This is a genomic window from Pseudomonas sp. WS 5059 (assembly GCF_012985525.1).
Lineage (GTDB): Bacteria > Pseudomonadota > Gammaproteobacteria > Pseudomonadales > Pseudomonadaceae > Aquipseudomonas.
Map to the genome: position 1 here is coordinate 1 of NZ_JAAQWO010000013.1, position 43831 is coordinate 43831.

40 protein-coding genes and 3 pseudogenes are annotated in these 43831 nt (G+C 61.1%); 30 read left to right on the forward strand and 13 right to left on the reverse strand.

Translation table 11 applies throughout. From position 1 onward, the window contains the following. From HBO12_RS27405 to HBO12_RS27415, 3 genes and pseudogenes are all read right to left on the reverse strand, one after another. Nucleotides 1–709, reverse strand: a pseudogene (locus HBO12_RS27405) (IS4-like element ISPa1635 family transposase); the annotation flags it as partial. Between the two features lie 299 nt (nucleotides 710–1008). Further along, the gene (gene ccmI, locus HBO12_RS27410) at nucleotides 1009–2220 is read right to left on the reverse strand and encodes a c-type cytochrome biogenesis protein CcmI (protein ID WP_012080656.1); all 1212 of its coding nucleotides are present in this window, start codon (nucleotides 2218–2220) and stop codon (nucleotides 1009–1011) included. Then, nucleotides 2213–2494: pseudogene (locus HBO12_RS27415) on the reverse strand (cytochrome c-type biogenesis protein); the annotation flags it as partial. The gene ccmI and the pseudogene HBO12_RS27415, both read right to left, overlap by 8 nt. A gap of 113 nt (nucleotides 2495–2607) precedes the next feature. Here HBO12_RS27415 and istA point away from each other — a divergent pair. Together istA and istB are read left to right on the forward strand one after the other, a co-directional pair. Continuing rightward, complete coding sequence (gene istA, locus HBO12_RS27420; protein WP_169990550.1) at nucleotides 2608–4107, forward strand: IS21-like element ISPst3 family transposase; 1500 nt, start codon at nucleotides 2608–2610, stop codon at nucleotides 4105–4107. Further along, on the forward strand, nucleotides 4100–4903 hold the full coding sequence (gene istB, locus HBO12_RS27425) for an IS21-like element ISPst3 family helper ATPase IstB (protein WP_010454871.1): 804 nt from the start codon (nucleotides 4100–4102) through the stop codon (nucleotides 4901–4903). The genes istA and istB overlap by 8 nt, the downstream gene beginning before the upstream one ends. Nucleotides 4904–5098: 195 nt before the next feature. Here the strand turns inward: istB and HBO12_RS27430 are convergent, their stop codons facing one another. Continuing rightward, nucleotides 5099–6637, reverse strand: coding sequence for an IS3 family transposase (locus HBO12_RS27430; protein ID WP_008071379.1), 1539 nt, complete (start codon nucleotides 6635–6637; stop codon nucleotides 5099–5101). A gap of 395 nt (nucleotides 6638–7032) precedes the next feature. Here HBO12_RS27430 and msrB point away from each other — a divergent pair, with 395 nt between their 5' ends. From msrB to HBO12_RS27450, 4 genes are all read left to right on the forward strand, one after another. Continuing rightward, the gene (gene msrB / locus HBO12_RS27435) at nucleotides 7033–7476 is read left to right on the forward strand and encodes a peptide-methionine (R)-S-oxide reductase MsrB (RefSeq protein ID WP_003464965.1); all 444 of its coding nucleotides are present in this window, start codon (nucleotides 7033–7035) and stop codon (nucleotides 7474–7476) included. Nucleotide 7477: 1 nt separating this feature from the next. Beyond that, nucleotides 7478–8017 (forward strand): peptide-methionine (S)-S-oxide reductase MsrA, encoded by a 540-nt coding sequence (msrA, locus tag HBO12_RS27440; RefSeq protein WP_003464967.1) that lies wholly within the window; start codon nucleotides 7478–7480, stop codon nucleotides 8015–8017. A gap of 140 nt (nucleotides 8018–8157) precedes the next feature. Then, nucleotides 8158–8862: a glutathione S-transferase N-terminal domain-containing protein gene (locus tag HBO12_RS27445; RefSeq protein WP_003464969.1), complete on the forward strand. Its 705-nt coding sequence runs from the start codon at nucleotides 8158–8160 to the stop codon at nucleotides 8860–8862. Next, nucleotides 8859–9827 (forward strand): magnesium and cobalt transport protein CorA, encoded by a 969-nt coding sequence (locus HBO12_RS27450; RefSeq protein ID WP_003464971.1) that lies wholly within the window; start codon nucleotides 8859–8861, stop codon nucleotides 9825–9827. Before HBO12_RS27445 ends, HBO12_RS27450 begins: the two co-directional genes overlap by 4 nt. Nucleotides 9828–10031: 204 nt before the next feature. Here HBO12_RS27450 and HBO12_RS27455 read toward each other — a convergent pair whose 3' ends face one another. After that, nucleotides 10032–10199, reverse strand: a complete 168-nt coding sequence (locus tag HBO12_RS27455) for a hypothetical protein (protein ID WP_016487060.1) — start codon at nucleotides 10197–10199, stop codon at nucleotides 10032–10034. 75 nt (nucleotides 10200–10274) lie between these two features. Here HBO12_RS27455 and HBO12_RS27460 point away from each other — a divergent pair, with 75 nt between their 5' ends. Continuing rightward, nucleotides 10275–11186 carry a zinc-binding alcohol dehydrogenase family protein gene (locus HBO12_RS27460; protein WP_016487059.1) on the forward strand — a complete coding sequence of 304 codons (912 nt, stop codon included), beginning with the start codon at nucleotides 10275–10277 and terminating at the stop codon, nucleotides 11184–11186. A gap of 6 nt (nucleotides 11187–11192) precedes the next feature. Here the strand turns inward: HBO12_RS27460 and HBO12_RS27465 are convergent, their stop codons facing one another. Then, the gene (locus HBO12_RS27465) at nucleotides 11193–14159 is read right to left on the reverse strand and encodes a Tn3-like element ISPa38 family transposase (RefSeq protein WP_016487058.1); all 2967 of its coding nucleotides are present in this window, start codon (nucleotides 14157–14159) and stop codon (nucleotides 11193–11195) included. 182 nt (nucleotides 14160–14341) lie between these two features. Between HBO12_RS27465 and HBO12_RS27470 the strand changes: the two genes are divergently transcribed. From HBO12_RS27470 to HBO12_RS27505, 8 genes are all read left to right on the forward strand, one after another. Further along, nucleotides 14342–14608 (forward strand): nucleotidyltransferase family protein, encoded by a 267-nt coding sequence (locus HBO12_RS27470; protein ID WP_016487057.1) that lies wholly within the window; start codon nucleotides 14342–14344, stop codon nucleotides 14606–14608. Beyond that, nucleotides 14605–14982 carry a HepT-like ribonuclease domain-containing protein gene (locus tag HBO12_RS27475; RefSeq protein ID WP_262377094.1) on the forward strand — a complete coding sequence of 126 codons (378 nt, stop codon included), beginning with the start codon at nucleotides 14605–14607 and terminating at the stop codon, nucleotides 14980–14982. The genes HBO12_RS27470 and HBO12_RS27475 overlap by 4 nt, the downstream gene beginning before the upstream one ends. Nucleotides 14983–15118: 136 nt before the next feature. Further along, the gene (locus tag HBO12_RS27480; RefSeq protein ID WP_151122437.1) at nucleotides 15119–15679 is read left to right on the forward strand and encodes a chlorite dismutase family protein; all 561 of its coding nucleotides are present in this window, start codon (nucleotides 15119–15121) and stop codon (nucleotides 15677–15679) included. Nucleotides 15680–15975: 296 nt separating this feature from the next. Then, on the forward strand, nucleotides 15976–16332 hold the full coding sequence (locus tag HBO12_RS27485; protein WP_003465043.1) for a cupin domain-containing protein: 357 nt from the start codon (nucleotides 15976–15978) through the stop codon (nucleotides 16330–16332). Nucleotides 16333–16586: 254 nt separating this feature from the next. Next, nucleotides 16587–16913 carry a hypothetical protein gene (locus HBO12_RS27490; RefSeq protein ID WP_003100858.1) on the forward strand — a complete coding sequence of 109 codons (327 nt, stop codon included), beginning with the start codon at nucleotides 16587–16589 and terminating at the stop codon, nucleotides 16911–16913. After that, complete coding sequence (locus HBO12_RS27495) at nucleotides 16910–17410, forward strand: hypothetical protein (RefSeq protein ID WP_003100856.1); 501 nt, start codon at nucleotides 16910–16912, stop codon at nucleotides 17408–17410. Before HBO12_RS27490 ends, HBO12_RS27495 begins: the two co-directional genes overlap by 4 nt. Beyond that, on the forward strand, nucleotides 17407–17778 hold the full coding sequence (locus HBO12_RS27500) for a hypothetical protein (protein WP_003100853.1): 372 nt from the start codon (nucleotides 17407–17409) through the stop codon (nucleotides 17776–17778). Before HBO12_RS27495 ends, HBO12_RS27500 begins: the two co-directional genes overlap by 4 nt. Then, the gene (locus tag HBO12_RS27505) at nucleotides 17772–18329 is read left to right on the forward strand and encodes a recombinase family protein (protein WP_004118524.1); all 558 of its coding nucleotides are present in this window, start codon (nucleotides 17772–17774) and stop codon (nucleotides 18327–18329) included. The genes HBO12_RS27500 and HBO12_RS27505 overlap by 7 nt, the downstream gene beginning before the upstream one ends. A gap of 32 nt (nucleotides 18330–18361) precedes the next feature. Here the strand turns inward: HBO12_RS27505 and HBO12_RS27510 are convergent. The 3 genes and pseudogenes from HBO12_RS27510 to ydiJ form a co-directional block, all read right to left on the reverse strand. Then, nucleotides 18362–18649: pseudogene (locus tag HBO12_RS27510) on the reverse strand (heparan-alpha-glucosaminide N-acetyltransferase domain-containing protein); the annotation flags it as partial. Nucleotides 18650–18839: 190 nt separating this feature from the next. Then, a complete protein-coding gene (locus HBO12_RS27515; RefSeq protein ID WP_169990549.1) occupies nucleotides 18840–19751 on the reverse strand; it encodes a hypothetical protein in 912 nt (303 codons plus the stop codon). Nucleotides 19752–19981: 230 nt separating this feature from the next. Continuing rightward, a complete protein-coding gene (gene ydiJ / locus HBO12_RS27520) occupies nucleotides 19982–23005 on the reverse strand; it encodes a D-2-hydroxyglutarate dehydrogenase YdiJ (protein ID WP_169990548.1) in 3024 nt (1007 codons plus the stop codon). Nucleotides 23006–23150: 145 nt separating this feature from the next. Here ydiJ and HBO12_RS27525 point away from each other — a divergent pair, with 145 nt between their 5' ends. Next, nucleotides 23151–24035 carry a LysR substrate-binding domain-containing protein gene (locus HBO12_RS27525; protein WP_169990547.1) on the forward strand — a complete coding sequence of 295 codons (885 nt, stop codon included), beginning with the start codon at nucleotides 23151–23153 and terminating at the stop codon, nucleotides 24033–24035. A gap of 33 nt (nucleotides 24036–24068) precedes the next feature. On the opposite strand, the gene HBO12_RS27530 is transcribed toward HBO12_RS27525, so the two are convergent. Further along, nucleotides 24069–26291, reverse strand: coding sequence for a TonB-dependent receptor (locus HBO12_RS27530; RefSeq protein WP_169990546.1), 2223 nt, complete (start codon nucleotides 26289–26291; stop codon nucleotides 24069–24071). 221 nt (nucleotides 26292–26512) lie between these two features. Between HBO12_RS27530 and HBO12_RS27535 the strand changes: the two genes are divergently transcribed. The 7 genes from HBO12_RS27535 (at nucleotide 26513) to HBO12_RS27565 (ending at nucleotide 34760) form a co-directional block, all read left to right on the forward strand. Further along, nucleotides 26513–27727, forward strand: coding sequence for an MFS transporter (locus tag HBO12_RS27535; protein ID WP_069900677.1), 1215 nt, complete (start codon nucleotides 26513–26515; stop codon nucleotides 27725–27727). Nucleotides 27728–27799: 72 nt separating this feature from the next. Continuing rightward, complete coding sequence (locus tag HBO12_RS27540) at nucleotides 27800–28315, forward strand: sigma-70 family RNA polymerase sigma factor (RefSeq protein WP_069900678.1); 516 nt, start codon at nucleotides 27800–27802, stop codon at nucleotides 28313–28315. Continuing rightward, on the forward strand, nucleotides 28316–29293 hold the full coding sequence (locus HBO12_RS27545) for a FecR domain-containing protein (RefSeq protein ID WP_016487055.1): 978 nt from the start codon (nucleotides 28316–28318) through the stop codon (nucleotides 29291–29293). Between the two features lie 97 nt (nucleotides 29294–29390). Then, nucleotides 29391–31766 carry a TonB-dependent receptor gene (locus HBO12_RS27550; protein WP_170043801.1) on the forward strand — a complete coding sequence of 792 codons (2376 nt, stop codon included), beginning with the start codon at nucleotides 29391–29393 and terminating at the stop codon, nucleotides 31764–31766. 20 nt (nucleotides 31767–31786) lie between these two features. After that, nucleotides 31787–32956 (forward strand): ABC transporter substrate-binding protein, encoded by a 1170-nt coding sequence (locus HBO12_RS27555; RefSeq protein ID WP_016487053.1) that lies wholly within the window; start codon nucleotides 31787–31789, stop codon nucleotides 32954–32956. Further along, a complete protein-coding gene (locus tag HBO12_RS27560; RefSeq protein ID WP_016487052.1) occupies nucleotides 32953–34011 on the forward strand; it encodes a FecCD family ABC transporter permease in 1059 nt (352 codons plus the stop codon). The genes HBO12_RS27555 and HBO12_RS27560 overlap by 4 nt, the downstream gene beginning before the upstream one ends. Then, the gene (locus tag HBO12_RS27565; protein ID WP_016487051.1) at nucleotides 34005–34760 is read left to right on the forward strand and encodes an ABC transporter ATP-binding protein; all 756 of its coding nucleotides are present in this window, start codon (nucleotides 34005–34007) and stop codon (nucleotides 34758–34760) included. The genes HBO12_RS27560 and HBO12_RS27565 overlap by 7 nt, the downstream gene beginning before the upstream one ends. A 4-nt stretch (nucleotides 34761–34764) precedes the next feature. On the opposite strand, the gene HBO12_RS27570 is transcribed toward HBO12_RS27565, so the two are convergent. Genes HBO12_RS27570 through HBO12_RS27580 form a run of 3 tightly spaced genes read right to left on the reverse strand, consistent with a single transcriptional unit; the run spans nucleotide 34765 to nucleotide 38236 of the window. Further along, a complete protein-coding gene (locus HBO12_RS27570) occupies nucleotides 34765–36087 on the reverse strand; it encodes an aspartate aminotransferase family protein (RefSeq protein WP_016487050.1) in 1323 nt (440 codons plus the stop codon). Next, a complete protein-coding gene (locus HBO12_RS27575) occupies nucleotides 36084–37151 on the reverse strand; it encodes a phosphotransferase (protein WP_016487049.1) in 1068 nt (355 codons plus the stop codon). Before HBO12_RS27575 ends, HBO12_RS27570 begins: the two co-directional genes overlap by 4 nt. Nucleotides 37152–37204: 53 nt before the next feature. Continuing rightward, nucleotides 37205–38236, reverse strand: coding sequence for an ABC transporter substrate-binding protein (locus HBO12_RS27580; protein ID WP_016487048.1), 1032 nt, complete (start codon nucleotides 38234–38236; stop codon nucleotides 37205–37207). Nucleotides 38237–38464: 228 nt separating this feature from the next. Here HBO12_RS27580 and HBO12_RS27585 point away from each other — a divergent pair, with 228 nt between their 5' ends. The 7 genes from HBO12_RS27585 (at nucleotide 38465) to HBO12_RS27615 (ending at nucleotide 43470) form a co-directional block, all read left to right on the forward strand. After that, complete coding sequence (locus HBO12_RS27585) at nucleotides 38465–39199, forward strand: SDR family NAD(P)-dependent oxidoreductase (protein ID WP_016487047.1); 735 nt, start codon at nucleotides 38465–38467, stop codon at nucleotides 39197–39199. Between the two features lie 69 nt (nucleotides 39200–39268). After that, complete coding sequence (locus tag HBO12_RS27590; protein ID WP_016487046.1) at nucleotides 39269–39946, forward strand: GntR family transcriptional regulator; 678 nt, start codon at nucleotides 39269–39271, stop codon at nucleotides 39944–39946. Nucleotides 39947–40027: 81 nt separating this feature from the next. After that, nucleotides 40028–40618: a TetR/AcrR family transcriptional regulator gene (locus HBO12_RS27595; RefSeq protein WP_003465041.1), complete on the forward strand. Its 591-nt coding sequence runs from the start codon at nucleotides 40028–40030 to the stop codon at nucleotides 40616–40618. Nucleotides 40619–40708: 90 nt separating this feature from the next. Further along, the gene (locus tag HBO12_RS27600; RefSeq protein WP_003465039.1) at nucleotides 40709–41410 is read left to right on the forward strand and encodes a cysteine hydrolase family protein; all 702 of its coding nucleotides are present in this window, start codon (nucleotides 40709–40711) and stop codon (nucleotides 41408–41410) included. Nucleotides 41411–41464: 54 nt separating this feature from the next. Then, nucleotides 41465–41689, forward strand: a complete 225-nt coding sequence (locus HBO12_RS27605) for a DUF2798 domain-containing protein (RefSeq protein WP_003465037.1) — start codon at nucleotides 41465–41467, stop codon at nucleotides 41687–41689. Between the two features lie 280 nt (nucleotides 41690–41969). Next, a complete protein-coding gene (locus HBO12_RS27610) occupies nucleotides 41970–43022 on the forward strand; it encodes an ABC transporter substrate-binding protein (RefSeq protein ID WP_003465034.1) in 1053 nt (350 codons plus the stop codon). 325 nt (nucleotides 43023–43347) lie between these two features. After that, complete coding sequence (locus HBO12_RS27615; RefSeq protein ID WP_016487045.1) at nucleotides 43348–43470, forward strand: hypothetical protein; 123 nt, start codon at nucleotides 43348–43350, stop codon at nucleotides 43468–43470. Nucleotides 43471–43831: the final 361 nt, after the last annotated feature.

Here is a 43831-nt window from a genome sequence, read left to right on the forward strand (position 1 = left end):
GGTTGGCCACGAAAAGCTGTGTGTCTTCAACTTGGCCAGAGTGTAGAAACGCTTTGACCTGGGCGTTATAGCCACAGGGCAGGCGCATCAGAAAGTGCCGCTGTTGCTGCGCGAACAGCGCGAATAACCAGTGCCCAGGGTAACCACGGTCAAACAGCGTCAGGCTGTCAGCCGGCAGGTGCTCAAGGTGCAGATGGGCACAGTCGCGCTCGCCGACGGTCAGGGGCACGATCAGGCTATGCAAGGTTTGACCGTCAGCGACTTCGTAGAGTGTGGACAAGCGAGCCATGGGAAAGCCAGAGTGACTGCCAAAGAAGGTCGCCATGGTCGACTCCAGGGGTAAATGCACGGTCGAGCCATCCACCGCGAGCACCCTCAGCCCACGCCACTTCTGACGCAGCCCGAAGCAGTCAATTTGTTGCTGCAGGAGGCGATTGAGACTTTCAAATACCTCGGGGTTGAGCTTTTTGCGCGCTTTGCAGAAGGCCTGCGCAGTGACCATTTGCGTCTCAGTCGACGCCTGATTGAGTACGCGATAGAACTGATCGAGTTCGGTTTGCAGGGCCGTGCGCGGCTGATTGAGCAGGAACAGGACGAGGTTCTTGAAGGTGAGCTGGCGTCGGCGGGTAAAGTCTTGAGGATTCTGGCGGTGGGCGGCGATGAAGGCGGGACAATCGAGCGGGCTGGTTATTTTTTGTACAATTTTCAAGCCAGGGTTTGGCTGGCGGTGTCAAGCGATGCGGTATAGGTAGTCAAAAGGGCTTCTCCCATGCACTGATTTGAGCGCTAATTATATGATATTTATGGATAATTTCCAAAGTTGATGACATTGGTAGCGAACATGCCGGCGTAAATCAGCCAACGGATAAAGTGATCACTGAGCAGCTCAGCCTCCCTTTCCAGTTCGGCTGTTAAAAAAACAACACCGTTGTTTGAAAGCACCAGCAAATCAAGTGCTCACTCTTCTATTTTACAGTACCTGGCAACAGCACTTTGCGGTGCAGTCGATCAGATATCCGGAAGGTTGATCGTAAGCTTCAGCCTAGCGCTCTTCGAATTTAATGTCGTCGAGCTTCGGCCCAACCATTCCCCCGACCTACTCTTCCCTCCCCTAGAGACCCTAGCAGTCACTTGAATCGCGGCTGTCTGCGATAAGGTGTTGCTGGTAACTATTGCATCAGCGCCTGAAAACTCCACCTCGGCCGGCAGACTTGAGACCTTAAGTCGTATGGTAGCGAGAGGTACCTTGGAGCCCGATAGCGTCTGTACGAAAACGAACACACTGTCATCCAAAGCGACCTTTTCGAAAATTTCCGGGGAAATGTCCACCCGTACCTTGAGCGGTGTTGGTGGCAAGCCAGCAACATGGTTAATCGTCAAATTGTTGTTTTTTTCATCCGCTGAAAGACCGTTTCTTGCCTTTCCAATGGCCTGTACTAAAGCAGCGTGTGACGGATGGTCGGAACCCATCTCTGCTAATGCGTGATGCCAATATTTTAAAGCATCTTGGTAACGATGCTCTTCAAACGCAGCCAGACCTATGAGACTCAAGCTCTGGAGCTCACCCGGATTTCCATTTAAAGCTTCATCTGTCAGCGCCTTGATTGGCGGAGACCACATTTTGTTGTTAGAGAAATACAATGCTTTAGCCCACTCGCCTAATAACTCCGGTCGGCGACCGGCCAGTGACACCGTTCGTTCGAACATTCTAGCGGCATCGTCGGGCCTCCCTTGAGCCATGTAGTTTTGGGCCAGGTTATAAGCGTTCTCAGCTGACTCCGGTTGGGCGTTAACCGCGCGTTCCAGACGGTCGTTCATTTGCGCGAGTGAACCGGGAGGCTGGGCGAACTCACGAACCAGCTCGACTTTGTCGCTGGCGCCAAAATGCAGGTACAGCGCGAGCCCCAGCGCCGGTATCAAGAAAGCCACGAATACTGGTAGCGGCTTGCCTGTAGTCGAAAAACGTTCGAGGCCAGCTCCTTCGGTGTCCGCCAGCAATTCGCGGTCCGCCTCAGAGCGGGCACTGTTTTTTTGCGCAGGAGACATCACTCCGTCCCCTTGCTGAAGCTGTAGCTCCGCCAGGCGTTCCTGATACAGCGCCACGTAAAAAGCGGTGCGATCTTCTTCGCTTTGGGCACGACGTACAAACAACACAGGGATTAGCACGAAACTGAGGGCAACCAGCAACAGCAGGCCGACCCATAGCCAGAAATCAATCATTAGATTCTTTACCCAATAGGAGGAGGAGCCGTTGACGCTCTTGGTCAGAAAACACCTCAACATCATCGCCATGCCGACCACGATGACGTGCAACGATCAAGTAAATCACCCACACACCGCCCAACAACAAACCGCCAGGCCCAAACCAGAGCAACCAGGTGTGGCTGTTCAGCTCAGGTTTGTAGCGCACGAATTCGCCATAGCGATCGACCATGAAGTCGATGATCTGCTGATTACTCTGACCTTCATCGAGCATGCGAAAGATCTCTTTTTGTTGCCGCTGACCGAAAACTGACCCAGTAGAGGCTGTTCTGCCGACTGAAAACTGACCCAGGTGTTCAACTGCTTCTGCTCAATTTTTGAGCAGGAGAACACAGGGTGATCAGTATGGAAATGATGGGCAAAATTCGCCGGATGTATTTCCGCGACAAGCTGTCGCTGCATGAGATAGCCAAGCGCACCGGGTTGGCGCGCAACACGATTCGCAAGTGGGTCAGATCACCTGAGGCCAAGCCGCCGGTCTACCAACGCCGCGCGATCTTCAACAAACTCAGCCCTTTTCACGCCACGCTGGAGCAGGCGCTAAAAGCCGATTCGCTGCGGCCCAAGCAACAGCGGCGCAGTGCCAAGGCGCTGTTGGCGCAAATCAAAGCCGAAGGTTATGACGGTGGCTACAGCCAGCTCACCGCGTTTATCCGTGCCTGGCGAGGGGGACAGGGCAAGGCGTCGCAGGCCTTTGTGCCGCTGACCTTTGCTCTTGGCGAGGCGTTTCAGTTTGACTGGAGCGAGGAAGGCTTGCTGGTCGGCGGCATTTACCGGCGTATGCAGGTGGCACATCTGAAGCTGTGTGCCAGCCGTGCGTTCTGGCTTGTGGCGTATCCGAGCCAGGGCCATGAGATGTTATTTGACGCCCATACACGCTCGTTCGGCTCCTTGGGCGGCGTGCCGCGCCGGGGCATCTACGACAACATGAAGACCGCCGTCGACAAGGTCAATAAGGGCAAAGGCCGGGCGGTGAATGCGCGCTTTGCGGTGATGTGCGCGCATTACCTGTTCGATCCGGACTTCTGCAACGTCGCCGCTGGTTGGGAAAAGGGCATCGTTGAAAAGAACGTGCAAGACAGCCGCAGGCGTATCTGGCTAGACGCCCAGGACTGCCAGTTTCACTCCTTCGAGGAACTCAATGCCTGGCTGGGCCAGCGCTGCCGCGCGCTTTGGAACGAGCTGACGCACCCTCAATACAGCGGGCTGAGTGTGGCCGAAGTGCTGGAGTTGGAGCGCGCTGAACTGATGCCTGTGCCAGCGCCATTCGACGGTTACGTCGAGCGGCCTGCGCGGGTCTCCAGCACCTGCCTGGTCAGCGTCGGGCGCAACCGCTACTCGGTGCCGTGTGAGTATGCGGGTAAGTGGGTCAGCAGCCGTTTGTATCCGACGCGAATCGAGGTGGTGGCTGACGACGCGCTGATCGCCAGCCATGTCCGCTTGCTGGATCGCGACCAGGTCAGCTATGACTGGCAGCACTACCTCCCGCTGATCGAACGCAAGCCCGGTGCGCTGCGCAACGGCGCGCCCTTTGCTGATCTGCCGGCGCCGCTGCGTCAGCTTAAGCACGGTCTGGGGCGTCATGCCGGCGGTGACCGGATCATGGCGCAAGTTCTGGCTGCCGTACCGGTCGCCGGGCTCGATGCGGTGCTGGTGGCTGTTGAGCTGGTACTGGAAAGCGGCAGCCTGAGCGCCGAACACATCCTCAATGTCGTGGCGCGCCTGGCCGCGACCGAACCACCACCCAGCGTCGAAACCCACTTGTCGCTCAAGGAAGCCCCCGTCGCTAACACGGCGCGCTACGACCGCCTGCGTGGCCAGACCGAGGAGATCGGTCATGCGTGATTTGATGGCGGAACTCAAGGAGCTGCGCCTGCACGGCATGGCCACGGCCTGGGCGGAGTTGACTGCGCAGGGTGAGTCGAACACAGCCTCGTCCAAGTGGCTGCTCGAACACCTGCTGGAACAAGAGCACACAGATCGCGCCATGCGCTCGGTGAGCCACCAGATGAACATGGCCAAGCTGCCGATGCACCGCGACCTGGCCGGCTTCGACTTCAGCGCCTCCAGCGCAGACGCTCGTTTGATCAGCGAACTGGCCAGTCTGGCCTTTACCGACACCGCGCAGAACGTGGTGCTGATCGGTGGGCCTGGCACCGGTAAAACCCACCTGGCCACTGCGCTGGCCGTGTCCGGCATCACCCGGCACGGCAAGCGCGTGCGCTTCTACTCCACGGTCGATCTGGTCAATCTGCTGGAGCGCGAAAAGCACGACGGCAAAGCCGGGCGGATCGCCCAAGCTCTGCTGCGCATGGATCTGGTCATCCTCGACGAACTGGGTTATCTGCCCTTCAGCCAGGCCGGCGGTGCGTTGCTGTTTCACCTGCTATCCAAGCTGTACGAACACACCAGCGTGGTGATCACCACCAACCTGAGCTTCGCCGAATGGTCGAGCGTGTTCGGCGACGCCAAGATGACCACCGCCCTGCTGGATCGGCTGACCCACCACTGCCACATCGTCGAAACCGGTAACGAGTCCTATCGCCTGCAACACAGTAGCTTGGCGGCCCAGGCCAAGATCAAATCACGGGAGCGAAAGCGTAAGGGCGGCCAGGAACCGGAGGACGATGAGCCGTTCTGATTTCATGGCGACGACGGCCTGCTACATGGCTGCGTGTGGCAGGTCTTAAACAACTGAACTGGGCTAGCGAAGGAGTGGGGGCAACAGCAGCTGCGCTGGTAGACTTATCCACAGTTGCTGGTAACAAAATCAGCAATCCGCCCTGGGTCAAATTTCAATCGGCAGGGTGGGGATGCGGACAAAAACTTGGACTGGTTATGCCGCGAAGCCCAGGCTTTCACGATACTCAATGGGACTGAGCGCGCCGAGGGAAATCTTGATTCGTTTTTCGTTGTACCAGCGAATGTATGAATCCAAGGCCTGAATGAACTGCTCGATGCTCGTTGACTGCCAGTTGCGAGGATAGAACAGCTCCGTTTTCAGTCGGCCGAAGAAACCTTCACAAGCCGCGTTGTCAGGTGAGCAGCCTTTGCGCGACATCGAACGAATCAGCTTCGCATCAGCGATGCGCGATAGCCAGCCGGGCCAGCGGTAGTGAGCGCCACGATCGGAGTGAACAACAGGCCGTTTATCGTTGCTGGCCACCGTTTCGACAGCGGCATCCAGCATCGTGTTCACAAGCTCGGCGTCGGGACGCGTGCCGATCGACCAACTGATTACCTTCCCATCGAAGCAGTCGATCATGGGGGACAGGTACACCTTGCCGGCTGGGATCTGGAACTCCGAGATGTCGGTCAGCCATTTCTCATTCGGAGCTAGGGCCGTGAAGTCGCGGTTGAGGAGGTTTTCCGGCGCCGGACTGATCTCCCCGAGGTAGGAACCGTATCGACGCCGTTTCGGCTTGGCGACGACTAGGCACTCCTGCTTCATCAAGCGCTGCACCACCTTCTCTGAAAGGCGCACACGCTGCCTGCTCAACGAAGCTCGCATCCGACGGTAGCCATAGCAACGATGATTGCGCTCGAATATGTCCGCCATGGCACGACGCGCTTCGGTGTACTTTTCCGCGACCTGCATTCGGGCTCGATGATAGAAATAGGAGCTTCGGGCCAAGCCCAACGCGTCAAGCAGCTCTAGCAAGGAGTACCTCTGCCTTAGGGCATCAGCCAGCAATGTCTTCTCCCGATTGGTCAGGACTTGCCGGTTGATGCCCGTCTCTTTTTTTATGAGTTCATTCGCCCTCATCAACAGGTCATGTTCAAGCTGCAAACGGCGAACATCGAGCTGGAGAGATTCGAGTTGCCGCTGCAACTCCTCTCGTTCCGGTGACGATGAGGGTTCAAGCCGACACTTCATGGATGGGGATACCTCTGGGCCGAGTAGCTGGTTTTTCCAGTTGTACAAGGTCGGCCTGCACACGCCCAGCTTTTGAGCCAGGGCTTTCGCACTTTCTTTTCGCGTGCACAGCGCGATGACCGCTGCCTGCTTCACCGCTGGCGGCCGGGCTAACCCGTCTGAACGACCGACAATACGCGTATGCAACTCGGGGTGCATTTCGTAAATCCAGGCACGCAACGAATCCCGCGCGGGGTAGCCCAACGCCTTGATGGTAGCGGCGATGTTGCGACCGTATTCGAGATAGTGCCCGACAGCCTTTTCCCTTTGGGCCAGTGAGTACTTCGACTTCGAGTTCTCGTAGCCACGCGGCAGGTCGAGGCATCGCTCATACTCTGCGTGCCAGCTCTTCAAAGAGTTCTTCGTCGGGTAGCCCAACTGACGAATAGTTGCCCCGGTTCGCTTGCCCAGTTTGATGTAGAGCTTGACCGCTCGGATACGGTCTTCGTATGAGTACATGAACTACCTCCAGGTAGTCCAAGATTTCCGCCGCATCCCCGGTGGGTCAATTTTCCATCAGCGCCAACACACTAAGCAACCATCAGAAAATTTTGACTGTACGCCAAAAAATTCGCATCTACCAGCATCTAAACAGGCGTTGTTGATTATCATAAAACACTGACACTGTATTATATAATCGTGCTTTTGTGTTATTTTTTTAATATTTACTGATTACGTACTTGCTTAACCACTCAGTTGCGCTAGAATTAATAGACGCGAAATTTAAATCTCTAATTTTCCAACACTTAGTAAAACCTCGTTTGCCATCCCACTACCATTGTAGGAGCAAATCAGGAGACATAAAAAATTAGCGGTAGCGTGCCTGGCCCTCTAGATAAGTATTGGAGACTGTAATGAAGTTTGAAAAGTCACAGACAGCAATCGACCACCTGACTCCCGAGCAACACCGAATTACCCAGGAGGCGGGCACCGAAAGGCCCTTCACGGGCGAGTACAACGACAACAAGGAGCCTGGCATCTACGTCGACATAGTGTCGGGAGAGCCACTGTTCGCTTCGACGGACAAGTTCGATTCGGGTACTGGCTGGCCCAGCTTCACCAAGCCGATCGTTTCGGCAAACGTGAACGAGGTGCGGGACAGCGCACACGGCATGGTCCGGACGGAGGTCAGGTCAGTACACGCAGACAGTCATCTCGGCCATGTGTTCCCCGATGGTCCTTCCGACCGCGGCGGTCTGCGGTACTGCATCAACTCAGCGTCCCTTCGCTTCATCCCGCGCGACGAGATGGAGTCCGAGGGATACGGTGAATATCTCGATCAAGTAGAGGAGGCTTAACATGCATCAGCGCGCTGTTCTCGCAGGAGGATGTTTCTGGGGCATGCAGGATCTGATCCGCAAGCGGCCCGGCATCATCTCGACCCGTGTGGGTTACACGGGCGGCGATATTCCGAACGCCACGTATCGTAATCACGGCACGCATGCCGAGGGGATCGAGATTGTCTTCGACCCGACAGTGACGAGCTACCGGAACATCCTGGAATTCTTCTTCCAGATCCACGATCCGACGACGCTGAACCGCCAGGGCAATGATCGTGGGCTCTCCTACCGGTCGGGCATCTATTATGTCGACGAGGAGCAGAAGCGCGTCGCCGAGGATACGATCGCCGATGTGGATGCCTCGGGGCTGTGGGATGGCAAAGTGGTGACCGAGGTCCAGCCGGTCGGCGAGTTCTGGGAGGCCGAGCCCGATCACCAGGATTATCTGGAGAAGCGCCCGGGCGGCTACACCTGCCACTTCGTCCGTCCCGGCTGGGTGCTTCCGAAGCGCCAAAAGGTTGACGACGTACAGCCAGCGGCCGGGACCGCGGCGGAATAGGCTTCACTGCCGTTGCCACTGCGCCGATCCGGTCCGCAATCTTCGTGACCGCGTCGTTCAGCGACGCGGTCATCGAACCCTACTTCAGAGTGACGGCTCGTTCCAGTCAGTCGCCATCGCAACACCAGGATCGCAGATTTATGCCAGACCTCTCGTCCTTTCCGATCACGCAGCGCTGGCCGGCATCTCATCCCGATCGCCTGCAACTCTACGCAGCCCCTACGCCCAATGGCGTCAAGGTCTCGATCATGCTTGAGGAGACTGGCCTGGCGTACGAGCCCCACCTGATCGACATCTCGAACAACGAGTCGAAGGATCCGGCGTTCGTGTCGCTGAACCCGAACGGACGCATACCGGCGATCATCGATCCGGCTGGCCCTGACGGTAGACCCATCGCCTTATGGGAATCCGGTGCGATCCTCCTCTATCTGGCCGACAAGACGGGTCAGTTCATCTCCACCGAACCAGGCCAGCGTTACGAGACCCTAGCGTGGGTGTTCTTTCAGATGTCGGCCATCGGGCCGATGTTCGGTCAGCTCGGCTTCTTCCTGCGATTTGGCGGCAAGGACTATGAGGACAAGCGGCCGCAACAGCGCTTTATCGACGAATCCACGCGTCTGCTGGGGATTCTGGATCGCCGGCTGGAAGGCCGCGACTGGATCGTCGACGACTATTCGATCGCGGACATCGCGACGCTCGGCTGGGTGAATGCGCTGGTGGAATTCTACGCTGCGGGTGACATCCTTGGCCTCAGCAGCTTTTCGAACGTCCGCGCATGGCTTGGACGCGGGCTGGCTCGACCGGCCGTCCAGCGTGGCCTCCACATTCCCGCGAGGCCAGCATGAGCATCATCGCCGCCTATTATTACAACGAAGGCAAGCGAGTTCGCGAAATCGCGCTCGATGAGCACGTCAAGTTGGGCGAGAGTCGCTCGGGCTTCTGCTGGATCGCGCTTAGCGAACCCACCCCCGAGGAACTACTCGCGATCCAAAGGACATATAATCTTCATCCGTTGGCGATCGACAACGCGATGCACCCGCTGTGCCCGCCCAAGCTCGAGGTCTACAACGATGAGTTGTACGTCGTCGCGCAGACCGCCGAGCTGGTCGGCGACCGGATCAGCTACGGCAAGATGGCGATCTTCACCGGTCACAATCACCTTATCACCGTGCGGCACGGCAATGCCGGAGCGCTGGGCAAACTTCGGGAGCAACTCGAGGCATCGCCGACGCAGTTCGGCAAGGGTGTCGACTATGTGCTGCACGCGATCTTGCATCGCGTGGTCGACCAGTATCTGCCCATCTTCGAAATGATCGAGGACGACGTCCTGGCGATGGAGCGACGGTCGCTGCACGATTTCCTCGGGCCAGAAGAGGTGGCGCGAATCTTCGAACTAAGGTCCGAACTCACGCGGTTCCAGCGCACGCTCGGGGCTATGGCCGAGCTGGTGCGAAAGCTCGTTCGCGGCCACTTTCCCTGCATCAGCGCCGAAATGACACCATATTTCCACGACGTCGCGGACCATGTCCACCGCGTGCAGTCCATGGTCGACGGCCTCCTGCTTGTCCTGTCCACGGTCTTTGAGGCCAGCAGCCTTCTTGAAGCGCAAAGGACGGGGGTGATCACCCGCCAGCTGGCGGCTTGGGCGGCAATACTGGCAGTCCCGACGGCGATCGCTGGAATATACGGCATGAACTTTAAGCACATGCCGGAGCTGGACACGGCCTACGGATACTTTGTCGTGCTCGGAGTGATAGCGATATCGTGCGTTTTCCTATTTGTGCGCTTCAAGAAGGCTAAGTGGCTGTGAATACTGCCCATCGTTTTCTTCGCCGTCATCTGACGGTTACAGCGGGCCTTATACGGAAGCTTGTCCAATCCAACTCAAGATGAAGGTGCGTCCATGACATAGCAGCTGACCGACGCTCTACAAGCAGTTCAGTCCTTCATCGCCAAGGGCTAAGACCGCGAATAGCGCGTCAAGGACAGCAATCTCGTCGATCTCGAGCCAGGATCAACCATCGGTCCGTGCGGCATCTGCGTCGACGCGGCGTTTCGCCTCGGAAGCGGTGATGATGGCGATAACGCCTCCACCCTCTACGCGATCACCGATCCGGCGACCGAGCATAAGGGCCTGTTGATCGACGTGTTCGATGAAATCTGCTACCGCGACCCAGTTCAAGAGTCGGGACCTCAATGTAGAAGAAGTTGACTAACGAGCATTCGCGTCATCCGATCAAGCAAGCTGGAGACATTTATGAAAGCCATTGGTTACAAGGTTCCGGGACCCATCGCCGCGGATGCCGCGCTGGTCGACATCAATCTGCCTCGGCCTGTCGCTGCAGGATACGATATCCTGGTTGAGGTGAAGGCCGTCTCGGTCAACCCGGTCGACTACAAGGTCCGCAACAGCACGCCGCCGGCAGATGGCGATTGGAAGGTGCTGGGATGGGATGCCGCCGGGATTGTGCGCGAGGTCGGCCCCGACGTCACGCAGTTCGAGTTAGGCGACGAGGTCTATTATGCCGGATCGATCACACGGCCCGGTACCAATGCGGAGTTCCATCTCGTCGACGCCCGGATTGTCGGTCACAAACCTGCGTCGCTCTCCTGGGCGGAAGCGGCGGCGCTGCCGCTGACGACGTTGACGGCCTGGGAGGCGATGTTCGACCGCCTGGACGTGGCGAAGCCCGTACCCGGTGCGGCGGAGGCGATCCTCATCATCGGTGGCGCGGGCGGGGTTGGGTCGATCGCCGTCCAGATCGCGCGACAGCGCACGGACCTCACCGTCATCGCCACAGCCTCTCGACCGGAAACCCAAGAGTGGGTAAGAGGGCTTGGAGCTCACCACGTCATCGACCATTCTCGTCCGCTCGCGCCACAGATCGCCGAACTCGGCATCGGTGCTCCCGCTTTCGTCTTTTCGACCACACATACCGAGCAACATGTCGCCGACATCGCCGAACTGATCGCCCCACAAGGACGGTTCGGACTGATCGACGATCCCAAGGCATTCGATATCATGGTTTTCAAGCGCAAGGCGGTGTCGATCCACCACGAGCTGATGTTCACGCGGTCGATCTACGGCACGCCCGACATGAATGAGCAGGGCGAGATTCTGGATGCGATGGCAGCGCTGGTTGGGGTCGTCTCAGAAAACGGAAAATAAAGCACGCTAAGCCGGTTGCAGCGGCCGTAGCGGCCTGAACTTGCCCGCGCCGATCTTGGCGCTGCTGCGCCAGAGGTAATCGCCGGTCAGGTTGATGTGCTCCCAGCCGAGCGGCGACAGGTACTGCAACAGGCCGTCATCGACGGCTTGACCGTGGCCACGCAAGGCGTTCGCGGCCCGCTCCAGATAGACCGTGTTCCATAGCACGATGGCCGCCGTCACCAGGTTGAGGCCGCTGGCCCGGTAGCGCTGCTGCTCGAAGCTGCGGTCGCGGATTTCCCCCAGGCGGTTGAAGAACACGGCGCGGGCCAGCGCGTTGCGCGCCTCGCCTTTGTTCAGCCCGGCATGCACGCGGCGGCGCAGCTCGACGCTTTGCAGCCAGTCCAGGATGAACAGTGTGCGCTCGATGCGTCCCAGCTCACGCAGGGCGACGGCCAGGCCGTTCTGGCGCGGGTAGCTGCCAAGCTTCCTGAGCATCAGCGAGGCCGTCGCCGTGCCCTGCTTGATCGAGGTGGCCATCCGCAGGATTTCATCCCAATGGGCGCGGACGTGCTTGATGTTGAGCGTGCCGCCGATCATCGGTTTCAACGCCTCGTAGGTGGCATCGCCCTTCGGGATGTAGAGCTTGGTGTCGCCCAGGTCACGAATGCGCGGGGCGAAGCGGAAGCCCAGCAGGTGCATCAACGCGAAGACGTGGTCCGTGAACCCTGCCGTGTCGGTGTAGTGCTCCTCGATCCGCAGGTCGGATTCGTGATACAGCAGGCCGTCGAGCACGTAGGTCGAGTCGCGCACGCCGACGTTCACGACCTTGGTGTGGAACGGCGCGTACTGGTCGGAGATATGGGTGTAGAACGTCCGCCCAGGGCTACTTCCATACTTCGGATTGATATGCCCGGTGCTCTCTGCCTTGCTGCCGGTTCGGAAGTTCTGGCCGTCCGACGATGACGTGGTGCCGTCGCCCCAATGCTCGGCGAAGGGATGTCGGAACTGCGCGTTGACCAGCTCGGCCAGTGCCGCCCCGTAGGTTTCGTCGCGGATGTGCCAGGCTTGCAGCCAGGCCAGCTTGGCGTAGGTCGTGCCGGGGCACGATTCCGCCATCTTGGTCAGGCCCAGGTTGATCGCGTCGGCGAGGATCGTGGTCAGCAACAGGTTTTTGTCCTTGGCCAGGTCGCCTGACTTCAGGTGGGCGAAGTGCCGGGTGAAGCCCGCCCATTCGTCTACCTCCAGCAGCAATTCGGTGATCTTGACGTGCGGTAGGATCATCGCCGTCTGGTCGATCAGGGCCTGTGCGGTATCGGGCACCGCCGCATCGAGCGGCGTGATCTTCAGGCCCGACTCCGTGATGATGGCGTCCGGCAGCTCGTTGGCCAGCGCCATGCGGTTGACGGTGGCGAGCTGCGTTTCCAGCAGCGTCAGCCGGTCATGCAGGTACTGGTCGCAATCGGTGGCCACGGCCAGCGGCAATTCGCTGGCCTGCTTGAGGCTGGCGAATTTCGCGGGCGGCACCAGGTAGTCCTCGAAGTCCTTGAACTGGCGCGAGCCTTGCACCCAGATGTCGCCGGAGCGCAGCGCGTTCTTCAGCTCCGACAGCGCGCACAGTTCGTAGTAGCGCCGGTCGATGCCGGTGTCGGTCATCACCAGCTTCTGCCAGCGCGGCTTGATGAACTCGGTCGGCGCGTCGGTGGGCACCTTGCGGGCGTTGTCGCTGTTCATGCTGCGCAGCACCTCGATGGCGTCGAGTACGTCCTTGGCGGCGGGCGCGGCCCGCAACTTGAGCACGTCGAGAAATTCCGGCGCGTAGCGGCGCAGCGTGGCGTAGCTCTCGCCGATGCGGTGCAGGAAATCGAAGTCCTCGGGTTGCGCGAGCCGCTGCGCTTCGGTGACGCTCTCGGCGAAAGCATCCCAGGACATGACGGCCTCGATGGCGGCGAACGGATCGCGGCCCGCTTGCTTGGCCTCGATCAGCGCCTGGCCGATGCGCCCGAACAGCCGCACCTTGGCATTGATCGCCTTGCCGGATGCCTGGAACTGCTGCTGATGCTTGTTCTTGGCGGCATTGAACAGCTTGCCCAGGATGCGGTCATGCAGGTCGATGATTTCGTCGGTGACGGTGGCCATGCCCTCGATGGCGAGCGCCACCAGGGTCGCGTAACGCCGCTGCGGCTCGAACTTCGCCAGGTCGGCGGGCGTCATCTGGCCGCCCTCGCGGGCGATCTTGAGCAGCCGGTTCTGGTGAACCAGCCGCTCGATGCCGGAGGGCAGGTCGAGCGCCTGCCACGCCTTGAGGCGTTCGATGTGTTCCAGCATGTGCCGCGAGTTCGGTTTGACCGGGGATTGCCGCAGCCAGGCCAGCCACGTCGTCTTGCCGTTGTCGCGGCGCTTGAGCAGATCGTCGAGGCGACGGCGATGCACGTCCGTCAGCGGCTCAGCCAAGGCGTCGTAGAGACGCCGGTTGGCGCGGGTAATCGCTTCGGCGCTCGCCCGCTCGACGGCGTTGAGGGCGGGCACAATGACCGACTGCCGCCGCAGGTGCTCGATCAAGGCTCTGGCCAGCACGATGCCCTTGTCGGTTTGCATGGCCAGCTCGGTCAGCAACTGGACAGCCTGCCGGTAGTGGCCAATCGTGAACGGCTGGAAGCCGAACACCGTTTGCAGCTCGACCAGGTGCTCGCGTCGGGTCTGCTCACGCTGCCCGTACTCGTCCCAGCTTTCGATGCCGACCTTGAGCTGGTTGGCGACCAGTCTCAGCAATGGCGGGAACGGTGGCTCATCAGCGCCAAGGATGACGCCGGGAAAGCGCAGGTAGCAGAGCTGCACCGCGAAGCCCAGCCGATTGGCCGGGCCGCGCCGCTGCCGGATGATGGAGAGGTCGCTTTCGCTGAACGTGTAGTGACGGATCAACTCATCCTTGGTGTCCGGCAACGCCAGCAGGCTTTCGCGCTCGGCGGCGGAGAGGATCGAACGGCGGGGCATGCGGTTTCCTTCTTCTTGAAAACGTAGGTTTGTGACAAGCCCGCCAAGGCAACCGGCGCGGCACGGGAATCAAGGCATTGCGATTCTCGAAAATAGTTCTTGAAATTCTATTCTTGATTGCATATCATCTCAACGAGTTTCGATAAGAAAGGATGCCCATGCGACCGTCTGTTGTGCTTGACATGAAGCGAAGCGCAGTGCGTGAAGCGGTAGGCCGCTTTCGCGCCGCGAACCCGCGCGTCTTCGGCTCGGTGCTGCATGGCACCGACCGGGATGGCAGCGACCTCGACCTGTTGGTCGATGCGCTGCCCGGTGCCACGTTGTTGGACTTGGGCGATTTGGAAGAAGAACTGAAATCGCTGCTCGGCGTTGACGTCGATCTGCTGACTCCCGGCGACCTGCCGCCGAAGTTCCGGGCCAAGGTGCTCGCGGAGGCGCAACCGATATGAGCGAGAACCGCCTGCCCGATTACCTCGACCACATTCAGCAGGCCGCAACCGATGCGCGCAGCTTCGTGGAAGGGATGGCCAAGGACGACTTCTTGGCCGACAAGCGCACCCAGCAGGCCGTCATCATGAGCCTGATCGTCATCGGCGAGGCGGCCACAAAGGTGATGGATGGCTACGTCGAGTTCACCCAGGCGCATGCCGACGTGCCGTGGCGCAGCATGCGCAATATGCGTAATCGCATGGCTCACGGCTATTTCGACATCAACCTCGATGTGGTGTACCGATACGGTACAATTAATTTTGGAAATGGCGACAAACGGCTATTTTCTGGCGGTCGTATCACAGACCAATTCGATGCTATATTTACAATTTAACTGGGGGGGGGTGCGCTGGTAAGCGTAATGCAATACTACGCTAAGCGAGGCGAGGCGATGATGCACAAGCATGGGATGGGCAGATAGGTTTTTTGAAGCTGTAAAAAAGTTAACACACTCACATGAAGGGGTTGAAATGGATACACGATTATTTGCATTCGTCGGCGGAGACAGCGGTCTTTGGCGGATCGTTGGAACCGAAACCATAGTTGGCAAGTCACTGCCTGAAGCCAAAAGGCTCAACGTAATATCTGCCTCAGAGTTGCAGCCCGAAACCAATGCACCCTGGGTACTTCGCGGAATAACAAGCAATGAACGGTATGTCATGCGCGAAGAGAAGAACGAAATTGTGGCGAAGCAGCAAGGGCTAGCGCGCCCAGAAGCAACTTGCGCTGCGTTGATACCGATCCGAAAAAACGCAGCTTGGTGGGAATTCACGCAAGACGAGCGCCGGAGCGTTTTCGAAAAGTCAAAGCACATTCAAATCGGGCTCAACTACTTGCCTGCAGTAGCGCGCAAGCTCCATCACTGCCGCGACCTCTCTGAAAATGAACCGTTCGATTTTCTCAATTGGTTCGAGTTCGCGCCAACCCATGAGGCTGAGTTCAACGCATTGCTTTCCGAACTGCGTGCAACAGAGGAATGGAAGTACGTTGACAGAGAAGTCGATATCCGTCTCGTGCGAGAGGCGGCGTAGGTCAATCCCCGTCTGACCGCTCAGGGGCGTTAGCGGGCAGCCGGCACTGCATCTATTGATTTTGGATAGCTTGGAACCAGGCATTTCACTTGCAATTAATTCGAGCACGCCGCCATGAAATGCGAGCCGCCGCCGTCGATTGCAAGCTCGTTTGCAAATAGCGTGAGCTTCAGCGCGCCGTCAGTTGCAGTTAATTCGAGCCGAAAGCGGCATCGAATGCGAGCACGCCCGTTTTCAAACGCGAGCCGTTACACATATCCAGCCTGTCTGGGGGCACTGTGAAAGAGGGATCTCCGATGACTGTTGAATCGAGAATATTTTCTGTAGCCGAGTATGTTCAGCCGTCCGAAGGCGAGCCTATTCGTTCCGTTGTGCTTGAAACCCGAGACTCAATTATCGTGGTTTGGCATGTCCATCCCGGGCAGGAAATTGCGGCTCACATTCATCCTCACGGCCAAGACACGTGGACTGTTTTGTCGGGAATGGCTGATTACTTTCAGGGCAATGGGATTGTTCGTGCCCTCAGGGAAGGTGAGATAGCCGTGGCAAGACCGGGCCAAGTGCACGGGGCGCGAAATACAGGTACCGAGCCATTTGTGTTCGTCTCGGTTGTGGCATCAGCCAATGCCGGTTTCGTATTGGCTGAGCGATAGAGCCCAATCTCTGGAGTTGGTCCAATGAGCGGTCGGGGAGATAGGTAACAGACATGCAGCGGACACGGCTGCTAAACCAGGTCGCAAACCTCCTTGCGTCGCAGCGTGCCGCAAGCGACGCGATCAATCGAATGGGGTCGGCATGAGACTGAACACCATCCAGTTCCCGACCGCGTAGCCGCCTGTCCTGCCGATCAGGTCTTGACCATCGACGCCTGGGATCAGTCCTGAATGTTCTTGGAGACCACTACGTTATGAGCCGCAGCCGCCGCAAAACACCCATCGTCGGGCACACGACCTGCGGCAGCGAGCGCGAGGACAAGAAGCTCTGGCATCAGCGCTGGCGCACCCGTGAGCGCACGGCGCTGACCAGCGCGTCGCCCGAAGCCCTGAGCGCCCATCTGCCCCTGCTGGAAAACCAGGCCAGCAGCGTCTGGTCGATGGGCAAGGATGGCCGCTCCTACTGGCCCGTCAAGCGCCAGGCCGCCACGGCGGATCGCATCGCCAATCACAAGGGACGCAACCCGCAAGAACGCGCCTCCCTGAAAAAGCGCCTGCTGCGCAAGTGGATGAGCAAATGAAGCTCTCCTTCCATCAGCACATTGCGCTGTTCTGGATGATCGGTGCTCCGGGCGTCTTCGCGCCCGTGATCGAGAACGCCAAGCGGCCCGATGCCGGCGCCGTCATGGCGTGGGGTGTCGCGATCGTGGCGGTGATGATCCTCTTCACCCCTTTGCTGCTGCGCTGTCCACCATTCCGGCGCTGGTATGGCCGGACGGATGCGCTGTCGGAGCGGCAGCGCCAGGCGCTTGCCGAGCGCGGCCTGCGCCGCTACTACCAGACCGCTTTCGATGACGGCTACGTGCCCCGCGTGATGCCCTACGTGTGGCGCATCATCTGGACGGTCGGCGGGTTGATGGCTGTGACCGCCGTACTGCCTACCAACACCGGACGGCCAGCCTTCGATGCCTTGGTGGTCTTCTCGACCTGGTATCCGATAGGCGTGATGCTGCTGGTTTTCGCGTCGAGGCCCCTTGGCCGGTTGATTCGCCAAAGAGCACAGGAGCGGCGGAAATGAGCACGTCAACCATCGAGGCGCTGGCCAGCGCCTGGGCAAGGATTGCCGAGGAAGCGGAATTCCCCGCTGACTACGAGGGGACTGCCACACCACAAGCGCATCGGGCTAGCGAAGCTATTCAGGAGCAGATTCGGGAGCGCATCGTCGCCACCAACGACATGCGGCTGTTCAGCCTGCTGCACCTGCTGGGTCAGGCGTCGCTGCGCATGGAGCAAGCGCTGTGGCCGGAGGATTACGAGCGGATGACGCGCGAGGTTGAGGAAGCCCTGCGGCAAGCCACCGACGCCAACGCCAGATCGTACACCCACGAAGAAGTGATGCAGGCGATGCAGGAACGCATCGACCGGGCGCGAGACAAGCCATGTTGATTGGCTATGCGCGCGTCTCGACGCAGGATCAGAACCTGGAGCTGCAACGCGAAGCCTTGAGCAAGGCCGGATGTAAAAAGGTCTTCGAGGACAAGGTGAGTGGCACGCGGGCAGACCGGCCTGGCTTGGCCAAGACGCTCGAAATGCTGCGCGAAGGCGATACTTTGGTCGTCTGGAAGCTCGACCGGCTGGGCCGGTCGGTCAAGCAACTGGTCGATCTGGTCGGCGAGCTGCACAAGCACGGTGTCCAGTTCAGGAGCCTCACCGACTCCATCGACACCGGCACACCATCCGGGCGGTTCTTCTTCCACGTCATGGCGAGCCTTGCCGAAATGGAGCGCGAGCTGACCGTCGAGCGCACCCGCGCCGGGCTGGAAGTCGCCAAGCAGCTCGGCCGCAAAGGCGGCCGCAAGCCGAAGATGACCGACAGCAAGATCGAGTCGGCCAAGAAGCTGCTGGCCAGCGGGGTGCCGCCCAAGGACGTGGCCAAGAACCTCGGCGTGTCCATTCCGACGCTGTACCGCTGGGTGCCAGCCTCCACGCACGCTTAGCGTGCTTTATTTTCCGTTTTCTGAGACGACCCCTTGAACAGAAAACGACTGACGTCGCCCTTGCCCGCATACTTTTCGCCGTACAGCCAAGCCGACAGACCAGTGAGCAGCACGAACACCGGGGCACACAGGTGCGCCAGGGTGCGACTGAAGAACAACGCGGGTTCAGTGGTGGCAACGTTCATGGGATCGCCGACCTGATGGTGCAGGAAGAAGGTTTCGCGCACGTGGTCGAGCAGCATGAACAGAATCACCAGGCCTCTGAGTGCATCGATGCTCAGAAGCCGGACGACGGTGGAACGCGGTGGTGCGAGGGTCATGGGGTATTCGCATTACAGGAACGGGGGCGAGCACCTTATATTGTTACCCTATAACATCTCAAGCATTTCCGAAGCCTTGTAAGAGCGAGCTTGCTCGCGATGGCACCGCCGACATCAACGCTGACTGCCCCACCGCTATCGCGAGCAAGCTCGCTCCTACAGGAGGCCGGGCCGCTCACAGAATGTGTGTTTAGCCCAAATCCCTGTGGGAGCGGTGGTAGGGTTCGATGAAGTGACAGCCCAGGACATCGTTCAGGCGCTGGCCGTCGCTCATGCGGCGGAACAGCCCGGGTGTTTGCCAGGGCGCATCACCGTCGACGTTCGGCGCGCCGAGCCCGGCCAGGACGTCGGCGATCAACACCGAGCGGGTTTCGAACGAGATGCGCGTCAGCCCGGTGCTGTTGCCAACGCCGGCGTGGGCGTGCGCGCCGGAAAAGGCGATCAGGCTGCCCGGCTCGATTTGCACCGCAATGCCCTCTTGCCCATCGATCGGTTCCAGCAAATGCGGGATGGCCTCATCGGCATCCACCGTGTTGCGCCCGTCCTGGTGGGAACGCTGGAGAATGGCGCGCATATCGAAATCGGCGCTGGAATTGCGCAGTGCGCGCTGCCAGAGGTTGGGGTAAATCGCAAACGTTCGCCCTGCCGTGATCGGATAGATCGGCGCCCACCAGTTAGTCTGCGCGTACAGGTTCGAACCCCAGGTGTCTCGGTGAAATGCAATGGTTGCCGTCACTCGTGCCCGTGAGGCACGCGCATCAGCTTCGCGGTGCGGCTGGAAGCGCAGGTGCAATCGGTCGCAGGCCAGTGCCTGCGCCTCAAGGCCCTGGCTTTCGATGACCGCTCGCCACAGCCCCTGAATCTCGCGAGAACCGGCAAAAGCGCCCTGGCATTTGGCGAACAGCACGGCCTGTTGTTCGTGGTTCAGATGGCGATGGATGTGGGTCGGCGGCCAGGGATGCAGCGCTTCTTCAAGCATCGCCCGGGTGTGCTCGACCAGGGCGAGCATGGCCGGCGCCTCGTTGATGCGCAGGATTTCGCCGGCGTAGAGACGATCATGAAATTGTCGAGCGGAGCCTGGAACAGCGAACGGGCTGTACATGGGCGGGGTTTCCCTTGGGAAGATCCCTCGACTTTAGAAGCGCGCAGGGCTTGGCGACAGTGGCAGGCGGGACAAAAAAGTGCGGATCAGTGGATCCGAAGCTACCGCGTCCCCTGTAGGAGCGAGCTTGCTCGCGATTGCGGTGGATCAGCCGACATCCATGTTGAATGTCACACCGCTATCGCGAGCAAGCTCGCTCCTACAGAGGGGGGGGGTGCAAGCAGGTCCGGTTAGCTGCGCCCACAATGCTCCAGCAACGCCTCCAGCGGATGGCGCAATTGCTTGTCTGCCTGGCGCTTGACCTGGCTGCGGCAGGAGTACCCGGTGGCCAGGGCCTCGCCAGGCTTGTCCAGCTTGCCGGCCCAGGACTGCTCGAAAATCGTTCGCGAAGTTTCCTGGTTGCGCGCTTCGTGGCCGTAGGTGCCGGACATGCCGCAGCACCCCGTCGCTTCCGTCACCAGTTTCAGCCCAAGCTTGGCGAACACTGCTTGCCACTGCCCAGTGCTGGCCGGGGCGTTGGTTTTCTCGGTGCAATGGGCCAGCAAACGGAAGGTCTGACTGACCGGACGAGGATTATCCGGCAGCGCATCCAGCAACCACTCCTGAGGCAGCAGCACGTTCGGGCAGCCTTCGAGCCCCGGCACTTTCTGATATTCCTGGCGATAGACCAGGGTCATCGCCGGGTCCAGGCCGACCAAAGGCACGCCGCAGTCAGCCAGCGCCTTCAGTTGAGTGGCATTGCGAATCGCCGCCTTGGCGAACGCGCCGAGAAAGCCCTGCACATGCAATGGCTTGCCGTTGGCACTGTAGGGCGCCAGGAACACCCGGTAACCCAGCTGATGCGCCAACTGGATGAAGTTGGCCAGCAATGGCGTTTCGAAGTAACGGGTGAAGGCGTCCTGTACCAGCACCACACTGCGGTCACGCTGCGCAGCAGTCAGTTCGCGCAGGGCCGGCACGCTGGCCACCGCGACCTTGCAACAGGTCAACGTGTTTTGCAGGTCGAAGCGATGCAGCAGCGGACTGTCGAGCATACCGACGTGGCGCTCAAGCAGACGACTGATCCATTTCGACCCCATCACCGCGTTATACAGGCCCGGTGCATAGGCCATGTAAGGGATGGTGAACTCCAGCGAGCCGATCAGGTAATCGCGCAACGGGCGTTGATAACGACCGTGGTACAGCTCAAGGAAACGCGAACGAAATTCCGGCACGTTGACCTTGATCGGACACTGTCCGGCACAGGATTTACAGGCCAGGCAACCCGCCATCGCGTCGTAGACTTCATGGGAGAAGTCCGCCTCGCCACGGGCGCGCGCCAGGTTATTGCGCAGCCGCGCAGGCAAGCCACTGAGCCACGACACCTTGCTGCGTGCCGCCGCCAGCACGTCGATATTGGCCGCCCCTTGCAGACGCAGCCACTCACGGATCAACGACGCCCTGCCCTTGGGTGAATGCTGGCGCTCGCGGGTCGCTTTCCACGACGGGCACATGGCGTCGTTAGGGTCGTAGTTGTAGCAGGCGCCGTTGCCGTTGCAGTGCACGGCGCTGCCGAAGCTCTGCCAGACGCGCTCGTCGATCTGCCGGTCGAGGTCGCCACGCAGGGTCACCTCGTTGACCTTGAGCAAACCCTGTTCGGCGTCCGGCGGCGTGCAGATCTTGCCGGGGTTGAGCTGGTTATGCGGATCGAACGCGCCCTTGAGCGATTGCAGCGCCGGGTACAGCTCGCCGAAAAACGCCGGGACGTATTCCGAACGCAGGCCCTTGCCGTGCTCGCCCCACAGCAGGCCGCCATAACGCTGGGTCAGCTCGGCCACGGCATCGGAGATCGGCTTGACCAGCGCCGCCTGGGCCGAGTCCTTCATGTCCAGCGCCGGGCGCACGTGCAGCACCCCGGCGTCGACGTGGCCGAACATGCCATAGGCCAGGCCATGGCTGTCGAGCAAGGCGCGAAACTCGGCGATGTAGTCGGCGAGCTTCTCCGGCGGCACGGCGGTGTCTTCCACGAACGGCTGCGGGCGCACTTCGCCCTCGACGTTACCCAGCAGCCCCACCGAACGCTTGCGCATGGTGTAGACGCGGGTCACCGCTTCGGCGCCTTCGGCCAGGGTGTGGCCCAGGCGCTCGATGGTCTTGTCGGCTTGCAGGTGTTCGACGAATGCCGCCACGTCGGCGTTGACCTGCGCCACGTCTTCGCCGCTGAACTCCACCAGGTTGATACCCAGGGTGGCGCGCTCGGGGTCGCTGGGGAAATACTCGGCGACGCTGTGCCAGACGATGTCCTTCATCGCCAGCAGCAGCACCTTGGAATCGACGGTTTCAATCGACAGCGGCTTGTGCGCCAGCAGTGCGTTGGCATCGCGCAGCGCGTCCATGAAGCTGCTGTAGCGCACGTTGACCAGCACCGAATACTTGGGGATCGGCAGCACGTTGAGCTTGGCTTCGACGATGTAGCCCAGCGAGCCTTCGGCGCCGCACAGCACGCTGTTGAGGTTGAACCGACCTTGTTCGTCACGCAGGTGCGCCAGGTCATAGCCGGTCAGGCAACGGTTGAGTTTGGGAAACACCGACTCGATCAGATCGGCCTGGGTTTCCTGGATGTGCCGTGCGGTGCGGTACACCTCGCCAATGCGTCCTTGCTGGGCGCACACCGCCTCCAGCTCCGCTTCGCCGAGCGGCTGGCTGTGCAGACGCTCGCCACCCAGCAGTACGCTGTCGAGTTCCAGCACGTGATCGCGAGTCTTGCCATAGGTGCAACTGCCCTGCCCGCTGGCGTCGGTGTTGATCATGCCGCCTACGGTGGCGCGGTTGGAGGTGGACAGTTCCGGGGCGAAGAACAGGCCGTGGGGCTTGAGCGCAGCATTGAGCTGGTCTTTGACCACGCCCGCCTGCACGCGCACCCAGCGCTCTTCGACGTTGATCTCGAGCACCGTGTTCATGTGGCGCGAGAGATCGACGACGATGCCGTCGGTCAGCGACTGACCGTTGGTCCCGGTACCGCCGCCCCGTGGCGTCAGTTTGATCTGCTGGAAACGAGGTTCGGCCATCAACGTCGCGATGCGCACGATGTCGTCGGCGTCCAGCGGAAACACCGCCGCTTGCGGCAGGCGCTGATAGATCGAGTTGTCGGTGGCCAGCACGGTACGGGTGGCATAGTCGGCGCTGAGCTGGCCGCGAAAGCCGCTGGCTTGCAGGGCCTGGAGGAATTCCGGGTAGTGCTGCGCGGGGGACGCGGTCGTCAGCTGGGCGATCATGGCGGTGGTCTCTTCACGGAAATTTCATGATACTTGTCGCCTGAGCATTAATAGATCAGCCTCAGGTCGTTATAGACGCCAATGATCCCGCAGGCTCGGTCACGCAACAAACGGATATTTCTGCCGCTATCGATGAGTTTTATGAATGAATTACCGCCATCTCACGCCGTCGATGTCGCTGCTGCTGGCGTTTGAAGCCGCCGCCCGCCATGAAAGCTACACCCGCGCCGCCATGGAACTGTCGCTGACCCAAAGCGCGGTGAGCCGACAGGTACAGGCGTTGGAGCAGCAATTGGGCCTGACCCTGTTCCGCCGCGAAGGGCGCCAGGTGCAATTGACCGATGTCGGCCGACTGTATCAACGGGAAATGAGCGAAGCGCTCGGGCGTATTCGCAGCGCGACCTTGCAGGCCATGGCCTATCAGTCCGGCAGCGGCACCCTGCGCCTGGCCACCCTGCCGACCTTCGGCTCGAAATGGTTGTTACCGCGCCTGCACGATTTCTACAAGAACCACCCCGGCATGCTGGTGCACATCCATTCGCGGATCGACACCATCGACTTCGAATCCAGCGGCATCGATGCCGCCATCGTCGTCGGCTCCAGCGACTTGCCCGGCCTGATCAGCCACCGGCTGCACACCGAAGAACTGCTGGTGGTGATCTCCCCCCAAGCCGCCGCAGCCCAGCAGGACTGGTCGGCTGAGCGCATCGGCGCGCAGACCCTGCTCAATGTCGCCACCAACGCCAACGTCTGGGGCGAGTGGTTCAGCCATCACCACCTGCCCCATCGCATGATGCGCCTGGGGCCGAGCTTCGAACTGACCTCGCACCTGATCCAGGCGGTCAGGGCCGGCATCGGCATCGGCCTGGTGCCGCGCATCCTCGTCACCGACGAACTGGCCAACGGCGAGCTGATCAGCCTCGACCTGCCCTTCGCCAGCCAGCGCAGCTATTACCTGGCCTACCCGCCACGCAACGAAATGCTGCCGTCGCTGGTGGCGTTTCGTTCGTGGTTGCTTGCGCAAATTTGAACGAACAAGCCTAAAGCCACCGCCTGACCCTCCTCAGAAATCCACCGTCGCCGACAACTGCAACGTACGCGGATACCCCTGGGAGAACGCCCCATACGAGGCCACGCCCGACCAGTATTCGCGGTCGAAGACGTTTTGCACGGTGGCGCGGAACGTCGTTGGCCGGCCTTCGATTTTGGTGGCGTAGCGCGCGCCGGCGTCGATGCGGGTCCAGGCATCCAGTTCCTGGGTGTTGGCCTGGTTGACGTATTGGCTGTCGGTGTAGATGGCGCCGCCGGTCAGGGTGAAGCCTTCCAGCCAAGGGGTGTCCCATTCGGCCCAGAGGTTGGCCTGGATGTCGGGTACGCCGACCGGTTTGTTGCCGCGGTTGGCCGCAGTGGCCGAGTCCGTCAGTTCGCCGTCGAGGAAGGTCACGCCGCCCATCAGGCGGGTGCCGGGTGCCACTTCGCCGAATACGCTGAGTTCGACGCCACGGTTGCGCTGTTCGGCCTGCACCGAAAACACATTGTTCGCACCCACTTCGCCGCTCGGTTTTTCGATCTGGAACAGGGCCAGGGTGGTCATGAACGTACCGTGCTCATACTTCACCCCCAATTCATGCTGCTTGGACTCATACGGAGCGAAGGTTTCACCGGCGTTGGCCGCCGTGCCGGGGGCGATGTCACCTTTGCTCAGGCCTTCGACATAGTTGTAGTACAGCGACACGTCTTCCCACGGTTTGACCACCACGCCCACCAGCGGCGTCGTGGCGCTGTCGTCATAGCGCGAACTGACTGAGCCGGCGGCGTTGTAGTTACGCGATTCGATGTCCTGGCGGCGCACACCAAGCGTCAACTGGATGCGGTCATCCAACATGCCCAGGGTATCGGTGAACGCCACGCCGGACAGTTCCGATTCGGAAACGCGCAGCACCTTCGGCGCAGCCAGGTACTGTTTGGGCACGTCAACCGGGTGGTAGAAGTTGGAACGGATGTCGGTACCGTTGGTGATGCCTCGGGACAGTTCATCCTGATAACGGGTGGCCATGAGCGTCGTGGTATGGGTCACCGGGCCGGTGGCGAAGAGTGCGCGAAGGCCCACATCGACGGTCGAGCGGTCGACGTTGAATTTGTAGTAACCGGGAATATTACTGGTGTCACCTGCATCGTTGAGAATGCGAGGCACCTGGTCGGACAAGCGTTTGACATCCGACTTGCCGCCACCGGCGTGGGCGAACACGGTCAGGTTGTCGTTCAGGTCGTATTCGCCGCCCAGCAAGGCCGACTGCTCCTTGGTGTCGGACCAGCCCCACTTCTGCGATACGTTGGTACGACCATTGGCGGCGGAAGGCACCTCGACCCCCGGTGCGATGGTGAATGGCCGTGATGCGCCATCGAATTTTTCGCTCTGGCTGATGAAGTCCAGGTTCAGGCGCAAGCGCTCACCCTGATAATCCAGGGCGATGGCGCCGATGTTCACCGCACGCTCCTGGTCATCCACAGCGGTATCGCCACCCTGCAAACTGCCGTTGAAGCGCACGCCAAACTGGTTCTCGTCGCCGAAGCGGCGGCTGACATCCAGATGACCGCCGACGTTGGAGTCCGACTCGTAGCTGGCGGTAAAGCGGGTCAGGTCTTCGGCCAGCGGGCGCTTGGGCACGATGTTGATCACGCCGCCCACCCCGCTGTTGGGTGAAATGCCGTACATCAAGGCACCCGGCCCCTTGAGCACTTCGACACGTTCGGTGTACTGGGTAAAGGCGCGATAGTTGGGCGCGACGCCATACACGCCGTCGTAGGCGAGTTCGCCCAGGTTGCCTTCGCCGATGGCAAAGCCACGGATGAAGAAGGAGTCGACGATGCCGCCGGTTTGCCCGGTGGAGCGCACCGAAGGATCCCGTTGCAGGGCGTCGGCCACGGTCACCGTTTGCAGGTCGGCCAGGGTCTTGGCCGTGTAGCTGGTCACGCTGAACGGCGTGTCCATCACATCCTTGTTGCCCATCATGCCCAGGCGCGCACCGCGCGCTACCTGGCCACCGGTGAACTCTGCGGGCAGCGCGGTGGGCCCGGCGTAGCGGGCGTTGATGTTGGTGGTGTCCAGGGTCAGGTTCGGTGCCTCGTTCGACGAACCGGTTGAAGGATTTTCCGGCTTGCCCGAAGGCCCGGCCGTGGCGGCCCAGGCGCTGGTGCTCCCGGCTATCAGGGCAACATTGAGCAAGGCCGCGCGGATGGCGAGCGTGAGGGCGCGCTCGGCGCAAGGTCGACTGGCAACAGGCATGGCGTGAGGTTCCTTGGAGGTAGGAAATGGGAATCACTCCTAATGCCAGCCAGCTCGAAAAAAAGTATCACCCGGCTTCGATTTTTCCTCACGGGCATCACGTGGTGGGTTTATCCGGTTGCGGCAATCGCCGGAGCCGGGTCAAATGCACGCCGTTTGGCCGGGTGATGCGAGGATGTTCTGCCGCTCCCCCGCTCCCGTTCGACTAGCGAGGTTGTCCCATGCCCAGCGCCGGTGTCATTCAGGGCTCGAGCGTCAGAGTCCTGATTTATCTTCTGTTCGCGATCCAGTTGGTCTCCATGGGCGCGATGGAAATGAGCGGGCCGTTCTGGCCGGTGCACCTGCGCGGCTTGACGGACTCGGCCTCGTTTTTCAGCTTCGCCAGCATCGCCGTGTACGTCGGGCCCATGCTGGGCATCATGCTGACCAGCGCATTCTGGGGTCGCATCGGTGATCGCTACGGTCACAAGCTGATGATGATCCGCGCCCTCGCCGGCTTGTCCCTGACGCAACTGGGCCTGGCCTTTGCCAGCGATATCTGGGTGATCCTGGTGCTGCGATTCCTGCAAGGCGCGTTTGCCGGCTACATCGCCCCCGCCCAGGCCTACGGCGTCAGCATCGAAGCACCAACCCGCCGCGCCAGGCTGTTCGCGATCCTGCAAATTTCGACCAACGTCGGGTCCTTGCTGGGGGCCGTCGTCGGCGGGCTGATCCTCGATTACGCGACGTTTTTCTGGATCAACCTCATCGCCTCGATCCTGTGCGCCGTCTGCACGGTGATCGCCGCCGTGACGCTACCGGATGTGCCGCCGGTGAAGAAAACCGCTGCCACCACCCGGCAATCCCACGACCCTGCCTGGCGCCGTTCTCCGGTGCTTTCGTTGTTGTGTGTCATGGGCATTCTGCTGTTGGCGCGGATGCTGCCACAGACGTCGTTTTCGCTGTACGTCAGCTCGACCTTCGAGGTCAGCAACTCGGTGGTCGGCCTGTGTTATGGCCTGCTGGCGCTGGGTTTCATCCTCTGTGCAACGACATGGTCGCGTTATTTCGAGCACCGCACCGCGCAAGACTCGCTGCTGCGCATCCGCTACGTGGTGATCGCCTGCATCGCCCTGACCGCGCTGATCGGCGTGACCCGCAACGCCAGCGTATTTGTCATGGCGTACTTCGTCTGGGGCGTATTGTTGGGCGCGACGACACCGGTACTGATGGCTCTGATCTCGAAAACCACTGACAGCTCACAACAGGGCTACGTGCTGGGGATTGCCCAGGGCATCTCGCAGTTCGCCTCGATTGCCGGCATCTGCGCCGGTGGCTTGCTCAGCCAGATCTACGGTTTGCAGTACACCTACCTGTTCGTCTGCGCGGCCTACCTGATCGCACTGCTGCCCATCGTGGCGTTGCGCGCCCTGCCCCTGCGGACATCGGGCCAATGATCGCACTTGCTTTCCCGGTAGCGAGTCATCTAGCATTGGGAATACTTCTCAATTACAAGTCAGCCTGGCGCCATGAGCGAAACCCTCCCCGCGAATCAAGATCAGCATCTGCGTGCGATTGAGGCCCTGTACAGTGGCCATCACGGCTGGCTGTATGCGACGTTGAAACGAAAACTGGGCAACGCCATGGATGCGGCCGACCTGGCACAGGACACCTTCGCGCGCATCCTCGCGTCCCAGGTCACGGTGATCGAACAGCCGCGTGCCTACCTCAGCTGTGTGGCCAAGGGCATCCTGATCAACTGGTACCAGCGCAAGGCACTGGAACGCGCCTACCTTGACGCCCTCGCCAACCTGCCGCCGCAGGAAGCCCCCTCCCCGGAAGCCCATTTCGTGGTGCTGGAGACCCTGCACGAAATCGACGCGATGCTCGATGCCTTGCCGCCGCTGGTCAAGCGGGCGTTCCTGCTGTCGCAGCTCAATGGCCTGAAATACCAGGACATCGCCGATCAACTGGACGTGTCGCTGATCACCGTCAAGCGCTACATGAAGCAGGCGTTCGTGCAGTGCCTGATGCTGGTGGAATGAATGCTCATCCTGCGCAAAGACCCGCCGCTGCCCCCTGAAGTCCTCGAAGAAGCCGCCGAATGGCTGATGCGCCTGAGTGAAAACGACCTGAGCGACAGCGAACGCGCCGAGTGGGAACACTGGAAGGTCAGCAGCCCCGAGCGTGATCGCGCCTGGGCTCGGGCGCAGTTGCTGCAAAGCAAACTGGGCGGCCTGCCACCTTCGCTGGCGATGTCAGCGCTGGATCGACCGAGCAACCCGGAACGCCGTGCGGCCCTCGGCAAGCTGGCATTGTTGCTGGCGGTGATGCCGGTAGGCTGGGGCAGTTGGAAACTGGCGCAATCGCAGCAGTGGACGGCCGATTACCGCACCGCCGTCGGCGAACGACGCGAGTGGACCCTGGCCGATGGCTCTCGCATCACCCTGAACACCAATACCGCCGTCGATGTGCTGTTCGACAGCCAGCAGCGCCTGATCCGCCTGCGCGAAGGCGAGATCCTGGTGCAGACCGCCACGGACAATTCCCCCCTGGCCCGGCCCTTCCTGGTCAGTACCGCACAGGGCCACATGCAGGCCCTGGGCACGCGTTTCATCGTCCGCCAATTGAGCCCGTTCACCCACCTTGCGGTATTGGAAGGCGCCGTCAAAGTGGTGCTGGCCGAGAACCGCCAGGCCGAGTCCCTGATCGTCAATGCCGGACAACGCATGGCATTCACCGCACAGGCCTTTGGCGCGGCGAACCCCACTGACCGTAACGCCAGCGCCTGGACCCAGGGCATGCTGATGGCGGACAAGATGCGCCTGGCGGATTTCGTCGCTGAGGTCACCCGCTATCGCCACGGCTTCGTCAGGTTCGACCCGGCGATTGCCGACCTGCGCATTTCCGGCGCTTTTCCGATCAGCGACAGCCAGCGCACCTTGAACATGCTGGTGCAAACCTACCCGGTCACCGCCACCGCTCATCTGCGAGGGTACTGGGTCACCTTGTCCCCGGCCTGAGTCTCCAAAAAAAATCTGCCGCTGGCTGATACTTTTTTCGATCTCGGCTGGCCTGTACAGAAACCTCCATTGCCTCTCGCCACAGGGTCATCCATCCATGCCTGTCATTTGCCGCGCGCTGCTGAGCCTGACCCTGATCAGCGCTGCCTGCCCGTTGGCGATGGCAGCCGCGCCGGTGCAACTGGATTCGGTCGTGGTCCATGCCTACAACATCGCCCCCGGACCTCTGGGCGCAACGCTGTCGAGCTTCGCCGTGGATGCCGGCATCGCCCTGTCGTTCGAACCTTCACTGACCGAGGGCTTGATCAGCCCGGGGCTAACCGGATCTTGCTCGACCCGCGAAGCCGTGACCCGCTTGCTCGCCGGCAGTGGCCTGGACATGGTCCTGCGCAGCGACGGCAGTTACACACTGGTGCAACGTCGGGTCACCCTCGAGGAAACCACCATCGACGGCATCGACACACGCAGTGACAGCCTGCCACCGGTGTATCCGGGCGGCCAGGTGGCGACTGGCAGCCGTCTGGGCATGCTCGGCAACACCGCCGTGATGGATGCGCCATTCAGCGTCAGCACCTACACCGCCGCGCTGATCAAGGATCAACAGGCAAAGACCGTGGGTGATGTGCTGGAGCGCGACTCATCGGTGCGCTCCACCGGCCAGACCGGTGGCATCGTCGACTCGTTCTTCATCCGGGGATTTCCCGTCGGTGAAGGCAACCTGGGCGAACTGGCCTTCGACGGCGTCTATGGCGTGGCCTCCAACTACCGGGTGTTCACCGAATACGCCGAACGCATCGAAGTGGTCAAGGGGCCCGGCGCGCTGCTCTACGGCATGTCGCCCAACAGTGCCGTGGGCGGCGTGATCAACGTGGTGCCCAAGCGTTCTCTCGATGAAGACCTGACCCGATTCACCGCCAGTTACGCCCAGGACGCCCAACTGGGCGGTCACCTGGACCTCAGTCGACGCTTTGGCGAGGAGCGCCGATTCGGTATGCGCCTCAACGGTAGCGTGCAGCAAGGTGACACGGTGATCGACGATCAGGACCGCGAGGTCGGCGTCGGCGCGCTGTCCCTGGATTATCAAGGAGATCGCCTGCGCACCAGCCTGGACCTGGTGAGCCAGGAAGAACGGTTTGACGCCGCGTCCCGACCGTTCCTGATCGCGTCGGGCGTGCAAATCCCTTCTGCCGCCAACGGCCGGACCAGCGTCAGCCAGGACTGGGGCTGGTCCAGCACCCGCGACAAGTCGGCCCTGCTCAGCGGTGAATACGACCTCAACGACCAACTGACGGTGTTCGCCCATGCAGGCGGTGGCCAGTCGAAGGTCGCACGCATGTCCGACCAGACGCCCACGATCATCAACGCCGCAGGCGACACCTCGTCGATCCCCGGTTATTACAAGTTCGAAGTCCGGCGCTACACGGTCGACGCCGGTGCGCGCCTGCGATTCGACACCGGTCCCGTGAGCCACAGCACCGCCCTGCAAGTGACGCGTTATCGCGATGAATTATCCCGGGGCATTTTGTCCGGGCCTGCGGTGCTGTCGAACATTTACCACCCGGTCCATCGCCCCAAACCCGCGATTGCCGAGCCGGCCACGCCCAAAGTGTCGGCGACCGAGTTGTCCGGCATCGCCCTGGCCGACACCCTGTCGATACTCGACCAGCGCGTGCAAGTGACCCTGGGCCTGCGCAAGCAGAACATCCAGTCCCACAACTACAACGCCGCCGGTGCAGTCACTTCAGCCTATGACGATGGCAAGACCACGCCGTTGTTCGGGGCCGTGCTGCGGCCCTGGGATCACGTGTCGTTCTACTACAACTACATCGAAGGCCTGAGCAAGGGGGACGTCGCCCCCAGCACCGCTTCGAACGCCGGCGAAATCTTTGCCCCCTACGTGTCGCGCCAGCAGGAGGTCGGGGTCAAGCTCGATTACGGCAGCTTCATGTCGAGCCTGGCCCTGTTCCAGATCAAGAAGCCCAGCGGCGAATTGTCTTCCGGGGTGTTCGCCGTCCAGGGTGAACAGCGCAATCGCGGCGTGGAGCTGAACATGTCGGGCGAAATTGCCCAAGGCACGCGCCTGCTCGGTGGCGTGACGCTGTTGGACGGACAACTGACCAGGACCAGCGTGGCGGCCAACCGTGGTAACAAACCGGTGGGCGTGCCCGACGTGCAAGCCAACCTCTGGGCCGAGTGGGACACGCCCTGGGCCGAAGGGCTGACACTCACCAGCGGCGCGATCTACACCGCCAGCCAATACGTCAACCAGGCCAACACCCAGGAACTGGCCCCGTGGACGCGCATCGATGTCGGCGCTCGATACGCCACGCGTATCGCTCAGCGACCCACGACCTTTCGCGCCGCGGTGCAAAACGTTTTCGACCGTGAATATTGGTCGGGAGTCGCCTCCTACGGCGCATTTTCCCAGGGTTCACCACGCACCCTGCTCCTGTCGGCCACGGTCGATTTCTGACACATGCAAAGGCCTTGATCATGCTCACCATTGTTCGACGCAGCCACGCCCTGGCCGCGCTGCTGTTTGCTGGATTGCTGGGGGTTTCACTGGCGTCATTGGCCAACGAAGCGGTTGACACACGCAGCACCGTGACCGATTTGCTCGGGCGCAAGGTCAAGGTAAACCTGCCAGTCAAACGGGTGATTCTCGGCGAAGGCCGCCAGTTGTACCTGGTGGCGGCGCTGGACACGCAAAACCCCATCGAGCGTATCGTCGGCTGGCGCAAGGACCTCATCCAGTCCGATCCCGACACCTACAACGCCTACCTGCGCAAGTTTCCGGGCATTGCCGACATCCCCACCTTCGGCGGGTTTGAAGACGGCACCTTCGACATCGAGCAAGCGATCTCGCAGCGCCCCGATGTGATTGTCCTCAATATCGAGGCCCAGCACGCGACCGAAGATGCGCGCTACATCGAGAAGCTCGACGCCCTGGGCATTCCCGTGGTGTACGTCGACTTTCGCAACTACCCGATGCAGAACACCGAGCCGACCATGCGCCTGTTCGGCCAATTGTTCGGCAAGGAGCAACGCGCCGAAGCGTTCATCGCGTTCCGCAACCAGCAGATTCGCCGGGTCACCGACGTGATTGCCGCGCACCAACCTGCGCGCCCCAAGGTGTTCATCGAGCGCATCGGCGGCTACACCGACGATTGCTGCCTGAGCTTTGGCAACGAGAACTTTGGCCGCTTCGTCGAAATGGCCGGCGGCGACAACATCGCCAGGGACATCATCCCCACGACCTTCGGCCAGTTGAACGCCGAGCAGGTGATCGTCGCCAACCCTGACCAGATTGTCGTGACCAGCGCCAACTGGGAAGCCTTCGCCCCGGGCGGGCATTGGGTGGGTGTGGGTCCGGGCGCGGACATGGCCGAGGCCCGACGCAAACTGGCCTGGTACACCGGTCGCCCGGCCTATGCCGGAATCAAGGCGCAGGACAGCCAGGCCTTCCACGCCATCTGGCACCAGTTCTACAACAGCCCCTATCAGTTCGTGGCCATCCAGCAACTGGCCAAATGGTTTCATCCGACGCTGTTTGCAGACCTCGATCCGCAAGCCGCGTTTCGCGAGTTGCATGAGCGCTTCCTGCCGGTGCCCTACGAGCCTGGCTATTTCGTCAGCCTGGGCGAACCCGAGATCAAGCCATGAATGCGATCAACGATACGATGGTCCAGCGCGACACCTACCGCCGCCTGGTGGTGCGCAAACGCCTGATCCTCGGCGCCCTGACGCTGCTGTTGTTGGGCAGTGTGTTGCTTGACCTGGCCCTGGGCCCGGCCAGCTACAGCCTGGGCGAAGTGCTCGGTGCGCTGCTTTCACCGGACAGCGCCGCGCCGCAGGTGCGGGTGGTGATGTGGGATATTCGCCTGCCCGTGGCACTGATGGCGGTCGCCGTGGGCGCGGCGTTATCGCTGGCCGGGGCGCAGATGCAGACCATCCTCAACAACCCGTTGGCCAGCCCGTTCACCCTGGGCATTTCCGCGGCAGCCAGTTTCGGCGCCGCCATGGGGCTGGCGTTCGGTGTGGCGCTGTTTCCGCTGGCAGCGCAGTACATGGTGCCGGCCAACGCGTTCATCATGGCCATGCTCTGCGCCCTGCTGATCCACTTCTTGAGCCTGCGCCGTGGCGTCACCGCCGAAACCATCGTGCTGCTCGGCATTGCCCTGGTGTTCACGTTCAACGCGTTGCTCGCACTCGTGCAGTTTTTTGCCACCGAGCAAGCCGTGGCCGCCGTCGTGTTCTGGACCATGGGCAGCCTGACCAAGGCGACCTGGCCCAAGCTGGGCGTGATCTGTGTGGTGATCCTGATCACCCTGCCGATTTTCGCCAGGCGCACCTGGGCGCTCACCGCCCTGCGGCTGGGGGATGACAAGGCGGCCAGCTTCGGTATCAACGTGCGCAGCCTGCGTTTCCAGACGCTGATCATGGTCAGCCTGCTCGCTGCGTTTCCCGTGGCCTTCGTCGGCACCATCGGCTTTATCGGGCTGGTCGGCCCGCACATCGCGCGGATGCTGATTGGCGAAGACCAACGTTTCTTCCTGCCGGCCTCGTTGCTCACCGGCGCACTGATCCTGTCGGCGAGTTCGGTGGTCAGCAAAACCCTGATCCCCGGCGCGATTTTCCCCATCGGCGTGGTCACGTCCCTGATCGGCGTACCGTTCTTTATCTCTCTGATTCTCGGCGCAAAGAAAAACTCATGGTAACGATCCAGCTGCAAGACCTCGGCGCCAGCTATGGCCAGCGCACGATCATCAGCGGTGTGACCACCACCGAGTTTGTCGGCGGCCAGGTGGTCGCCGTGGTCGGGCCCAATGCCGCAGGTAAATCGACCCTGTTCAAACGCATGGCAGGGCTGATCGACGGGCCCGGCGAGGTAAAGCTGCAAGGCGCGGAAAAAGGCATGAAAGGCATCAGCTACATGCCCCAGGGCCTCAACGCCAGCGCCCGTTTGACCGTGTACGAATCGGTGCTGCTGGCGCGCAAGCAACTGACACCGGGTTGGGTGGTCCACGATGACGAACTGAAACTGGTCGATGAGATCCTCGACGCCCTGGGCATTACGCCGCTGTCATTCCGCAACCTGGGTGAACTCAGCGGCGGCCAGCAACAACTGGTCTCAATCGCCCAGACGCTGGTGCGCGAACCGCAGATCCTGCTGATGGACGAGCCCACCAGCGCCCTCGACATGCACCGCCAGGTCCAGGTGCTGAACTTCATGCGCGACCTGGCGCGAAAGCGCGAAGTCATCGTGTTCATCGCCATCCATGACCTGAACCAGGCCTTGCGCTTCGCCGATCAGGTGCTGGTCATCGCCGATGGCACCGCTCAGGGCAGCGGCCCGAGCCATGAAGTGATCAACGAGCAGATGCTGCGCGCGGTGTACAAGGTCGAGGCGCGCATCGAACGCTGCAGCCGTGGGCAGCACCATATCCTGATCGACGATATCGTCTGAACCGCTACGGCTGCAGCCCTTCCAGCGCCGTGCCGACCGCTTCCAGTAGCAAGTGCGCATGCTCCTGTTCGAAGGCCAGCAGCGGGCGAATCTTCAGCACGTTTTCCAGCGGCCCGGCAGCACTGATCAATACGCCCTGCTCGCGCATCGCGTTGACCACCTGACGGGTCTGCGTGGCGGCAGGCGCTTTTGTGGCGCGATCGGTCACCAGCTCGACCCCCAGGAACATCCCGGCACCGCGCACATCGCCGATGATCGGGTAACGCTCGGCCAGCTCCCGCAACCCCGTCAACAGACATTCACCCAGGGTGTGCGAGCGCTGCTGCAACTGTTCGTCACGGATGACGTCCAGCACGGCCTGCCCCGCTGCGCAGGACACCGGGTTGCCGCCAAAGGTGTTGAAGTAGCGCATGTTCTGGCCAAAGTGATCGACCACTTGCGCTCGACCGACCAGGCCGGCGATGGGGTGGCCGTTGCCCATCGGCTTGCCCAGGGTCAGGAGGTCGGGGCGCACGTCGTGCCGCTGGAAACCCCACATGTTCAGGCCAGTGCGGGCGAAGCCGGACTGGACTTCATCGGCGATGTACAACAGGCCTTCGGCCTGGGCCAATGCGATCCCTTCGGCGATGCAGCCGGTTGGGCCCGCAAAGACGCCATCGCTGGCGAAAATGCCGTCGAGCAGGATCGCCGCCGGACGAATGCCGTGTTTGCGCAGGTCATCGATGGCCGCACGGACGTCAGCCACGAAGGTCGAGGCCACTTGATCCGCACCCAGCCGATAAGCATCGGGGGCGCGAACGGTGCGCACGTGGGGTGGCAGAACCATGCTCGGGCCGAGCGACGGAGAAAGCTCGGCGATATCACCCGTGACGCCATGATACGCGAAGCGGGTGATGATCACGCCGGTGCCGCCGGTAAACTGTTTGGCGATGCGCAACGCCAGATCGTTGGCCTCGCTGCCGGTGCACGTAAACATGACCCGCTCGAGGTACTCGGGAAAGGTGCCCAGCAGTTGCTCGGCGTAATCGAGCATGCCCTCCTGCAAGTAGCGAGTGTGGGTGTTGAGTTGCCCGGCCTGCCGGCTGATCGCCTCGACCACCCGGGGATGACAATGCCCCACCGACGCCACGTTATTGTAGGCATCCAGATACCGCCGGCCTTGTTCGTCGTACAGCCACACGCCCTCGCCGCGCACCGTGTGCAAGGGGTGTTCGTAGAACAGTCGATAGGCCGGGCCGAGCAACCGTGCCCGGCGTTCGACAAGGCGTTTTTCCTTGTCTGACAGGCGATCGGCATCTTCAGAAGTGAAACCGTTGATCATGCTCATGCGCCAACCTCCTGGGTGCAAGCGGCAAGGATTCTGTCGTGGATCTCGGCGGGTGCCATTGCGGACAATCCCGCCAGGGCATCCTGGGCGCGGTATGAGTTGCGCAGGATGTACTCGCGATTGTCCGGGTGCAGGTCGGCCCGCCAATAATTGATGCACAACGACAACGCCAGGCGTGTGGAGATCAGCACCGGCAGCAGTTGCAATTCTTCGCCGGTGAGGGGATTGACCTGGTGATAGGCGCGGATCATGTCCAGCGCCGGGGCCAGGACGTCGCCCGCCACCCCCAATTGGTACGATGCCGCGACCGCGACCTCGTTGACCAACGGCGCGTGGACCATGTCGCCAAAATCCAGGATGTTGCGCAACACATCGGGCTGATCCGGATCGACGATGATGTTGTGCGGGTTCATGTCGTTATGGATCACCTGGTGGCGCAGCGTGGCGCACTTGCCCAGTACCTGGGATTCGAAGCGGTCCAGGCTGTGTTCGATCCGGTCGCGACGAACGCCCGGCTCGATGTGTTTCAGCCGGGGCCTGAGGCGCTGGGCGTGTTGCATGTCCCACAGCAGGACGTGCCCGGCAGCGGGATGGCTGAAGCCGTCCAGGGCCAGGTCGAACCGGGCGAGCGCTTGGCCCAGGTTCTGCCTGAAATTCACCGATGTGTGGGCGACGCGGTGCAGCGGCAAGCCGTCAACGAAGGACAGGAGACGGACCAACATGCGCTGGCCTTCGATTTCGACCGGCTCCACGAATCGCCCGCCGAGTGATGCAAAGACACGCTGCACCGGCAACGCCGGATCGTTACGCTCGATCTGGAGCATGGCCTGGTTATGGAAGTCCACGACCTGCGGGTTTTCCAATGGATGCGACAACTTGAACAGACGCGACGTACCGTCCGCGAGCATGACCCGGAAATTGAGGTCGCGCTCGCCGCCCAGTTGCTCGAGTTTTCCGCTGATCGCGTAGTGCTGCGCAAGGACCCCAAGGACCTGCCCGTCACTGACACGGGCAGGGGCCGCCTCCAGCAGACAGGGTTGCGCCGATACTTTCTCAAGCGGCATTGTTCATGACTCCTCGCTTCGGTGATGTGGCCTGCTCGCGCAGGCCCCTTGCATTACTTGTTGGCCCAAGCGATGAAACGCTCTTCCAGGTCTTCGCCGTGGTCGATCCAGAACTCGGCATCCGTGGCCCGGGCGTTCTTCAGGTTATCCGGTGAAGTCGGCAGTTTGCTGCCCACCGCCTCATCGACCAGTGCCACGGTTTTGGTGTTGCTTGGCCCATAAGGAATGGCCTCGACAAAGTGCTTCTGCTGAACCGGTGCACTGGCAAACGCGATGAAGTTTTCCGCCAGGGCCTTCTTCGGCGAGCCTTTGACGATGGCCCAGTGATCCAGGTCGTACAGGCTGCCATTCCACTGCATTTCAAACGATTGTCCCTCCGCCTGCGCCGAGGTGACACGCCCGTTATAGGCCGAAGTCATCACCACGTCGCCTGCCGCCAGCCATTGCAACGGCTGCGCGCCGGATTCCCACCACTGGATGTCGGGCTTGATCTGATCCAGTTTGCGGAAGGCCCGCTGCACGCCCTCCTCGGTGCCGAGCAAGGTGTAGACATCTTCCTTGGCCACGCCATCGGCCAACAGGGCGAACTCCAGGGTGAACTTGGCGCCACGGCGCAGGCCGCGCTTGCCGGGGTATTTCTTCACGTCCCAGAAATCCGCCCAGCCCTGTGGCGCGCTGGCGAGTTTTTTCGGGTCGTATGTCAGAACGGTAGACCAGATGAAGATACCCACCCCGCAATCGCTGACGGCGGCCGGGATGAAATCTTCTTTCTTGCCGATGCGCGACCAGTCCAATGGCTCGAACAGGCCTTCGCTACAACCGCGCAACAGCTCGGGGGATTCGACCTCGACCACGTCCCAGCTGGTTTTCCCGGTGTCGGCCATGACCCGGATCTTGGCCATTTCGCCGTTGTAGTCATCGGCCGTGATCGCCACTTTCTTTTCCGAGGTGAAGGGTTTGTAGAAGGCTTTTTCCTGGGCCTGGCGGTTGTTGCCGCCGAAGGACACCACGGTCAGTTTTTCAGCGGCGCTCAAAGGGCCGGCAAGCATTCCAAGCATCAGTACAGTTGCGATTTTGCTGTTCATGCGTCTCTCCGAATTCGCTACGTGCGTGAGCGGCAGCTAAGGGATGGCAGGTGGTTTTTTTGTTTTTGGCAGCAATATTTCGGTCAGCGCCGGGTGTCTTGCACCTGGTGGCCGGCGCACGGCGATGATTCCGAGGCGCAGCTCATTAGTAACATATTTAGAATATGATGCATCATAATTTTTACTGGTATAGTCTCACCACTCCACCCCTTCCTCAGGAGCGCCTGCATGACCGAGCAACGAACCCTCCTCCTCACCGGTGCGAGCCGTGGCATCGGCCATGCCACGGTGAAGCACTTCAACGCTGCGGGCTGGCGCGTGTTTACGGCCTCGCGACAGAACTGGACCGAAGGCTGCCCCTGGGCTGAAGGCGAGTTGAACCACATCCACCTGGACCTGGAAGACATCGACGAAGTGCGCCGCAGCCTGCCATTGATCCGGGAGAAACTCGGCGGACGCCTCGATGCCCTGGTGAACAACGCCGGCATTTCACCCAAAGGCGAAGCCGGCGCACGATTGGGCGTGCTGGAATCCGATTACGCCACCTGGCTCAGCGTGTTCAACGTCAACCTGTTTTCCACGGCGTTACTGGCCCAAGGGCTGTTCGATGAGCTCAAGGCGGCGCAAGGCTCGGTGATCAACGTCACCTCGATTGCAGGTTCCAGGGTGCACCCGTTTGCCGGGGTCGCCTACGCCTGCTCGAAAGCTGCACTGGCCGCACTGACGCGGGAAATGGCCCATGATTTCGGGCCACACGGTGTGCGGGTCAATGCGATTGCACCGGGTGAGATCGAGACGTCGATCCTGTCTGCCGGGACCGAACTGATCGTCGATCAGCAGATCCCCATGCACCGCTTGGGCAAGCCGGAAGAAGTCGCATCCCTGGTGCATTTCCTCTGCACCCGAGGCGCGTCGTACATCAACGGTTCGGAGATTCATGTCAACGGTGGTCAGCACGTCTGAAATAATCTGGAAATCCCGGCCGGAAACTTCCATCATTCGGGCCGGGCATCCGCCGCAGATGAGCGATCAATGAGCAACCCCTACCCTATTCAAACCCTCAATCACTCTTACCTGGGCAGTGGCATCTACGAGTTGCTGCGCGAGGCACTGATCACCGGGCGTTTCCAGCCCGATGACCGCCTGCGCATCCGCGACCTGGCCGAACAACTGGGCACCAGCGTCACACCGGTGCGCGACGCGATCCTGCAACTGGCCAAGGAACAGGCGCTGATCCTCAAGACCCCGCGTGACATCCGCGTACCCATCCTCACCGCCGCGCAATACGGCGAGATCCGCAGCATCCGCCTGGCGCTTGAAGGCCTGGCTGCGGAGACGGCCGCCGCGCTGGTGACCGACAGCGAACTCGCAGACCTGCAAGCCTGCATCGAAAACAACATCGCCGCGATCAACGCCCAGGACTTGCAAGCCGCTCTCAAGTGCAATCAGCAATTTCACTACGCGCTGACCACCATCGCGCGCATGCCGGTGCTGGCGGGTTTGCTCGATAGCCTGTGGATGCGCACCGGCCCACTGATCGCCCGTGCCTATGGCAACTTCAACGAGCGCATGGCCATCGACCATCACTGGGAAGTGCTCGACGCACTCAAGCGCCGCGATGGCGCGGCGGCACGGGCGGCCATCTGCCGTGACATTCTCGATGGCAACGAGAAGATGCTCGAGTACATCGAGATGGCGCAGGCGGACTGATTGGCAGTCAATTCGACTGTTGACGAAACATAGATGACCAGTTAGTTTATTAAAACTTTCTCATCACTGGATGTCTCTGTCATGGCTCGCCCGGTCAACCTCGAAGTCAGATCCCGTTTGCTGTCGATTGGCCGCCAGGTGGTTCACAACCGTGGCTTCAACGGCTGCGGCGTCCAGGACATCACCGCCGCTGCCGAGATTCCCAAGGGCTCTTTCTACAACTACTTCGCCAGCAAGGAAGACTTCGCGGCAGAGATCCTCGAGGAATACTGGACCTCGATCGAAACCCGCCACGGGCCGATCTTCTACGACGCCCGGGTCAAGCCGCTGGAGCGCATCGGCCAGTTCTTCCAGGCCCTGGTGCTCGAGCACGGCGAGCATGAATACAGCCTGGGTTGCCTGATTGGCAACCTGTCCCTGGAAATGTCCAATGGCAGCGAACAAACCCGCAAGCGTCTGGCCGATGTGCTGGCGCGCTGGGAAGGTTTGCTCGCGAGCTGCCTGCGTGAAGCGCAGCAGCGCCGCGAACTCTCTGAAACTCACGACGCCGAAGCGCTGGCCAGTGTCATCGTCGAAGGCTGGGAAGGTGCGGTCATGCGCGGCAAGGTCCTGCGCGACGGTGCACCTCTGCAGCGTTTCGTATCGATGGTCTTGCCTCGGCTATTGGAGTGAGTTTTTTTTCCTCATTAATAAGACGACTGGTCATTTATATAAAGCAACATTCACGTCTCATCCACGCAAGCACCCAAGAGGTAAATCGTCATGAGCCATCTGTACGCCGACCCCGCCGAACCCGCACTGCCTGCCACTGGTTTCAAGCTCGACCTGAGCAAAGCCGCCCTGGTGGTCATCGACCCACAGAACGACTTCCTCAGCCCTGCCGGCGCCAGTTGGGCGGTGTTCGGTGAGAGCATCGTCGAGAACAACACCGTCGAAAACCTGGAAAAACTGTTCAAGGCCTTCAAGGCTCACGACCTGCCCGTGGCCGTGTCGCCACACTATTACTACCCGCACGACCACGACTGGCATTTTGGCGGTCCGCTGGAAAAGGTCATGCACAGCATCTGCATGTTCGATCGCAAGGGACCGAACACCCTGGAAAACTTCGAAGGCTCCGGCGCCGATTTCCTCGAGATCTACAAGCCGTACATTCTCGACGGCGAGACCATCATCGCCTCGCCGCACAAGGTCTACGGCCCGGAAACCAACGACCTGGCGCTGCAATTGCGCAAGAAAGGCGTGTCGCAGATCATCCTCGCCGGCATGGCGGCCAACCTTTGCGTGGAATCACACCTGCGCGAACTGCTCGAACAGGGCTTTGAAATAGTCGTGGTACGCGACGCCACCGCCGGCCCGCGCCTGCCGGATGGCGACGGCTACCTGGCGGCCATCATCAATTACCGCTTCCTCGCCCACGGGCTGTGGACCACCGAAGAGACTATCGCGCAACTGCAACCGGCTTGATCGTGCCCGAGCGGCCGGGCATCGCGCCCCCCCGCTCTTTCTCGAGAACCCCCGATGAAAATCCCCGCCCGTTATGAGCATTTCGTTTTCGGCGTCGTTCAATCCGGCCTGACCTGCGCGGTCGCGGCCGCCATCGCCACCACACCCCATGCGCTCGACCTGGCCTTTGCCGGCCGCTGGTTGAACGCGTGGGCGCTGTCGTGGGTATCGATGTTGCCGGTGGTGGTGCTGGCGGCGCCGATGATTCGGCGCGTGGTGAGGCGGATGACGGTGGGCTGAATGACTTGGCTATGACTCACCCAACACACCGCCATCGCGAGCATGCTCGCTCCTACCGGGGGCTTCGGGGCTGCTCGCGACAGGCGCGCAAGCCCGCACCCGACGCACGAAATACTGTGCCCGTTCGCATTTTCGCAATAAACCACTTTTCATCCGCGCATTTGTAGCCGCTTCGTTCACGGACAAGCCGGTACATTAGACCTCCATGGTCCCGCAGAGCGACCGACAACAAAACCTACAGCTCGCCCAAGAAAATCTGCCAACCATTCGGAGTCTTTCCATGAGCACATTGCGCACTACAGCTTTCCAACTCGCGAGTCTGGCCCTGTTCATCGGTAGCGCCACCCAGGCCATGGCCGAGGACATCACGTTCGTATCCCAGGGCGGTGCTTATCAGGAAGCCCAGAGCAAGGCGATCCTGGAGCCTGCGGCGAAAAAGCTCGGTCTGACGCTCAAACAGGACAGCTCGCCCAAGGCCTACCCGATCATCAAGACCCAGGTCGAGAGCGGCAAGGTCACCTGGGACGTGGTGGACCTGCCCACTGGCGACTGCATCCGTGGCGAAGCCGAAGGGCTGTTCGAGAAGCTCGACCTTGCGCTGATTCCCAATGCCGCGCAAATACCCGACAGCCTCAAGGACGAATACAGCGTCGGCTACATCAGCTACTCCACGGTGCTGGCGTATCGCACGGACGCGTTCAAAGGCGCGGACGTACCCAAGACCTGGGCCGACTTCTGGGACACCAAAAAATACCCGGGCCAGCGCTCCCTACGTAACCTGCCACGTCCAACCCTGGAAATCGCGCTGCTGGCCGATGGCGTGCCGATGGACAAGCTCTATCCGCTGGACGTCGATCGCGCCTTCCGCAAGCTTGAGCAGATCAAGCCCGACATCGCCACCTGGTGGACGTCCGGCGGGCAGTCGGCGCAGCTGATCAGCGACGGCGAAGTGGACATGATCCAGGCCTGGAACGGCCGTATCACCGCCGTACAGGCCGCCGGCGCACCCGTGGCATTCGACTACAACCAGGGTGTGCTGGAAACCAACTCGTTGTGCGTCCTCAAAGGCTCGCCGCACAAGGTGGCCGCCATGAAATTCGTCAACGAGGCCATCGATGCCAAACTGCAAGCGGCGTTGCCGATGATCATCGACTACGGCCCGCTCAACCCCGAAGCCTTCAAGACCGGGGTAATCCCGGCCGAGCGCGAGGCCAAGCTGCCTTCCGCACCCGGCAACATCTCGCGCCAGGCCCTGCTCTCGGCGCAATGGTGGGCCTCCGAAGCCGGGGTCAAGGCCGAAGAACGCTGGTTGTCCTTCGTCCAGAAAAAATAGCCATCGGCCGTTGCTGCGCCGCAGGCCAGAGGCCTCGGCGCAGGACATGCCGTCTGCCCCCGCGATTTCGACATAAAGCGCTTGCGCACCGGTCAATTGCGTCCACTTCATTCGTTGGCATCCCGGTACATTAGGCCTGAGGGTCCCGCAGAGTGACCTGTGCAGACAACTCGCGCTCGCCTCAAGTACCTGCCCACCATTGGGAGTTCTTCACATGACATTACCCGAGCACCGCACCCTGCTGTCCGCCAGGACGACTGCCACCGCCAGCGCTACCCGTCAGTGCTGGATACCCTCCAGCACTGCGCAGTGACGAGAGGTCATCATGTCCAACGCCTATCTCGCCAAATCCATGCCCGACTCCAGCGACCAGCAGCACCAGCCGCCCATGACCAGCGAAGACGCCCTGGCCCGTGAAGAAGGGGTTCGGGGAGCAATGGAACAGTAAACGCACTTAAGCCCAGTACCTGCCCGCAAACCAGCGCTCTGTCTGGGGAGTACGATAAAACCACCGTTTTATGAAACCGTTTCCGCTATCGCGAGGAAAGGTCACCAACACCCGAAAATCAGTGCAATAAACCTTTCTCAAGAATCAAAGTTCGTTAATTCGCAGTCGCTGACGAGTAAAACGAACTCTAATTCGGCTTACGTTGGTTTTCAGTTCCATTGCTCCCCAACCCCCTTATTCGCGCTGTTCGCGCAGCAACAGCGGCACTTTCTGATGCGCCTGCCCTGTGGCTATAACGCCCAGGTCAAAGCGTTTCTACACTCTGGCCAAGTTGAAGACACACAGCTTTTCGTGGCCAACC

Excerpts from the sequence above, each read along its gene's own strand:
- ccmI (WP_012080656.1), bottom strand. The coding sequence starts at position 2,220 with ATGATTGATTTCTGGCTATGGGTCGGCCTGCTGTTGCTGGTTGCCCTC.
- istA (WP_169990550.1), top strand. The coding sequence starts at position 2,608 with ATGGAAATGATGGGCAAAATTCGCCGGATGTATTTCCGCGACAAGCTG.
- istB (WP_010454871.1), top strand. The coding sequence starts at position 4,100 with ATGCGTGATTTGATGGCGGAACTCAAGGAGCTGCGCCTGCACGGCATG.
- HBO12_RS27430 (WP_008071379.1), bottom strand. The coding sequence starts at position 6,637 with ATGTACTCATACGAAGACCGTATCCGAGCGGTCAAGCTCTACATCAAA.
- msrB (WP_003464965.1), top strand. The coding sequence starts at position 7,033 with ATGAAGTTTGAAAAGTCACAGACAGCAATCGACCACCTGACTCCCGAG.
- msrA (WP_003464967.1), top strand. The coding sequence starts at position 7,478 with ATGCATCAGCGCGCTGTTCTCGCAGGAGGATGTTTCTGGGGCATGCAG.
- HBO12_RS27445 (WP_003464969.1), top strand. The coding sequence starts at position 8,158 with ATGCCAGACCTCTCGTCCTTTCCGATCACGCAGCGCTGGCCGGCATCT.
- HBO12_RS27450 (WP_003464971.1), top strand. The coding sequence starts at position 8,859 with ATGAGCATCATCGCCGCCTATTATTACAACGAAGGCAAGCGAGTTCGC.
- HBO12_RS27460 (WP_016487059.1), top strand. The coding sequence starts at position 10,275 with ATGAAAGCCATTGGTTACAAGGTTCCGGGACCCATCGCCGCGGATGCC.
- HBO12_RS27465 (WP_016487058.1), bottom strand. The coding sequence starts at position 14,159 with ATGCCCCGCCGTTCGATCCTCTCCGCCGCCGAGCGCGAAAGCCTGCTG.
- HBO12_RS27470 (WP_016487057.1), top strand. The coding sequence starts at position 14,342 with ATGAAGCGAAGCGCAGTGCGTGAAGCGGTAGGCCGCTTTCGCGCCGCG.
- HBO12_RS27475 (WP_262377094.1), top strand. The coding sequence starts at position 14,605 with ATGAGCGAGAACCGCCTGCCCGATTACCTCGACCACATTCAGCAGGCC.
- HBO12_RS27480 (WP_151122437.1), top strand. The coding sequence starts at position 15,119 with ATGGATACACGATTATTTGCATTCGTCGGCGGAGACAGCGGTCTTTGG.
- HBO12_RS27485 (WP_003465043.1), top strand. The coding sequence starts at position 15,976 with ATGACTGTTGAATCGAGAATATTTTCTGTAGCCGAGTATGTTCAGCCG.
- HBO12_RS27490 (WP_003100858.1), top strand. The coding sequence starts at position 16,587 with ATGAGCCGCAGCCGCCGCAAAACACCCATCGTCGGGCACACGACCTGC.
- HBO12_RS27495 (WP_003100856.1), top strand. The coding sequence starts at position 16,910 with ATGAAGCTCTCCTTCCATCAGCACATTGCGCTGTTCTGGATGATCGGT.
- HBO12_RS27500 (WP_003100853.1), top strand. The coding sequence starts at position 17,407 with ATGAGCACGTCAACCATCGAGGCGCTGGCCAGCGCCTGGGCAAGGATT.
- HBO12_RS27505 (WP_004118524.1), top strand. The coding sequence starts at position 17,772 with ATGTTGATTGGCTATGCGCGCGTCTCGACGCAGGATCAGAACCTGGAG.
- HBO12_RS27515 (WP_169990549.1), bottom strand. The coding sequence starts at position 19,751 with ATGTACAGCCCGTTCGCTGTTCCAGGCTCCGCTCGACAATTTCATGAT.
- ydiJ (WP_169990548.1), bottom strand. The coding sequence starts at position 23,005 with ATGATCGCCCAGCTGACGACCGCGTCCCCCGCGCAGCACTACCCGGAA.
- HBO12_RS27525 (WP_169990547.1), top strand. The coding sequence starts at position 23,151 with ATGAATTACCGCCATCTCACGCCGTCGATGTCGCTGCTGCTGGCGTTT.
- HBO12_RS27530 (WP_169990546.1), bottom strand. The coding sequence starts at position 26,291 with ATGCCTGTTGCCAGTCGACCTTGCGCCGAGCGCGCCCTCACGCTCGCC.
- HBO12_RS27535 (WP_069900677.1), top strand. The coding sequence starts at position 26,513 with ATGCCCAGCGCCGGTGTCATTCAGGGCTCGAGCGTCAGAGTCCTGATT.
- HBO12_RS27540 (WP_069900678.1), top strand. The coding sequence starts at position 27,800 with ATGAGCGAAACCCTCCCCGCGAATCAAGATCAGCATCTGCGTGCGATT.
- HBO12_RS27545 (WP_016487055.1), top strand. The coding sequence starts at position 28,316 with ATGCTCATCCTGCGCAAAGACCCGCCGCTGCCCCCTGAAGTCCTCGAA.
- HBO12_RS27550 (WP_170043801.1), top strand. The coding sequence starts at position 29,391 with ATGCCTGTCATTTGCCGCGCGCTGCTGAGCCTGACCCTGATCAGCGCT.
- HBO12_RS27555 (WP_016487053.1), top strand. The coding sequence starts at position 31,787 with ATGCTCACCATTGTTCGACGCAGCCACGCCCTGGCCGCGCTGCTGTTT.
- HBO12_RS27560 (WP_016487052.1), top strand. The coding sequence starts at position 32,953 with ATGAATGCGATCAACGATACGATGGTCCAGCGCGACACCTACCGCCGC.
- HBO12_RS27565 (WP_016487051.1), top strand. The coding sequence starts at position 34,005 with ATGGTAACGATCCAGCTGCAAGACCTCGGCGCCAGCTATGGCCAGCGC.
- HBO12_RS27570 (WP_016487050.1), bottom strand. The coding sequence starts at position 36,087 with ATGAGCATGATCAACGGTTTCACTTCTGAAGATGCCGATCGCCTGTCA.
- HBO12_RS27575 (WP_016487049.1), bottom strand. The coding sequence starts at position 37,151 with ATGCCGCTTGAGAAAGTATCGGCGCAACCCTGTCTGCTGGAGGCGGCC.
- HBO12_RS27580 (WP_016487048.1), bottom strand. The coding sequence starts at position 38,236 with ATGAACAGCAAAATCGCAACTGTACTGATGCTTGGAATGCTTGCCGGC.
- HBO12_RS27585 (WP_016487047.1), top strand. The coding sequence starts at position 38,465 with ATGACCGAGCAACGAACCCTCCTCCTCACCGGTGCGAGCCGTGGCATC.
- HBO12_RS27590 (WP_016487046.1), top strand. The coding sequence starts at position 39,269 with ATGAGCAACCCCTACCCTATTCAAACCCTCAATCACTCTTACCTGGGC.
- HBO12_RS27595 (WP_003465041.1), top strand. The coding sequence starts at position 40,028 with ATGGCTCGCCCGGTCAACCTCGAAGTCAGATCCCGTTTGCTGTCGATT.
- HBO12_RS27600 (WP_003465039.1), top strand. The coding sequence starts at position 40,709 with ATGAGCCATCTGTACGCCGACCCCGCCGAACCCGCACTGCCTGCCACT.
- HBO12_RS27605 (WP_003465037.1), top strand. The coding sequence starts at position 41,465 with ATGAAAATCCCCGCCCGTTATGAGCATTTCGTTTTCGGCGTCGTTCAA.
- HBO12_RS27610 (WP_003465034.1), top strand. The coding sequence starts at position 41,970 with ATGAGCACATTGCGCACTACAGCTTTCCAACTCGCGAGTCTGGCCCTG.
- HBO12_RS27615 (WP_016487045.1), top strand. The coding sequence starts at position 43,348 with ATGTCCAACGCCTATCTCGCCAAATCCATGCCCGACTCCAGCGACCAG.